General features: G+C 69.6%; 50 protein-coding genes and 1 tRNA gene (1 of these 51 running past the window's edge). 25 read left to right on the top strand and 26 right to left on the bottom strand.

Features of this window, described 5'->3' with window-relative positions:
- The 3 genes from VET29_RS01820 to VET29_RS01810 all read right to left on the bottom strand — a co-directional run.
- A protein-coding gene (locus tag VET29_RS01820) for a hypothetical protein (RefSeq protein WP_324913658.1) crosses the window boundary here: on the bottom strand, positions 1–1000 show its 5' portion. Its footprint begins 194 nt before the window's first position; only the first 1000 of its 1194 coding nucleotides appear in the window; the start codon lies at positions 998–1000; the stop codon falls past the left edge of the window.
- Positions 997–1527 carry a sigma-70 family RNA polymerase sigma factor gene (locus tag VET29_RS01815; protein ID WP_324913656.1) on the bottom strand — a complete coding sequence of 177 codons (531 nt, stop codon included), beginning with the start codon at positions 1525–1527 and terminating at the stop codon, positions 997–999. Before VET29_RS01815 ends, VET29_RS01820 begins: the two co-directional genes overlap by 4 nt.
- A gap of 193 nt (positions 1528–1720) precedes the next feature.
- Entirely contained in the window at positions 1721–2188 is a 468-nt protein-coding gene (locus VET29_RS01810) for a hypothetical protein (protein WP_324913653.1), read from the bottom strand.
- A gap of 200 nt (positions 2189–2388) precedes the next feature.
- On the opposite strand from VET29_RS01810, the gene VET29_RS01805 reads away from it, so the two are divergent.
- Positions 2389–3114, top strand: coding sequence for a class I SAM-dependent methyltransferase (locus tag VET29_RS01805; protein WP_324913651.1), 726 nt, complete (start codon positions 2389–2391; stop codon positions 3112–3114).
- Between the two features lie 354 nt (positions 3115–3468).
- On the opposite strand, the gene VET29_RS01800 is transcribed toward VET29_RS01805, so the two are convergent.
- The gene (locus tag VET29_RS01800; RefSeq protein WP_324913648.1) at positions 3469–5169 is read right to left on the bottom strand and encodes a bifunctional metallophosphatase/5'-nucleotidase; all 1701 of its coding nucleotides are present in this window, start codon (positions 5167–5169) and stop codon (positions 3469–3471) included.
- A 70-nt stretch (positions 5170–5239) separates the two neighbouring features.
- Here VET29_RS01800 and VET29_RS01795 point away from each other — a divergent pair, with 70 nt between their 5' ends.
- Entirely contained in the window at positions 5240–5713 is a 474-nt protein-coding gene (locus tag VET29_RS01795; protein ID WP_414636430.1) for a MarR family winged helix-turn-helix transcriptional regulator, read from the top strand.
- 49 nt (positions 5714–5762) lie between these two features.
- Here the strand turns inward: VET29_RS01795 and helR are convergent, their stop codons facing one another.
- Positions 5763–7943, bottom strand: a complete 2181-nt coding sequence (gene helR / locus VET29_RS01790; RefSeq protein WP_324913644.1) for an RNA polymerase recycling motor ATPase HelR — start codon at positions 7941–7943, stop codon at positions 5763–5765.
- 263 nt (positions 7944–8206) lie between these two features.
- Complete coding sequence (locus tag VET29_RS01785; RefSeq protein ID WP_324913640.1) at positions 8207–8536, bottom strand: hypothetical protein; 330 nt, start codon at positions 8534–8536, stop codon at positions 8207–8209.
- Between VET29_RS01785 and VET29_RS01780 the strand changes: the two genes are divergently transcribed.
- Positions 8508–9386, top strand: a complete 879-nt coding sequence (locus VET29_RS01780) for an ice-binding family protein (RefSeq protein ID WP_324913638.1) — start codon at positions 8508–8510, stop codon at positions 9384–9386. The genes VET29_RS01785 and VET29_RS01780 overlap by 29 nt on opposite strands.
- 126 nt (positions 9387–9512) lie before the next feature.
- Here VET29_RS01780 and VET29_RS01775 read toward each other — a convergent pair whose 3' ends face one another.
- The 4 genes from VET29_RS01775 to VET29_RS01760 all read right to left on the bottom strand — a co-directional run bounded on the left by VET29_RS01775 (position 9513) and on the right by VET29_RS01760 (position 14668).
- A complete protein-coding gene (locus VET29_RS01775) occupies positions 9513–10823 on the bottom strand; it encodes a DUF4407 domain-containing protein (protein WP_324913636.1) in 1311 nt (436 codons plus the stop codon).
- Positions 10824–10878: 55 nt separating this feature from the next.
- Positions 10879–11772 (bottom strand): hypothetical protein, encoded by an 894-nt coding sequence (locus VET29_RS01770; RefSeq protein WP_324913635.1) that lies wholly within the window; start codon positions 11770–11772, stop codon positions 10879–10881.
- Between the two features lie 68 nt (positions 11773–11840).
- On the bottom strand, positions 11841–14078 hold the full coding sequence (locus VET29_RS01765; protein WP_324913633.1) for a hypothetical protein: 2238 nt from the start codon (positions 14076–14078) through the stop codon (positions 11841–11843).
- Positions 14075–14668 (bottom strand): toll/interleukin-1 receptor domain-containing protein, encoded by a 594-nt coding sequence (locus VET29_RS01760; protein ID WP_324913631.1) that lies wholly within the window; start codon positions 14666–14668, stop codon positions 14075–14077. The genes VET29_RS01765 and VET29_RS01760 overlap by 4 nt, the downstream gene beginning before the upstream one ends.
- A gap of 830 nt (positions 14669–15498) precedes the next feature.
- Here VET29_RS01760 and VET29_RS01755 point away from each other — a divergent pair.
- The 6 genes from VET29_RS01755 to VET29_RS01735 all read left to right on the top strand — a co-directional run bounded on the left by VET29_RS01755 (position 15499) and on the right by VET29_RS01735 (position 22016).
- Complete coding sequence (locus VET29_RS01755) at positions 15499–16563, top strand: hypothetical protein (RefSeq protein ID WP_324913629.1); 1065 nt, start codon at positions 15499–15501, stop codon at positions 16561–16563.
- 261 nt (positions 16564–16824) lie between these two features.
- Positions 16825–17295 (top strand): hypothetical protein, encoded by a 471-nt coding sequence (locus VET29_RS01750; RefSeq protein WP_324913627.1) that lies wholly within the window; start codon positions 16825–16827, stop codon positions 17293–17295.
- A 181-nt stretch (positions 17296–17476) separates the two neighbouring features.
- Positions 17477–19030, top strand: a complete 1554-nt coding sequence (locus tag VET29_RS01745; protein ID WP_324913625.1) for a DUF3631 domain-containing protein — start codon at positions 17477–17479, stop codon at positions 19028–19030.
- On the top strand, positions 19027–19419 hold the full coding sequence (locus tag VET29_RS44020) for a helix-turn-helix domain-containing protein (RefSeq protein ID WP_349256440.1): 393 nt from the start codon (positions 19027–19029) through the stop codon (positions 19417–19419). The genes VET29_RS01745 and VET29_RS44020 overlap by 4 nt, the downstream gene beginning before the upstream one ends.
- Positions 19335–20660, top strand: coding sequence for a tyrosine-type recombinase/integrase (locus VET29_RS01740; RefSeq protein WP_324913623.1), 1326 nt, complete (start codon positions 19335–19337; stop codon positions 20658–20660). Before VET29_RS44020 ends, VET29_RS01740 begins: the two co-directional genes overlap by 85 nt.
- 201 nt (positions 20661–20861) lie before the next feature.
- Complete coding sequence (locus VET29_RS01735) at positions 20862–22016, top strand: hypothetical protein (protein WP_324913621.1); 1155 nt, start codon at positions 20862–20864, stop codon at positions 22014–22016.
- A 482-nt stretch (positions 22017–22498) separates the two neighbouring features.
- Here VET29_RS01735 and VET29_RS01730 read toward each other — a convergent pair.
- Together VET29_RS01730 and VET29_RS01725 are read right to left on the bottom strand one after the other, a co-directional pair.
- Positions 22499–22583 (bottom strand) — tRNA-Ser (locus VET29_RS01730).
- A 527-nt stretch (positions 22584–23110) separates the two neighbouring features.
- The gene (locus VET29_RS01725; protein ID WP_324913620.1) at positions 23111–24661 is read right to left on the bottom strand and encodes a M28 family metallopeptidase; all 1551 of its coding nucleotides are present in this window, start codon (positions 24659–24661) and stop codon (positions 23111–23113) included.
- 150 nt (positions 24662–24811) lie between these two features.
- On the opposite strand from VET29_RS01725, the gene VET29_RS01720 reads away from it, so the two are divergent.
- Positions 24812–25777: an NAD(P)H-quinone oxidoreductase gene (locus VET29_RS01720; RefSeq protein ID WP_324913618.1), complete on the top strand. Its 966-nt coding sequence runs from the start codon at positions 24812–24814 to the stop codon at positions 25775–25777.
- Between the two features lie 306 nt (positions 25778–26083).
- On the opposite strand, the gene VET29_RS01715 is transcribed toward VET29_RS01720, so the two are convergent.
- Complete coding sequence (locus VET29_RS01715; protein WP_324913616.1) at positions 26084–27292, bottom strand: cysteine desulfurase-like protein; 1209 nt, start codon at positions 27290–27292, stop codon at positions 26084–26086.
- 76 nt (positions 27293–27368) lie between these two features.
- Here VET29_RS01715 and VET29_RS01710 point away from each other — a divergent pair, with 76 nt between their 5' ends.
- A complete protein-coding gene (locus tag VET29_RS01710) occupies positions 27369–27908 on the top strand; it encodes a bacterial proteasome activator family protein (protein ID WP_324913667.1) in 540 nt (179 codons plus the stop codon).
- 13 nt (positions 27909–27921) lie between these two features.
- Here the strand turns inward: VET29_RS01710 and VET29_RS01705 are convergent, their stop codons facing one another.
- Positions 27922–28407, bottom strand: coding sequence for a methylated-DNA--[protein]-cysteine S-methyltransferase (locus tag VET29_RS01705; protein WP_324913614.1), 486 nt, complete (start codon positions 28405–28407; stop codon positions 27922–27924).
- Positions 28408–28518: 111 nt separating this feature from the next.
- Here VET29_RS01705 and VET29_RS01700 point away from each other — a divergent pair, with 111 nt between their 5' ends.
- The 3 genes from VET29_RS01700 (at position 28519) to VET29_RS01690 (ending at position 30691) form a co-directional block, all read left to right on the top strand.
- Complete coding sequence (locus VET29_RS01700) at positions 28519–29259, top strand: isocitrate lyase/phosphoenolpyruvate mutase family protein (RefSeq protein WP_324913612.1); 741 nt, start codon at positions 28519–28521, stop codon at positions 29257–29259.
- 193 nt (positions 29260–29452) lie between these two features.
- Positions 29453–29944 (top strand): hypothetical protein, encoded by a 492-nt coding sequence (locus VET29_RS01695; RefSeq protein ID WP_324913610.1) that lies wholly within the window; start codon positions 29453–29455, stop codon positions 29942–29944.
- 105 nt (positions 29945–30049) lie between these two features.
- Positions 30050–30691, top strand: a complete 642-nt coding sequence (locus tag VET29_RS01690; protein ID WP_324913608.1) for a hypothetical protein — start codon at positions 30050–30052, stop codon at positions 30689–30691.
- A 359-nt stretch (positions 30692–31050) separates the two neighbouring features.
- On the opposite strand, the gene VET29_RS01685 is transcribed toward VET29_RS01690, so the two are convergent.
- Together VET29_RS01685 and VET29_RS01680 are read right to left on the bottom strand one after the other, a co-directional pair.
- A complete protein-coding gene (locus VET29_RS01685; RefSeq protein WP_324913606.1) occupies positions 31051–31524 on the bottom strand; it encodes a DUF6328 family protein in 474 nt (157 codons plus the stop codon).
- 43 nt (positions 31525–31567) lie between these two features.
- Positions 31568–32065: a hypothetical protein gene (locus tag VET29_RS01680; protein ID WP_324913604.1), complete on the bottom strand. Its 498-nt coding sequence runs from the start codon at positions 32063–32065 to the stop codon at positions 31568–31570.
- Positions 32066–32251: 186 nt separating this feature from the next.
- On the opposite strand from VET29_RS01680, the gene VET29_RS01675 reads away from it, so the two are divergent.
- Entirely contained in the window at positions 32252–33133 is an 882-nt protein-coding gene (locus VET29_RS01675; protein ID WP_324913603.1) for a serine/threonine-protein kinase, read from the top strand.
- A 55-nt stretch (positions 33134–33188) separates the two neighbouring features.
- Here VET29_RS01675 and VET29_RS01670 read toward each other — a convergent pair whose 3' ends face one another.
- From VET29_RS01670 to VET29_RS01660, 3 genes are all read right to left on the bottom strand, one after another.
- The gene (locus VET29_RS01670; RefSeq protein ID WP_324913601.1) at positions 33189–33971 is read right to left on the bottom strand and encodes a hypothetical protein; all 783 of its coding nucleotides are present in this window, start codon (positions 33969–33971) and stop codon (positions 33189–33191) included.
- Complete coding sequence (locus VET29_RS01665; RefSeq protein WP_324913599.1) at positions 33968–34459, bottom strand: SigE family RNA polymerase sigma factor; 492 nt, start codon at positions 34457–34459, stop codon at positions 33968–33970. Before VET29_RS01665 ends, VET29_RS01670 begins: the two co-directional genes overlap by 4 nt.
- Before the next feature lie 112 nt (positions 34460–34571).
- Positions 34572–35084, bottom strand: a complete 513-nt coding sequence (locus tag VET29_RS01660) for a metalloregulator ArsR/SmtB family transcription factor (protein ID WP_324913597.1) — start codon at positions 35082–35084, stop codon at positions 34572–34574.
- A 42-nt stretch (positions 35085–35126) separates the two neighbouring features.
- On the opposite strand from VET29_RS01660, the gene VET29_RS01655 reads away from it, so the two are divergent.
- The 3 genes from VET29_RS01655 to dusB are packed head-to-tail and all read left to right on the top strand — an operon-like array spanning position 35127 to position 40648.
- The gene (locus tag VET29_RS01655) at positions 35127–36335 is read left to right on the top strand and encodes an MFS transporter (protein ID WP_324913595.1); all 1209 of its coding nucleotides are present in this window, start codon (positions 35127–35129) and stop codon (positions 36333–36335) included.
- Between the two features lie 10 nt (positions 36336–36345).
- Positions 36346–39498, top strand: a complete 3153-nt coding sequence (locus VET29_RS01650) for an SNF2-related protein (protein ID WP_324913593.1) — start codon at positions 36346–36348, stop codon at positions 39496–39498.
- Positions 39499–39511: 13 nt separating this feature from the next.
- Positions 39512–40648, top strand: coding sequence for a tRNA dihydrouridine synthase DusB (gene dusB, locus VET29_RS01645; protein WP_324913591.1), 1137 nt, complete (start codon positions 39512–39514; stop codon positions 40646–40648).
- A gap of 10 nt (positions 40649–40658) precedes the next feature.
- Here the strand turns inward: dusB and VET29_RS01640 are convergent, their stop codons facing one another.
- The 3 genes from VET29_RS01640 to VET29_RS01630 are packed head-to-tail and all read right to left on the bottom strand — an operon-like array spanning position 40659 to position 43701.
- Entirely contained in the window at positions 40659–42650 is a 1992-nt protein-coding gene (locus VET29_RS01640) for a serine/threonine protein kinase (protein ID WP_324913589.1), read from the bottom strand.
- The gene (locus VET29_RS01635) at positions 42647–43189 is read right to left on the bottom strand and encodes a hypothetical protein (RefSeq protein ID WP_324913587.1); all 543 of its coding nucleotides are present in this window, start codon (positions 43187–43189) and stop codon (positions 42647–42649) included. The genes VET29_RS01640 and VET29_RS01635 overlap by 4 nt, the downstream gene beginning before the upstream one ends.
- A complete protein-coding gene (locus VET29_RS01630; RefSeq protein WP_324913584.1) occupies positions 43186–43701 on the bottom strand; it encodes a hypothetical protein in 516 nt (171 codons plus the stop codon). Before VET29_RS01630 ends, VET29_RS01635 begins: the two co-directional genes overlap by 4 nt.
- Positions 43702–43821: 120 nt before the next feature.
- Between VET29_RS01630 and eccD the strand changes: the two genes are divergently transcribed.
- Positions 43822–45204: a type VII secretion integral membrane protein EccD gene (eccD, locus tag VET29_RS01625; RefSeq protein WP_324913582.1), complete on the top strand. Its 1383-nt coding sequence runs from the start codon at positions 43822–43824 to the stop codon at positions 45202–45204.
- 1 nt (position 45205) lies between these two features.
- A complete protein-coding gene (gene eccB / locus VET29_RS01620) occupies positions 45206–46615 on the top strand; it encodes a type VII secretion protein EccB (RefSeq protein ID WP_324913581.1) in 1410 nt (469 codons plus the stop codon).
- Positions 46616–46663: 48 nt separating this feature from the next.
- Here the strand turns inward: eccB and VET29_RS01615 are convergent, their stop codons facing one another.
- The 3 genes from VET29_RS01615 to eccCa are packed head-to-tail and all read right to left on the bottom strand — an operon-like array spanning position 46664 to position 52608.
- Positions 46664–48274: a hypothetical protein gene (locus VET29_RS01615; RefSeq protein WP_324913579.1), complete on the bottom strand. Its 1611-nt coding sequence runs from the start codon at positions 48272–48274 to the stop codon at positions 46664–46666.
- Positions 48275–48622, bottom strand: a complete 348-nt coding sequence (locus VET29_RS01610; RefSeq protein WP_324913577.1) for a hypothetical protein — start codon at positions 48620–48622, stop codon at positions 48275–48277.
- A gap of 23 nt (positions 48623–48645) precedes the next feature.
- Entirely contained in the window at positions 48646–52608 is a 3963-nt protein-coding gene (eccCa, locus tag VET29_RS01605) for a type VII secretion protein EccCa (RefSeq protein ID WP_324913575.1), read from the bottom strand.
- Between the two features lie 170 nt (positions 52609–52778).
- Here eccCa and VET29_RS01600 point away from each other — a divergent pair, with 170 nt between their 5' ends.
- Positions 52779–53087 carry a WXG100 family type VII secretion target gene (locus VET29_RS01600; RefSeq protein ID WP_324913573.1) on the top strand — a complete coding sequence of 103 codons (309 nt, stop codon included), beginning with the start codon at positions 52779–52781 and terminating at the stop codon, positions 53085–53087.
- 13 nt (positions 53088–53100) lie between these two features.
- Positions 53101–53403 carry a hypothetical protein gene (locus VET29_RS01595; RefSeq protein WP_324913571.1) on the top strand — a complete coding sequence of 101 codons (303 nt, stop codon included), beginning with the start codon at positions 53101–53103 and terminating at the stop codon, positions 53401–53403.
- Positions 53404–53442: 39 nt separating this feature from the next.
- On the opposite strand, the gene mycP is transcribed toward VET29_RS01595, so the two are convergent.
- Positions 53443–54714, bottom strand: a complete 1272-nt coding sequence (gene mycP, locus VET29_RS01590) for a type VII secretion-associated serine protease mycosin (RefSeq protein ID WP_324913569.1) — start codon at positions 54712–54714, stop codon at positions 53443–53445.
- Between the two features lie 123 nt (positions 54715–54837).
- Between mycP and VET29_RS01585 the strand changes: the two genes are divergently transcribed.
- From VET29_RS01585 to VET29_RS01575, 3 genes are read left to right on the top strand one after another with little or no spacing between them, the layout of a single operon-like run.
- Positions 54838–55221, top strand: coding sequence for a YbaB/EbfC family nucleoid-associated protein (locus VET29_RS01585; RefSeq protein ID WP_324913567.1), 384 nt, complete (start codon positions 54838–54840; stop codon positions 55219–55221).
- Positions 55218–55568 (top strand): hypothetical protein, encoded by a 351-nt coding sequence (locus VET29_RS01580; RefSeq protein ID WP_324913565.1) that lies wholly within the window; start codon positions 55218–55220, stop codon positions 55566–55568. The genes VET29_RS01585 and VET29_RS01580 overlap by 4 nt, the downstream gene beginning before the upstream one ends.
- Positions 55569–55572: 4 nt before the next feature.
- The gene (locus tag VET29_RS01575) at positions 55573–57648 is read left to right on the top strand and encodes a hypothetical protein (RefSeq protein WP_324913563.1); all 2076 of its coding nucleotides are present in this window, start codon (positions 55573–55575) and stop codon (positions 57646–57648) included.
- Positions 57649–57671 lie beyond the last annotated feature (23 nt).

The raw sequence follows: 57671 nt of genomic DNA, 5'->3' as shown, positions 1-57671 counted from the left end.
TGGGGGCGTCGAGGTCGTTCATGGTCACGCGGCCAATCGTGTTGTGCCGCAACAGAACCGAGGAGGAACCGGGCGTGACGAGCACGTCGGCGTTGTCGAGGTAGCAGTTGTACAGCTGCGCTCCGCCGGTGATCGTCACGCCGGACTGCAGCCGGCTGCGGCGGATCGTGAGGCCGTTCGCGGCCTGCGTGAGCGAGGTGCCGCCGGACAGCTCCGAGTCCACGACCGTCAGGCCGCCCGCGTTCTGGCGCACGGCCGTCGCCCCGTAGGGCGCGACGACGAGCACCCGCTTGAGCGTGACGTTCGGCGCGTCGACGATCACCGTGCCGGTCACGCGGAGGTCCGACACGACCTGGCCGGCGGTGGCGATCCGCAGGTCGCCGTAGTGGTCGCCGAGGGTCGCGCCGAGCGGCACACCGGTGTTGGTCGAGTTCGGGTCGCCGACCATCGACGGCCAGCCGGGTTCGGGCCCGCCGCCCCCGGAGTTGTCGACCATGGTGCCGGTGCCGCCCGGCTGGTTGCGTTGGGTGGTACCGGGGTTCGGCCGTTCCGCCCCCGAGCTGGGCTGCTGGGTGGACGGCGGCTTGGAGACGTTGGTGGGCTCGTTGCGGGACGGCGACGAGCTGACCGTCTTGTCCGGGCCGTCGATGATCATCGTGGGGTCGGCGGGCGGCGCGTCGGTGAGCAGCGTGGTCGTGACCACGACACCGCCGAGCCCGACGACCGCCGCGGCCGCGGCGGCGACCGCCATCGACCGCCCGCGCTGGCGTCTCGGCCGCAGCTCATCGACGATGGGCAGCGCGACGATGTCCGCGCCGGCCTCCTCCGCGAGGTGCTCGCTGTCGTCGTCCTCCGCGGGTTCCGGCTCGTCGTCGTGCTCCCGGACGTAGGCCTCGGCGTGCACGTCCGCGATGCGGTCGCGCCAGCGGTCGAGGCGGGGCGGCGCCTCGATCTCCTCGAAGAGGGCACGTAGCTCGTTCTCGTCGATGCGGCCCATCACGGCGCCCCCATGTGCCGCTGCAGCCTGGCCAGTGCCCGCTTGCACGCCATCGTCGCCGCGTGCTCGGACACTCCCAGGACGGCGGCGACCTCCGCGTACGGCAGGCCGGCCGCGATCCGCAGGCCGATGACCGTGCGGTCCTTCTCCGCGAGGTGCGTCATCGCGGCGAGCGCGCGGCGCACCTCGTCCCGCAACACGACCTCACCTTCCACGTTCGCCTTCGGATCCGCCTCGGTCTCACCGCCGAAGAACCTCGCCAGCAGCGCCGACCGGCGCGAGTGCTTGCGCCGGTGGTCGATCACCGCGTTGCGCGCGATCCGCAGCAGCCAGGCCAGCTCTGTCCCCGGCATCAGCTCGACCGTGCCGAACGCGTGGAACGCGGCGGCGAACACGTCCGCCGCGAGGTCCTCCGCGTCGCCGCGGTTGCTCACCTGCGACAGGCAGTACCGGAAGACGCGGGCGGCGTGGTCGCGGTACACCTGCTCGAACGGCGGCGCGGGAGCCTCCGTGAGGTCAGTCGCCGTCATGTCGGTGTCCTGCCCGCGCTCCGAGTCCGGTTCCGCCGTGTCATCAGGTAGAACGCGTGAGCTCACGAAATCTCACACCCGATTTTTGTGCGTTCTGGGCGCCGGGTCGCCGTGGTGCACGAGAATCCTGTCCCCCTACGCGAGCGCGTGAAGCTGTGCGAGGTTACCAGGCCGCTCGGTGGGAAATCGACGATCAAACCGTTACGAAAAACGGTATCTCGTCCACATCGTCCGTCCAATGCACGATGATCCGGTCGTCGATGCGGACACGATGATCGTCAAGCTGGGTGACTGTCGCGGCTTCCCGCGGGTGACCTGCCAGAACCGCGAACGCGTCGGCGGCCGGGTTGCGCCGGGTCAGCTCGCGGCCCTCGTAGGCGAGCAGGTTGAGCTTGCCGAACATCACACCCATGAGCTGGTGGGGATCGATCTCGCCGGGCACCTCCGGGGCGAGGTGCCAGTAGACGGTCCGTTCGACGGCGCCGGCCAGGGCGAGCAGTGTGCGGACGGCGAGCTGGCGGCAGGCGATCCGGTGGCGTCTCTCCTCCCGCTCCCGCAGGCAGCCGACGAGGAACATGCGTAGGTCGTCGGGCAGGTCGTCGCTGGCGTAGAGCGCGCGGACCGCGTCCGGGCCGATGCCGGCCGCGAAGAGGGCGGCCATCGCCGCCGGGTACTCGATCGGGACTGGACCGCCGACCTCAACGGCGATGATCCGCTGCTGACGTCGTGGCTGTCGGCGCCGGCGGGACCGTCGCTGGACGAGCAGTTCGAGCTGGCCCGCGCTTCCTGCTGGACAGCATCGGTTACGTCCTGGGCCGAAACACTTAGCGCGCGCCGCTCTCCTTTGACAGTTTGGTGCGCATGGAGAACTTCGATCCGCGCCTGTACGGGGCGCGCTGGGCGAACATGTACGACGAGTTCCACAAGGGCCTGATGGACGACGAGGGTGCGGTGGCCGCACTGGCGACGCTGGCCGGCGACGGTCCGGTGCTGGAGTTCGGGGTGGGCACGGGCAGGCTGGCGGTCCCGCTGGCGCGCCGCGGCGTGGAGGTCGTCGGCGTGGACGTGAGCCCCGAGATGCTGGCGAAGCTGAGGGAGAAGTCGTCCGCGGTCACGGTGGTCGAGGCGGACATGACGACGGTGTCGCTGGAGCGGGAGTTCTCGCTGGCGTACATCGCGTTCAACTCGATCTTCGCGCTGGACACCCAACAGGCGCAGGTGGAGCTGTTCCGCAACGCGGCCGCACACCTGAGGCCCGGCGGCCGGTTCGTGCTGGAGACGGTGGTCGTCCGGCCACCGTCGCCGGACCGAGGCAAGCTCGCGGTGGCGGACATCGAACTGGACCGGATGACCCTGGTGGGCGGCAAACACGACCCGGTGACCGGCCAGCACAAGGGGATGTGGCTGGTGCTGGAACCGGACGGCCCGAAGTTCTTCCCGATCTCCGGCCGCGACGTCTCCCACTTCGAGATGGACCTGATGGCCCAACTGGCCGGCCTCGACCTGGAGTCCCGATGGGCCGACTGGAAGCAGTCCCCGTTCACCGCGAAGTCCGAGCTCCACATCTCGACCTACCGCAAGCCGTGAGACCCCGGTGACCCCACACGACCTGCGGGGCCACCAGAAATGTCACCCCTCCCCGGTAGCGTTGAAACCGGGGGACCCCCTGGACGTACGAAAGTCCCATTCGTGCACGGTTCGCTCGATCGGGGGCTGTGGACAACCCGCCGCGCGACCCAGAGCTGCCGGCACTCGCTGATAGCGGGGCGTCAGCGCACCTCGCCTGCCCCCACGAGAGTCCCATTCGCACGGAGTTCGCTCAATCAGGGCTGTGGACAACCCACCACACAGCCCAGAACTGTCGGCATCCGCTGGTAGCGTTGAAATCCGGGGGTCCCCCTGGCCCGCACGAATGGGACTTTCGTGCGGGCGGGTTGGCGGTCAGGGCGTGACCGTGATGCGGTCCGCCGGTGGGGGCGCCAGGTTCGGATGCGCGGCCAGGTAGGCCGTGAAGGCGTCCAGGTCGACCGGCCCGCCCGCGAGGTCCGTGCCGTTCGCGAACTCGGCGAACCCGTCCCCGCCTGCGGCGAGGAAGTTGTTCACCGAGACCCGGTAGGTCGCGGCGTCCGTGACCGGCTGGCCGGCGACCGTGATGCCGGTGATCCGCGACCCGATCGGCGCCGCCGACGACCACGTGTAGTGCAGCGACGCCGAGATCTGCAGCATCTTGACGCTGACCGACCCGTCCGGCTGCGGCTGCCACTGCTGCTCCAGCACGGTCTTCAGCTGCGCGCCGGTCAGCGTCACCGTCTGCATGATGTTGCTGAACGGCTGCACCGCGAACGCCTCGCCGTAGGTCACCACACCGTCGCCCTCGCCCGCCGGCGAGCCGGCGAAGTTCAGGTCGGTGCGGATGCCGCCCGGGTTGGTGATCGCGACCTGCGCGTTGTTGACCGCGGTCGCGGCGAGCTGCGCGTCGGCGATCACGTCACCCAGCGACGACTCGCCCGAGGCGGCCTGGGCCCGGACCACGTCGGCGGCGATCGTGCCGACCGGCCGGTTGGCGATGGGCGCCGACTTCGTCTTCGCCTCGTCGGCCAGTGCCTTGGCCGCCGGGTCGGGGGTCACGTCGCGGGTCACGATCTCGTTGTGCGCCTTGGTCGCGGACCGCACGACGTCACGCGTGCGCCTGTCGATCTTCAGGTCCACGACCGACAGCAGCCGGCCGAACGACGCGCCCTGGATGACCGTGCGCGGGTTGCCGGCCGGGTCGTCGATCACGCAGTTGTACTGCTGGTGGCTGTGCCCCGTGAAGATCACGTCGACCGACGGCGACGCGGCCTTCGCGATCGCGGTCGCCGGTCCGGGGTCCGTGCGGCAGTCGTTCGGACCGCCGCCCTCGGTGTCGTCACCCTGGTGCATGAGCACGACCTGCGTGCGGATACCGAGCACGTCGAGCAGCCGGGACGTGCGGTTGATCGCCCGCACCTCGTCGCCGAACCTCAGCCCCTCGATGGCCTCCGGCGTGACCACGAGCGGCAGGTCCTCGAGCGTGACACCGATGACGCCGACCGGCACGCCACCGGAGAGCTTGACGGTGAACGGCAGCGCGGCCGGGAGTCCGTTGTCGAAGAAGACGTTCGCGCCGAGGATCGGGAACCTCGCACCACGGTAGGTGGGGCGGAACTGGCAGCCGTCGGTCGGATGGCAGCCGCCGAACTGCATGCGCTGAAGCTCGCGGTAGCCCTCGTCCAGCTCGTGGTTGCCGATGACCGACGCGGAGACGCCGAGGTCGTTCAGCAGATCCATCGTCGGCTCGTCATGGAAGAGCGCGGAGTCCAGCGGCGAAGCGCCGACGTTGTCCCCGGCCGAGAACAGCAGCGAGTTGGGTGCTTGCGCCCGCAACTGCTTGACATGCGCGGCCAGGTAGGCGGCCCCACCAGCGTCGACGGTGGTGCCGCCGGGCAACGTCACCCGGCCGGACGACCCGGCGGGCGGCTGCAGGTTCCCGTGCAGGTCGTTGAAGGCGATGAGCCGGACGTCGGTGGTGGCGCCGGGCGCGGCCGATGCCGGAGTGGCCGCGAGCCCCGCGGCGGCGGCGAACGCGACGATGGCGACTGCCCTGGTGATCCTGTGTCCCACGGCCGTGGAGTCTGCATGGCGACGGCGGCGCGCGCCACCCTCGAAAGGCGCACGATCTAGGCTAGCTGGGGTGACGGCGATTACAGACGGGCCCCGCTGGCTGGACGATGGCGAGATGCGGGCGTGGCGCGCGTACGTGATCGCCAGCGAGCTGCTCCGGAAACAGCTGAACCGGGAGCTACAGGAACAGCACGGTCTGGCCCTCGCGGACTACGAGGTGCTCGTGCGCCTGTCCGAATGCGAGGGTGGGCGGATGCGCATGGCCCAGCTGGCGGGCGAGGTGGCGTCGTCGAAGAGCCGCCTGTCCCACCAGATAGCCCGAATGGAGACCGCGGGCCTGGTCCAGCGCGTGGAGTGCGGCGACGACGCGCGGGGCGTTTTCGCGGAGATCAAAGAGGCTGGCCGAGTCCGCCTGAGCGAGACGGCGCCAACACACGTGGCAGGGGTGCGGGCCCACCTGATAGATCTGCTGGACGAGGGCGACCAGCGGTCCCTGGCCGACATCTTCGAACGGGTCCTGGGACACCTGGGGCGCGCGGGCTGAGTTCCCGAGGGGGGATGGCCGGCCCGTCGTGTCAGGCCGGCCATCCCGGTCACACGGACTGCCGTGCGGTCTCGTCGAGCCCGGCCAGCGCCGCCGGCAACGGGCCCCGGTGCAGCACGCCGAGGCGCTGGGTGGCCCGCGTGAGCGCGACGTACAGCTCGGCCGCGCCCCGGGGCCCGTCGGCGAGAATCCGGTCCGGGTCGACGACGAGCACGGCGTCGAACTCCAGCCCCTTGGTCTCCGAGGCCGGCACCGTGCCCGGCACACCGGACGGTCCGATCACGACACTCGTGCCCTCCCGCCCGGCCTCGTGCCGGACGAACTCCTCGATGGCGCCGGGAAGTTCACCCTCGGTCACCTGCCTCGCCCACGGCCGCACCCCGGACGCCCGCACCGAGTCCGGCGGCGCGACGGTGGGCGCGAACTCGGCGAGCACCGCGGCGGCGACCGCCATGATCTCGGCGGGCGTGCGGTAGTTGACCGTCAGCGACCGGTACACCCAGCGCCCCGGGACGTAGGGCGCGAGCATCGTGTCCCACGAGGTGGCACCGGCAGGCGACCGCCGCTGCGCGAGATCCCCGACGACGGTGAACGACCGGCCGGGGCAGCGCCGCATCAGCACCCGCCAGTCCATTTCGGACAGTTCCTGCGCCTCGTCGACCACGACGTGCCGGTACGTCCAGTCCCGGTCCGCGGCGGCCCGCTCGGCGAGGTCACGGGTGTCGACCTCGACGAACCGGTCGGCCAGGTCCTCGGCGTAGAGGAGGTCCGTGGCGTACAGGTGGTCCTCGTCGTCCATGGAGTCCGCACGGCCGATCATGCTGTCCAGCACCCGAGCGGCGTACTCGGCCTGCGCCTGCCGCTCCCGCTCCGCCGTGTCGTCGGCCGGCTTGTCCGGACCGAGCAGGTCCACCAGTTCGTCCAGCAGCGGCACGTCCGACACCGTCCAGGCGGCGCCGTCCGGACGCAGCAGCACGGGATCGCCGCCGGCCGCCGACAGCCGTTCCGCCGACTCGTACAGCTGCGCCAGCAGTGTCTCCGGTGTGAGGACCGGCCAGAGATTGTCGATCGTCGCGGTGAAGCGGTCGTCCTCCGCCAGTTCCTTGACCAGCTCGGCCCGCAACCGCTCCCAGGCCGCCTTGTCGTCCCTGGTCAGCCACCCGCGACCGATCCTGCCGAGCGCCCGCTCGGTGAGCACGTACGTGATGACGTCGGTGAAGGTCGCGCGTGCCTCGTTGTGCGGCAGCCCGCTGGTCCGCGCCTCCTCACGTGCCCACTCGACGGTCGCGAGGTCGATGCGCAACGGCGCCTCCCGCAACCCGAGCTCGACCGGTTGCTCCGGCAGCCGTTGCCGGTCGGCGACCGCCGCCCGGAGGACGTCCAGGATCTTCAACGACCCCTTGAGCCGCGCGACTTCCGGGCCGTCCTCGGCGGTGACGCGCAGCCCCGGGACGAGTTCGCCGGGCGTCATGAACACGACGTCCGACTCACCGAGCGAGGGCAGCACCCGGCTGATGTGGTTGATGAACGCCGGGTTGGGCCCGACCACCAGCACGCCGTGCCGCTCCATCCGCTCACGCTGCGTGTACAGCAGATAGGCGACCCGGTGCAACGCGACAACGGTCTTCCCGGTACCGGGCCCACCCTCGATCACCAGCACACCAGGATGCTCGAACCGGATGATCTCGTCCTGCTCGGCCTGAATCGTCGCGACGATGTCCCGCATCCCCACGCCACGAGGCGCGTTGACGGCCGCCAGCAACGCAGCGTCACCACGCACACCGTCACCAAGCCGCCCGAACACCTCGTCGGTGAACTCGACCACCCGCCGTCCCCGAGTCAGGAACTGCCGCCGCCGGCGCATGTTCTCCGGGTGCGCCCCCGTGGCGGTGTAGAACGGCCGCGCGGCCGGCGCCCGCCAATCGAGCAGAACCGGTTCGTAGTCGTTTCCCTCATCGAAAAGCCCGATCCGCCCGACGTAGGAATACTCGCCAGCAATGGCGTCCAGCCGGCCGAAACACAAGCCGTGATCCGCCACGTCCAGCCGCCGCACCTCCCTGGCCGTGGCACGCACCTTGTCATCCCGATCCATCGGCGTCCCGCCGTCGTACCGTAAAGCGCCCCTGAACTGGCCTTTCGCCCGCACCCGCTCGGCGTCGAGCCGCTCGTAGAGCCCAGCCACGTAGTCCTGCTCGGACCGCAGTTCCGCTTCGTACCCCTGACTTGACACAGGCCCCTCACAGCATTTAATCTGATTACAGGTCCGGCGAGTTCTTCGGCAATTCCGAAGTGCACGCCGACTTTTTATTGTCCGCCCCTTGTCAAGTCAGACATTTCAGCGGACCCATCCCAGCTCCCGCCACAGGTGGACGAGCCCCTCGAGAGCATCACCTTCGACCGGCCGGCCGTCGTCCCGTCGGCAACGCCGCCTTCTTCGAGAGAGCAAGGGTTCGTTCACTCCCGAATGGGTGCTTTCCGTGGCCCTAAGGGTGATTAGAACAGCGAATGTCCCAGTACTGCGGTGTCCTGAGCGGTGTCGGAAGCCGAGTAGTCGATCACCGCTACCCGAGGAAGGGTCGTATTGGACATGTTCGGTACTCGAATATTTCGCATGACCAGGATCAGAGCCAACGCGCGGCATGCCGTCGCGCTACTGGCGGTGTCATCGAGTGTGGCGGCGTTCGCGCTGGCCGTGCCGACAGCATCGGCGGCGTCGCCGGGCAGAGTGTCGGCAGTGCCGAACGCGAGCGCGGCCATCTCGCCGGTGTCGCTGGGCACTGCCGCCAACTTCGCGGTGCTCGCCGCGTCGACGATCACGAACACCGGCCCGACCACCATCAACGGTGACCTCGGCCTGAGCCCCGGCACCTCGGTGACCGGGTTCCCTCCCGGACAGGTGAACGGAACCATCCACACGACCGACGCGATCGCAGCGCAGGCCGAGGACGACCTGACAGCCGCGTACAACGACGCCGCGAGCCGCCCGACAACGGCCACCGTCCCGGTGGAACTCGGCGGTACCACCAAGACCCCCGGCGTCTACGCCTCACCAGCCGGCACATTCGGGATCACTGGAGCGTTGACGCTGGACGGCCAGGGAGACCCTGACGCGGTCTTCATCTTCAAGGCCGCGTCCACGCTCATCACCGCGTCCGCGAGCAGCGTGAACCTCGTCAACGGTGCGCGGGCGGCCAATGTCTTCTGGCTGGTCGGCAGCTCCGCGACGCTGGGAACCTACTCCATCCTGCGTGGAAACGTCCTGGCCCTCGCGTCGATCACCGTCACCACGGGGGTGATCGTGGACGGCCGCATTCTGGCCCGCACCGCGGCGGTCACGCTCGACTCCAACACGATCACCCGCCCAGCCGCGATCCAGCAGCCCGTCAACACCAACACCACTCTGACCACGTCGGTCAATCCCGCGGCGGTCAACCAGCCAGTGACCTTCACCGCTACGGTGCTGGCCGCCGCTGGAACGTCGATCCCGACCGGCTACGTGGTGTTCACCGACAGGTCGAACCTCATCCGCGTCGCAGCCGTCGACAACACCGGTCACGCGGTGTTCACCATCACGCGCCTGGGAGCAGGCCTGCACCTGATCAATGCCGTGTACCTGGGTACGCCCCAGTTCGCGCAAAGTGAGTCCAGGACGATCTACGAACTGGTCCGCTGAGGTCCGTAGCGACTCCAGCTACAGAACGCATTTTCTGTAGGGCCGCCGGGCGCCGTTGTCCGCCCGGCGGCCCTACACCGTCACGCCTTGGCGGAGGGATTTGTGATACCCCAAGCCCAGGCGGTCTCATCCGTTGGTCATCATCCCCGACCGCACGCCGTTGGTGTGTGGCTCGCCGTCCCGGGACTTCCGTAGGCGTCGGGCCAGTTCCGCCACCTGCCCTTCGAGCTCCACCTCCAGCTGCGCCTGGTGCCAGCGCTCATCGTGATGGGTCTTCGCCCGACGCATGTTCTCCTTGGTTCGCGTCTCCTCCTGGCTGGACTGCAGGTCGTCGAGGATCGCCTGTTTGGCGGTCTTCACTCGGTGTTCGAACACCTCCTGCGCGGCCTGCGTGCGGCAGTCCACCAGTTCCTCGTACTTCGTCACGCCGCCGATGAACTTGACCAGGACCGGCAGACAGTCGACGGCGATGAAGAACAGACGGATGAACCAGGTGGCGGCGAGCAGGTACCCGTTGGTCTCCGTCAAGGCGTCCAGGGTGGAGAAGCGTTCCAGCAAGCCGATAGCGCCCTGGTTCGCGCGCCGCTCCGCCACCTTCTTCCGAACCTCCGCGTCGCGGCGGGACTGGTAGTTCCGCTGCGAGTCGTTCAGCTGGGCCTGCAGTGTGGAAATCTGACCGGCCAACTCGCCGAGCCGCTTGGTCTGCGGCTCGATGGGGTTGGTCCTGCGGTAGTCCGCCGCCTCCTGCTCACGGGCTATGCACTCCGGGCCACGTCCGCTCTTACCGGTGGTGCCGGGGCCTGGGGTGCCGGCGCATTCGTTGCTGGCCAAGGTGTCTCGCCTGGCCTGCTCCTGCTGGTCGGTCGCGATGCTTTGACGCAGGATGCTCGCTTCCTGCTGTCGGTTCGTCAGTTCCTGGGCCATCGCCGCGTACGCTGCCTGGAGGTTCAGGCGGTAGTCGGCGCAGTCCGGGCTGTTCGCCGCGGCATGGGCGGTGTCGTCGGCGGTCGGATCCGGGTTGCAGCGCAGTAGCTTGCTCTCCAGCAGCCGGAGGTCGGCCTGCCGCTCGTCCTTGATGTGCTTCTCGATCGCCGCCTCGAACACCTTCAGCACGAGCGGCTCGGCTATCACGCAACCGAACAGGAAGGCCAGCACCAGCCGCGGCAGGAAGACCGACACCCGGCTGCGCCATCGCGTACCCGAAGCGGTCGATACCAGCCAACGGTCCAGATTGCAGACGAACGCGCCCCACAACAGTGCGGGCAGGAGCACGAACGCATGGAACCCGCCGCGCACCTCGCTCAGCGCGGTGGTCAACGACAATGCCGCGATCGACGCGGTGCCGAGCACGACGCCGCCGAGCGCGGTGTACTTGGCACGTTCGGTCGGCACCCATGCCAGAAGGCCCTCGTCGACCGCCGCCAGCCAGCGCAGCATTCGACCAAGCCGTGCGGGTCTGGTGGATGGCTCCGGTTGTTCCCTCAGCTGAGGTTCAGTCGCCATCGTCGTCCTTCTCACCGTCCTCGACCATCCGCGGTGTGGACTTCCCCCCGCCGGCCAGTTGCTGCTGCGCGGGCGATCCCAGAATCTGGTCGAAGACGGAGTCGACGATCCGCTGGGCGTCGACCGCGACGGTGTCCTGATACGCCTCAGGCAACGACTTCCACAGCTCGATGAGCTCCTGACGCTTGCCCTGCATCGCGTCGTACTCCCGTTGCGTCGCCTGGTTGAGGTCCAGCTCGCCACGGGCCGCGGCCAGGCCGGCGACGGCCGTCGGGCCGCCCTCGAAGTAGCTCCGCATGCGTGCGGCGTGCCGGTCCTCACCGTCGTGTACGAGACCTTCGTGATCCTGTCGCCAGCGTTCGTCCCGCATGCGCCGGTCGTGGTTGGCCAGCTCACGGGGTGTCACCACACGCATGTTGAGCAGTTCGATCGACATGCCAGCGACCCGCGGCGCCCGCAGCCGGTAGAACGCCTCGATGCGTGACGTGATCTCGGCACGGACCTTGTTGATCTGCTCGATCGACCGGGAGGTCGTCAACTGGACGAGTGCCGGGTCCTGTCGCAGGTAATGCCGGAGCGTGTTGGTCAGGTCGCGCAACCCGCCCGCGGCCACCTGTTCGGGATCGACGACCTCGCAGTGAAAGTCGACCAGCACGATGAACTCGTCGGCCGGGTCGAGCGACGGTAGGTTCAGCTGCACGGTGATCGTTTGCGGCCGTACGTCGACAACACTGACCGCGACCGCGTTGACCACCACATCCTCGCGCCCCGCGAGATGGCGCCGTTCGGTGAAGGCCAGATAGCCCGACCCGACCTCGAAGACGAGCACGGTGCCCGGTCGCTGCGCGGGCAGTTCGGTGAGGTCGCGAGTCCTGCTGAACACACGCCGCCCGGCAGGGGCCAGACGTCGCTCTTCCAGGACGGGGTAAGGCGGGTTCTGCGTCATGATTATCAACTCCGGAAAGACGAAGATGTCGTGGTCTTGGGCGTGCCTTCGATGGCGGACAGGAGCGCGGTCACGAGTTCGGCCGCCGGCCGCCGCTCAACCGCCCCCTTGTTCGCCTCACGCATCAGCTCGGCGGTGCGCAGCGCCCGGTGGGCGGGCGACATGCCCGCTCGGACCGCGTCACCCAGCCGCGCGACGGCGTCGGCCGCCCACGGGTTCCGTTCAAGGCCGCGCAGCAGCCGCAGCAGGGCGCTGCGTGCGGCGGGCGCATGTGGAGCGCTGCACAACACGTCAGCCCACAGGCTCCCCAGGAGGTCGATGTTCTCGGGCTGGTCGAGGACGATCTTCGTGGTCACCGGCTCGTGGCGGTCGCCGTGCTCGGCGCCGAGTACGGCGACCACCAACGACCGGGCCGCCATGACCACTCGGTAGCTCCACCCGTGCTCGAGCGGCTCCTGAGCGTCGTCCCGCACCGGTTTCTCGCCGTCTTCGCGGAGCTGTTCCGACACGTACGAGTCGGCCGTCGGCTGGACGTTCTGCGCCGGCGCCGGCGCGGGCCCCGGACCAGGCCAACGCCGCTTGCCGCCCGCGGTCAACGCACGCACCAGCTCAGCCTGGACAGTGCCGAGCACACCCGCTGTGCTTTCCGCTCCGTCGTCGACAGCGGCCTGGAACAGCGTGCCGACCGACAGCTGGGCGACGAGCCCGATCCGCTGAGCACGCATGGCGAGGAAACACAGCCGCTGCAACGCCTCCCCGGGGTAGCGCACGCCGAGCGGTCCGCCAAGCGCGAGCGCCGAGGTCACCGCCCGGTGCAGCCCCCGGCCCTGTCCCCAGGCCATCGCGGTGCGCAGCGCGGTTGGCGCCAGTTCGTCGTCGGCGCTCATGAACCACAGCACCATCGCGGCCGTCGTGCGTTCCGCGACGAGGCCGGCCGCCCACTTGTCGAGGAACTCGCGGTAGACGAAGGAGAAGTCGGCACGCGCCACCATCGCGAGCCCCTCGGCGATGTTGACCTGGAGGTCCATCATGGGGCCGGTCGCACACAACTCGTGGAGCCACGTCCGCACCGGCTCCCACAGCTCGTAGCCGTAGAACTGGTGCAGTGAGCTGAGCACGGCCGCCCGCATCTCCACGGTGCGGAACTGCACGCGCCGCCCTGTGAGCCAGTTCTGCCCCGACTCGTCGTCGTAGGCACTCACCATCAACGGGTGATCCCGGCGGCGCTTCCTGATCTGGTCCTTCTCCGGGGAGACGTAGGGTGCGGCCTCTCGTTCGCCCGGCCGAGGTTCGGCGTGGCGCACCAGTTCCTCGGTCATGAAGTCGTGCACCGGCTCGGTCTGGCTACCCACGACAGCGAGCACTGTGACGGCGAGCAGCTCCCGTTTCGGGATGTCGCCGCTGAACCACTCCTCGACCTGTGTGGCTGACTGGTCGCGCATCGCCTCCACTGCCGCGTCCGGATCCTCGCGGAGCCGACGGGCGAGGTTGACGACCTCGCGGGGAAACGGCTGCTTCGCGACATGCTGCTCAGCCGACTCGCGGATGTCGGGTGCGATGTCGCTGCCCTCAAGGCACCCGCCGAGCAGCGCCACGGGGTCCGGCGGTGTCACCGTCACCGACCGGTTCCGCATCCGGCGCGCGACAGCGAGGCTGGTCGTGGTGATCACCAGGTAGGTGTCGTGTTCGGTGAGCTTGTCGGTCAGCCGTTCCGCGTCGTAGGCGTGCACGGCGGTGTGCGACCCGTCGCCGACGTGGTCAGCCACGAGGTAGCCGTGCCGCCCGGCGAAACGCACCGAGGTGGCCAGCTGGACCATTGACGCGGCCGGAGAGACGCTGACCAGCGTGGCGTCCTCCGGACAGACAGCACGGAGCAGCCGCAGGGCGCACGCCCTCTTGCCGATGCTTTCCGGCCCGGCCAACACGACGAAGTGGTGTTCGAGCAACGTCCTGAAGGTCTCGTGATACTCCGGGGGTTCGACGAACCACCGCAGCGCTTCGTCGACGGCGGGCCGGGAGATCGGTCCAGTGGCACGCCGCGAGGCACCCGCGCCGCCCGAGACACCGAAGACCGCCGAGCCGCCAACCGTGACCGGGCCGTGAATGTGGGTGATGGCCGCGCTCATGTTGTGCACGTCGTTGCCGAAGTCGTCGTCGACCGGCGCGGCGGGCACGTCCTCCGACGCGGCGACGCTCTCCGGCTCGGCGACCGCGTCCTGGGGATCGTCCTGGTCGTCGCTCACCGCATGTCACCGTTGTTGATCCCGATGACCCCGTTTCCGGCAATGTGCACGTCACGCATCGTCGTGGTGGCGGCGGAGGCCGCATTCGGTGGAGTCGGGACGTCGAGAACGTCCGCGAGTGTCGGCACCAGTTCCACAATGCGCGCGACCAGCTCATCGAGAGCGGCACCGAACCGGCGCTGACTGAACTCAAAAGCCTGACGCGATGCTATTTCGGATATGTCAGCGGGTAGGTCGCCCTTGGTGATCCGCCCCGCGCTCGCGGGAGTTTCCTTGAGCAGAACGGGCAACACCTGAATACCTTGCTGGAACGCGGTCGCAATCTCGTACCTGACCCAGTCAAACGGTCGATCGATGAGACGCTGCCCACCCTCGGCCATGGTGAGCCATTCCGGGCCGATGATGGCCAGAAGAATGTCGGCGCTTCTGAGCGCCGACCGCAGTTCGTCCGGGTACCTGTCACCCGGACCCATCGAAACGCAGTCCCGGAACACACGGCCATGCCCGAATCGGCGTGCCAGGTGGTCGTGTATCGCCGCGGCTCCGAGCGGCTGGTCCTTGGACCGATAGTTGATGAAAACCCCTGCCATGAAACACTTTCCCCATTCGTTTCGTGCGGCGACCAACCTGACCCACGGCCGATCAGCAGCACCTTCGACTTGATTCCCCCGGAACGACTGAACCCCGGACGATCAGTCCAGGCTCACGACAACAAAGTCGGCAATCACCCGATCGTGTTACAAGATCAACTGCGTACCGGTTGCGCCAGCCTGCAACACGCACGTGGACCGGACGTGGATTTATCGTGTATGTCCTGGCCAGCGACGAAGACAAACCCGAACCAACATTCTGTTCATCACAGCACCCAGCCACGATGGCTGATGTGGTGACGCAGCCGCAGTCGACGAGGGCTCACACGAAGGTTGACGAAGCGCTGGATTCTTGGGACGTCCGGGACGGTCTCAAATGGCCGATGCGGCGCGGTTCGGACTGGGCACCAGAGTAACCTCACGCGAACGCCGCGAGGTCAACCACCGTCAGCCCGGTCAGGCACAGCGGAGGCGGAGGGATTTGAACTCCCGGACCCGTGAAGGTCTCCTGTTTTCAAGATCTACGCAACCGCGTTCGAGGGTGTTCACGTGAGTCCATCTGCGCTGGCCCCGGGCGTGATGGCGTCTTGACGAACGCTGCCGACCGCCCCTGGATGAGACCGCGACTGGGACTGTGCCAACCAGCACTATCGGCAGTGCCTGGAACCGGACATGGGGAGCCAGGCCCGCACGATCGAGGAGGCCTGTCCAACCTGCTGAGGCGCCCGACGGGCAGGGGCACCGTCATTACGCGAACGGCGCCGGTTGCCGGATACAGGCACCTCCCGCTACTCGTTCGGTGTTCGGTATTGACCGAACACCGAACAATCATGGACGATCTCCCTATGGCTCCTCGTCGAGACGGACAGGACGCCGTCGAAGCGCTCATCAACGCGGTGCAGGCTGTAGGACTGGCTGCCCGGACGACGGTCGACGGCACCGATCAACGCCCTGATGTCCTGGTTGTGCTGCCCGACGGCAGGACCTTGGCAGTTCAAGTCAAGACAGCGTCGCTCGTGACTGCCGACAGCGCGCCAGGTCAGCTCCGACGGTGGTCAAGCAGCGCTGAAATCAATGTGGTGCCCTTGGTCGTCGCAGACCGCATCACCGCGGACGGGCGAGACCGCCTCAACGGAGCCGGATGGAGTTGGCTGGACTTGCGCGGCCACCTGAGGGTGGTCGGTCCCGGGCTGTTCGTCGACACAGATGTTCCAGCCCTGTCGAAACCCGGCCCTGCTCGACGGGGGTTTGGTGGGCGCGTCAGCATCGAACTCGCGGCGCTGCTGTTGCTCAACCCGACGACGCGGATCGGGGTCCGTACTGCGGCCATGGCGTTAGCGCGCGCGCCCAGCTCGATCTCCGAGGCCCTTGCCGCCCTGCGCGAGGCGAACCTCGTCGACGCGAATCACATGCCCGCTGTACCGCAGCTGTTCTGGGAGCTCGCGGAGCACTGGAGGCCGCTAAGTGAGGATGTTGCGAGCATCCCGGCACCGGGCAGGGCCCGCGAGAATTCAGTGCTCCACCTTGGGCTCGACGATGTCGAGTCGACAGTTGGTTGGGCCCTGACGGACACCGTGGCAGCAGCATTTTATGGAGCACCTGTCTCGATGCGCGCCGACCATCCACCCGACTTCTACGTTCCTGATCAAACCGTACTGCGCCGCGCGGTCCGACTATTGGGGCCTGCCACAACACCGGCCACCCGGGCTGGCCGAATCCGTGCGGCTCCCGTGCCGATGGTGTGCGCCCAACGAGTCGATGGAACAGCATGGGCCAACGAGTGGCCGCTAGCGAACCCCCTGTTCGTCGCACTCGATCTCGCTCAGGATCCTGGGCGGGGCAGGGAGATCCTGAACATGTGGAACCCGGGAAGGCCATGGCATCATGTCTGGTGAGACCCCGGACATCGTACTCGCCGGTATTTCGATGACTCGGCTCGTGAGCGCGATACCTGTAATCACTGAGAAGACGGGGCGTGAGGTGTAGGCGGCCTTGCGGTCCTGTGTCGACTGTCCACCCCGTATCGAGCGACGACCGATCTCGACACTGTCGACCGTCGAGCATTGGCAGAGCGCTCGCAGCTCGAGCTGCTCCTATCGACCGGAGCGACACCAAGCGGACCTTCCGGCGCATTGGTTCACACTCCATACGGTGACGTGCAAGTCGACATTCTGGAAGTCACTGATGCCGAGGTCAACGATCCTCCCGATGATCCGACCGATCGCCTTCACGTCCAGTCTCATGCGTGGGCGGCTTCTACCGCGTCCAACATGGTGCTAGGTGTTGCGGAGCTTGACCCCCTAACGGTGAAAGTCTCTGAGCCTGGCCCCATCATTGCGATGAAACTGCAGTCGATCATGAATCGCGGGGCCGCGAAGGAGGGCACAGATCTCCTCGACATCGTCCGAATCACCCTCGACCACAAGTGTGGCCCCGTCTCACGAGACCAGCTCGAGGCGGCTGATCCAAAATTGCGGGCCGACGCGCTACTCCACGCCCGGCGATGGTTCGATCAAACCGCCGATCGCTCATTGGCGAAGATCCGGAGAGTTCCAGAAGGCAACGATGTCGAGATCGACGATGTAGGGCTGGTCGGCGACCTGCTCATCGCAACGCTTACAGACTGATGACAGACGCAGCATGATCCGCGATATCAACATCCTGCTAGCGCAGTCGTCAACCGCAGGCAACAAGCGACTCGTCGAGACGACCCCAGCCCACGAGCCGTGTTGACGACCTCTGGGACCGCTACCAAGCCGCGCGCAACCAGATCGGTGACTCGACGACTCGGCTGGAGGTGGCGGCCTGATGCCCGACATCACTGACGCCCTGTCTGCGATCGATGCGGCCATTGCCGACGAGCACCCGGCCGACTGCCGGGAGTGTGGAGGTCCGCGCGACGGCTCACCCTCTGTCGACTTCTGCTCGGACCCCTGCCAGACCGCATGGACCGCACGACAGGCAGCCAAGCAGGCCGACGACCGCGGGGCGACGCCGAACCGCGACCTGCCCGAGGCCGCCCCGGTTCGGCCGCTCACCTGGCTTGGTCCGACCCCTGCCGGCGCGTTTCTCAAGCCTGGCCATGAGGTGCTCGACGCTGTTGTGACGTTCGTGTCGCGGTTCTCCGCGTTCCCCAACGAGCACTGCGCCCCGACGCTGGCGCTCTGGTACGCCCACACCCACATCGCTGACCGGCTCTACGTCACGCCCCGGCTCATCCTGGACTCTGCCGAACCGGGCAGCGGCAAGACGCGCGTGCTGGAGGTCGGTCAGTACCTGGTCGCCAAGCCAGAGATGACGATCAGCGTCACGCCGGCGGCCGTGTTCCGGATGCTGGTCGAAGGTCCGATCACGCTGCTGTTCGACGAGATCGATGCCGTGTTCAATCCCAAGACCGGCGGCAACAACGAAGACCTCCGCGCACTGCTCAACGCCGGCTACAAGCGGACAGCCACCGTCGCCCGATGCGTCGGGGACGCCAAGAGCATGAACGTCACCCGATTCCCCGTCTACGCACCAGTCGCCCTGGCCGGAATCGCCGGGGGAATGCCAGCCACCATCACGACCCGCGCGGTCACGATCCACATGCGCAAACGGCGATATGACGAAGTGGTCGAAGAGTTCATCGAGGAAGACGTGGAACGGGAAGCCGCACCCGTCCACGCCGACCTCGAAGCGTGGGCGCACCGCGTGGCCGACGAGGTCGCACGCGCACGGCCCGAACGGCCGGACGGTGTGCGCGACCGGGCGGCCGAGATCTGGCGTCCGCTACTGGCCCTTGCTGATGCCGCTGGCGGGCACTGGCCGGAGACAGTGCGCAAGGCATGCCGTCACTTCGTGGTCGAGGCTGGACCGCAGAACGTCTCGACCGGCGTACGGCTGCTCTCGGACATCCGCGACATCTTCACCGCCCAGAACACCGACCGCATCGGCACGGCCGACCTAATTCGCGAGCTGCACGCGATCGAGGACGGGCCGTGGACCGATCTTCAGGGCAAGCCGCTCGACAGTCGCCGGCTGGCCAAGGAACTGGACCGCTACTCAGTCCGGCCCAAGGACGTGAAGGTCAACGGCAAAGCGCTCAAGGGCTACCGCGTTGACAGTGACGGCGGCCTGGCCGACGCGTGGAGCCGCTACCTGCCGCCGCTCGCCACCCGCGCGACCTCCGCGACGGCCGCGACGGAGCAGGTCAACGAGAACGACGACGCCGAACCGGTCGCGCAACCAGACGCGACCTCCGCGACCACAGCCGCAGAACAAGTCGCGGACGGTCGCGGCAACCACGAGCGATCCGCACCCGCTGTGACCGGCACGGTCGCGGAGGTCGCGGAGGTCGCGACCGACATCGAGGGGGAAGCATGACCGCCGCCAGTCCCAACGTCGCCGCGTTACTCGCTCAGGTTGTGCAACTGCTCGCCACCAGCCCAACCGCCACCGTCCCGGAACCCAGGACAGCAACGCCACAGGACCGGGTGCTCCTGACCGTGGAGGACGCCGCCAAACGGCTCCACATTGGCCGCACCACGGCTTGGGGACTGGTCAAGAGCGGCGATTGCCCTCCGTCCAGATCGGCCGGTTACGGCGCGTTCCAGCATCGGCAGTCAACGCGTATGCCGCCCGACTGCTTGCCGGACACAACAGCGACGACAACTGTGGGGAGGCTGACATGCCGCGCAAGAAGTCGACTCGCAACCCGAACGGCCGGTCGAGCATCTATCTCGGGAAAGACGGTTGCTGGCACGGTCGAGTAACGATGGGTCTCAAGGATGACGGGACACCGGACCGGCGGCACGTCAAGCGCAGGGGTGACGGCGCGTATGACGATGTTGTCGCGGCCGTTCAGCAGTTGGAGCGTGAGCGAGAAGACGGGATAGTGCGCGCTCCCCGTAGCAAGTCGCAAACCGTGGCCGATTGGCTCACGTACTGGCTGAATGACATCGTCGGACCGAACATCCGCTACAAGACATTCGAGGGGTACGAGGGCGACATCCGCAACCACTTGATACCGCGTATCGGTGCACATAAGCTGGCGAAACTTCAGCACGAGCCCGAGCGATTCGAAAAGGTGTACATCGATCTCGCAGCAAAGGGTTACAGTCAAAACACGGTGCACCACGTGCACATCACGGTGCGGGCAGCGTTCCGAGAGGCCAAGAAGCGCAAGGTCATCACCGAGAACCCGTTCGAGATCGTGAAGTCTCCCAGAGTCGACGAAGAGGAAGTAGAGCCGTTCGAGGTCGAGGAGATTCAAGCGCTCCTCACGGCAGCGTTGAAACGGCGGAACGGCGTACGTTTCGTTCTCGCGTTGGCACTCGGCACCCGGAAAGGCGAGTCAATCGGGTTCCGGTGGAGCTGGCTGAATAAGAAGACCAAGGTTCTCCGGGTCCGCAAGCAGCGACAGCGGCAGACCTACCGACACGGCTGCTGTGATCCTGTCGCTTGCGCGGCCGGGAGACACAAGACGAAGCCATGCCGGAAACCATGCAAGGCGCACACGAATCAGTGCCCACCGCCCTGCCCTCCGGGCTGCGCGAAACACGCCATTTACTGTCCGCAGCGAACCGGCGGCGTCATGGATGTTGACGTGAAGTCGCGGGCCGGCCGGCGCGGCATCCGGCTGCCTGATCAGGTGTTCGAGCTACTGATGGAGCACGAGAAGGTGCAGGCTCAGGAACGGGAGTTGGCGGGCGACCTGTGGCATGAGAGCGACTTCATGTTCACCCAGCCCAACGGCAATCCGATCGATCCTCGCTCGGACCACAACGAGTGGAAAGCGCTGCTCGCTGAGGCAGAGGTCCGAGACGCTCGACTGCACGACGCCCGGCACACGGCCGCGACGGTCCTACTGCTGCTCGGGGTCCAGTTGCCCGCCATCATGGACATCATGGGCTGGTCCAACACGAAGGTCGCCAAGCGGTACTCACACGTCACGGCCGCCATCCAGACCAACATCGCGGCCCAGGTCAACACGCTGCTGTGGGGATCCAAGTGAGACCCTGAATATGCCCCACCGGTTCTCCCCTTGAGGATGTTTGCCCTGCAAACGACAAGCACCGCGCCACTGTTCCTGGTGCGGTGCTTGTCTCGTTGTAGGCTCGTCAGCCCACCGGCGGGTACGGTCGTCCCTGTTGGCCGTCCGAATGAAAGATTCGTCTGGCGGGTGTCGTGGCCCCAGATCTGAACGAAGGTAAAGATGAGCACACTTCTACAGCCCTTCAACGAAGCGCAGCTTAAGCTGCTGGAGCTTGTTGCAGTCGTCCAACAGGATCACGGCACAGCTCCTGTATGGTCATACATCGAGCACGAATTTGACCGTATTGACATGGACGCCACTGAAGTGCTCAGTTCGCTTCCATTCGTTGGCAGTCCACGCCCGGGGAACCGTCACTATGGATTTGTGTGGACTGATTCGAACATCCCCATGCCTGGCACGAAGGTCTATCTGACTGTAGCTGGACGCCACCGTGTACAGGGGATTGAGCAGAGGAATACGGAGGCATTCGTCGCTCTTCTGCAGCGACTGGTGACCGCCAGGCTGAATATGCCCATGTCACCGACAGAAGTACAGCAGACATATTCCACCTGTCAAGAGTTGCGCGACCAAGCGGTTGGTTATAGCAACCCTATACTTGAATCGAGCTCACTTGAGCAGATTAAAATGCTTGTGGACTACGAGCCCGCGCTCGCGAGCACGGTGACTCCGGCACCCGACAAGAGAGGAGGTTGGCGAGTTGAACTTCGACGTGAGCTCGCGCTATACAAGGGTGTTAAGAGTGTCGAGCAATACATAAGCCGGGTTTCAGAGTTGCTAACGCCGCCCCAAGTCGAATCAACGGAGCCGATCCCGTCACCCTTCGGCATTGTCGCAGCCTTTGATTACCTCGACGTTGTGTGGCGACTGCGTTTTGCTAAGCCACTCGTGCAGTCAATTAGCGCGGAACGCACAGCAAAGTTGGCTTTTCCGGTCAATACTAGAGATGAACTTAACTCGCAACTTAGCAGCATGGCGGAACTGCTGAAGGGCTTAAGGATACCGCGCAATTCAGGTGGCCATCCCGTCCGATCGATCGCCACGTTTCTTGAACAAGGCGATGTTCTGGACGAGGCTGCGCTAGGTCGAGTGCGTGACGCAGCCGCTGACTTAGGAGCGGTGGTAAACATCAGAAACGCCCAGCAGCATGGTGGTGGCCAAGAACGAGGCGTTGAGGCTACTCGGGTCCTCGGTCTCTCTTACCCAATCGTCGACCCAAGCATGGCGTGGCAGGTCATTCAAAGGCGGGTTGTTTCGGCGCTAACAACCTTGCGCGAGGAAGTTCATTCGTCTTACTTCGCTAGCTTGGACGCCTGAGGTTGTATATTCTCGATGTCGAGCAGCTTTTACTGTAAGTCACAGCGACCCGGCTCCAGAGCGCATCGGGGGTTGTCTTCTGGCTGGCCGCCGCGCTGGCGTCCCTTGACGACGTTCACCAGTTGCCGCACGTCGACCATGAGTATCGGCTCATGCGGGTTCTTGCTGTCCAGCACCGCGCTAAGAGCGGGTATGCGCCAACTTGATAGAGCTGCCGTTGGTTCCACCGCTGTGGCTTGATATACGCCAACATGCAGCCTTGCCGCGCGGGGTCATGACTGAACCCCTCGCCGCTTGCTCCCGCATCCGCTCACCAGGTCGCGCGGGACGGTTTGTGGGCGACTCTGACCACAACCAGGAGTGAGCGCCGACCAGCCGGAAGTGTCCACCCGGCAGGTCGAATGAGACCCTGAATGAGACCCCGGGAGCACGGTGACTGGATCGCACATCGCGTCCAGCCGCCGTTTTGCCTGGTCAGAGAGCGGAGGCGGAGGGATTTGAACCCCCGGACCCGTGAAGGTCTCCTGTTTTCAAGACAGGTGCATTCGGCCGCTCTGCCACGCCTCCCTTGCCCGTGCAAGGGTAGCGGGTTGCGCTCTCCGCCAGGTCAGCGCCGTCCGGCTGGGTGGGTGGGGCAGGCAGTGGATCGTCTGCTTCGGACAGTGATCGGGTGTTTCACCAGTTCAGGACCTTGCGGGGGGTTGTGACCTGGCCCACGCGGGTGCATGCTGGGGGTACGGCGGGCCGATGCGAGAGGCCGCCGGGAGCTAGGAAGGTAGGTGGTGCCGTGGCAATGCGAGTACAGGACGTGGTGGACCGCCGTTCGCTGCGACCCCGCGGGTGAGTTGACAACATCGGCTCGGTCGTGATTGCGGAGCAGTGCCAGGATTCGGGTGTGCACGTGCGCACAACGCACGTCCGCGCGCCACGACGATGTTGATCCCTCCATTCAGGGCACCTCTCGGGAGATGGCCGGAAAGGATCCACGCCAGTCTGGAGACGACAACCACCACTGACAGAACAAGCCTGGGTGCGGCCGCCGGAAAGGGCCCGCACCCAGGTTTTCTGGGGTGCGGGCCCTTTTTCCGTCAAATTTAGCTCAGTGCGGTGTGTGGGTCGTTGGCCTCCGGTGCCGTGGCCACGGACTTCTGCGCGACACGGGCCTGGGCGGCCCGGGTCTTCGCACGTGCCGTGCGCGGCGGGACGCCGTTGATGTCCTCGGTGCTGATCGCGTACGAGCCCAGCACGAACGCGATCGCGTCCGAGTTTCGGTCTAGTGCCACGCGGTCGATGTTGCCGAGGTTGTCACATGCCTGGTGATAGCACGAGTCGAACGCCTGACCGGCGATGCCGCCCCACTTGTTGGCCTGGTCGTCGGTCTTCAACACCTCGGCGCCGGTGAACAGGCCGCCGGCCGGGATGCCGTTGAGGATGAACTCGCCGTAGTCGGAGCGGCCGTCGAAGTCGCGGCCCTCCAGCGGGATGCCGGTGTAGTCGAAGTAGGCGGTGAACGCCTGCTCGATCTGCGCCGAGCCGTACGGGCCGGGGCCCGCGCCGACGCCGTCCGAGTCGTCGCCGTCGAAGGTGAAGTAGCCGGCGTTTGGTGAGCCGATCATGTCGAAGTTCAGGTACAGCGCGATGTCGAGCTGCTGCTCGAAGTCGAGGTTCTGCACGTAGTACTTCGAACCGAGCAGCCCCAGTTCCTCAGAACTCCACCACGCGAACCGCACCGCGTTGTTGACCTTCGGTGAGCTGCCTAGCTGCAGCGCGGTCTCCAGCAGCGCGGCCGAGCCGGTGCCGTTGTCGTTGATGCCCGGGCCCGCGGGGACGCTGTCCAGGTGCGAGCCCGCCATCACCACGTTGTTGTGCCGGCCCGTCTGGGTCTCGGCGATCACGTTGTAGGTCGTGCGCTCCTCGGTGACACCCTGGAGGTTGAAGGTGACCGGCGCGCCGTTCTTCGCGATCAGCGCCTGCCCGTTGGCCTGTGTGATGGCGCCCGCCGGCGCGCTGCCCGGAACGGCGCCGCCGAGCGTGCCGCCCGGTGCGCCCGGGACGTTGTTGTACACGACCACACCGACCGCGCCGGCCTCTGCTGCGTTGGCCGCCTTGACGGCGAACGTGCACGTGCCGCGGCTGACCAGTGCGACCTTGCCCGCCACCCCGGCAGCTGTGAAGTCGGAGACCTCACAGCCCGGCGTCGCGTCCGCCGGGACGACCGCGAGCGTGCTCGTCACGCCGCCGGCGGGGGTGTTCTCGCTGTAGGTCATGCGGACGACCGGCACCGAGGTGCCGTCGACGGTCAGCGACGCGTTGGTGGTCTGGTCGAACAGGAACGGGAACTCCTGGCGGTCCACGATGAAGCCCGCGGCCTCGAGCTTCGTGGCGACGTACTCGGCGGAGTCGGTGTGCCCCTTCGTGCCGGCGGCGCGGGTGTGGTTGTTGCGGTCGGCGAGCCGTTGCAGCGCGATCAGGTGGCGGTTGGTGTTCGCCACGTCGACCTTCTTGACCAGCTGGCGGGCCAGTGCCGGCCCGTCGGGGATCGGCGACGCGGACTGCGCGGACGCTGGCACGGCCACGATGCCGAGACCGGTTGCGGCCGCGAGCAACGCGACCCCGGCTCGGAATGTCGTCTTGGCGGACGGCATGAAGCTTCCTCTCCTCACAGGCTAAAAAGCCGGCGGCCTGATCTCCCCGAAGCCCTGATCAGCGCGCCCGGCTTGCGCAGCCTTGTCCGAACTTTCATGCTGGTCAAGACCCATATACGGACTGTTATGTCGGTCGATTACCGTCTTCCCATGCACGCGATAACGATCACTGAGCCGGGTGGTCCGGAAGTCCTGCGCTGGACGGAGCAACCCGATCCACAGCCCGGCGTAGGCGAGGTTGTGCTGGATGTCGTCGCCACGGCCGTGAACAGGGCGGACCTGCTGCAGCGCCAAGGCAACTATGCGCCGCCACCAGGCGTGACGGATGTCCCTGGACTGGAGTGCTCCGGACGGGTGGCCGCGCTCGGCGAGGGCGTCCAGAGTGTGGCAGTTGGTGACGAAGTGTGTGCGCTGCTCGCGGGCGGCGGCTACGCGACGAAGGTCGTCGTGCCGGCGGGGCAGGTCATGCGCGTGCCGTCCAATGTGGATCTGGTGACCGCGGCCGGGGTGCCGGAGGTCGCGGCGACGGTGTGGTCGAACGTGGTGATGGTCGCGGGGTTGACGGCCGGCGAGACCCTGCTCGTGCACGGCGGGGCGAGCGGCATCGGCACGCACGCGATCCAGGTGGCGAAGGCGCTGGGCGCGCGGGTGGCGGTGACGGCCGGCTCCGGGGAACGGTTGTCGCGGTGTGCCTCGCTCGGGGCGGACGTGCTCGTGAACTACCGCGAGCAGGACTTCGTCGAGGTGCTCGGGGCCACTGTGGACGTCGTGCTGGACAACATGGGCGCGAAGTACCTGCCACGCAACGTCGACGTGCTGGCGCGGCTCGGCCGGCTGGTCGTGATCGGCATGCAGGGTGGTGTGAAGGGCGAGCTGAACCTCGGCAAGCTGTTGGCCAAGAACGGCACGGTGACGGCGACTTCCCTGCGGTACCGGCCGGTTGCGGAGAAGGCGGCGATCTGCCGCGAGCTGGAGACGCGGCTGTGGCCGCTGTTCGAGGCCGGCAAGGTGGCGCCGATCGTGCACGACGTGCTGCCGATCGAGCAGGCCGGCGACGCGCACCGCAAGCTCGAAGAAGGCGACGTGTTCGGCAAGCTCGTGCTGCGGGTGAGTTGACTGCACGTGTCCGCCCTCGGTAAGCGCGGCGGTCGGGCGTGTTTGACGGGGGCGTGGGCCGGGCCGCGGGGCATGGGTTTGACCGCGATCGACTCATCGCACCGCTACCGACTATGCCTCTGACCTGCGAAAACATTTTTCTTTGAATCAGCACCAGAATGGAGAGTAGGCAGCCCCCACCCAAATCCCGGGGGCCACCCCGCCGACCATTCTACCGGTATGGGGTGACGCAGCCTTGCGAAAGCCCTGGTCAGCGGGGGGTGTGGATAACTTTCACCCGGTTGGGTCGGGCGAAGGTGACATTCGCTAGCTGATCGAGGTCAGGGCGGCTACGGCTTCTACCAGTGCGTCTATTTCCACCGACGTTGTGTAGTGGGCCAGTCCTACGCGGACCGCGCCGCCGACCTCGGCTACTCCCAGTGCGGCGAAGACGCCGCTTGGCACGTCGTCGGCGAAGGCACAGATGCCTCGGTCGGCCAGGTGGACTATGACGGTGGAGGCCTTGATGTCGGCGACGGTGAACGCCAGTGCGGGGATGCGTCGCATGGCGTCGCCGATCACCGTGACGTGTAGTAGGCCGCGTAGTTCGGAGATCAGTTTGCCCAGCATGCCTGCCTGGTAGGACTTCGCCGAGCCGATCGACGTCTGGATGCGCTCTCGGCGGCTGCCCGTCGCCGCGTCGTCGAGGCTGGCCAGGTAGTCGACCGACGCGACCAGGCCCGCCAGCAGTGGGTAGGCGTGTTGGCCCAGTTCCAGGCGACCGGGGCCCGTTTGGTTCGGTGACAGTGAGCAGGCTGGCAGGCGTTCGATCAACGCGGGATCCGCGAACGCCAGTGCGCCGACCGTCGGGCCGCCCCACGCCGTCGCGTTGACGGCGATCACGTCCGCGCCGATGGCCTTGATGTCCAGTGGCACGAACGGGGCCGCCGACGACGCGTCCACCACCACCAGTGCCCCGACTTCCCTTGCGAGGTTTGCGATCTTGGTCAGGTCCGGGCGGGTGCCGACCACGCCCGACGCGGCGGTGACGGCGACGGCCTTCGTGCGGTGGTTGATCAGACCCTCGAACTGCCACGCAGGCAGCTCGCAGGTCTCGATGTCGATCTCCGCCCACTTCGTCGTCGCGCCGGCGCGTTGGGCCACCCGGAGCCACGGGGCGATGTTCTGCGCGTGGTCCAGCCGGGAGACGACCACCTCGTCGCCGATCACCCAGCCCGCGCCGACGGACTCGGCCAGGCGCTGGAGCAGGACCGCCGGGTTGGGGCCCAGCACCACGCCGGCCGGGTCGCATCCCACGACGTCAGCGATGGCTCGGCGGGCCGCGTCGACGATGGCTCCGGCACGTTGGGACGCTGGGAAGACGCCACCCGGGCCGGACACGGGTGCGCGCAGCGCGGTCGAGACCGTCGTCGCGACCTGCTCGGGTACCTGCATGCCGGCGGGGGCGTCCAGGTGAATCCAGCCATCACCCAACGCGGGGAACCAACCCCGAATCGCAGCGACGTCGAACGCCATGGCACCACACCGTACGGACGGGTCCGGGGGCGTCGTTTGCGGGGTGTGGATGACGGCTACCCTCGAACCCGTGCAGATGGAACCTGACCAGGACAGCGAACAGCCACAACACATGGTGGTGATGGGCCCCGACGGGACGCCCGTCGGCGCGGCCTCCCTCCCGGACGGCGCTGCCGAGCAGGTCGGCGACATGGTGGAGCAGCCGGCCAAGGTCATGCGCATCGGCACGATGATCAAGCAGCTGCTCGAGGAGGTGCGGGCCGCGCCGCTGGACGAGGCGTCCCGCAATCGCCTGCGTGAGATCCACAAACGGTCGATCGCGGAGCTCGAGGACGGGTTGGCGCCGGAACTGCGTGAGGAACTGGAGCGGCTGTCGCTGCCGTTCACCGAGGGGAACACGCCTTCCGACGCTGAGCTGCGGATCGCGCAGGCCCAGCTGGTGGGGTGGCTCGAGGGGCTGTTCCACGGGATCCAGACGGCACTGTTCGCGCAGCAGATGGCTGCTCGGGTGCAGTTGGAGCAGATGCGTCGCGGGTTGCCGCCTGGTGCTGGTGGGGCTGGCGGTGCTGAAGGAGTTGAGGGGCACGGGCTTCGGGGGACCGGGCAGTACCTCTGAGCGCTTGCGGCTTCTACAACAGGGTTGGCTCGCCTTTTTCGAAGGCCAGTAGGTAGCGCTTGCGTGGGAGGCCACCGCCGTAGCCGGTGAGGCTGCCGCTGGCGCCGACTACCCGGTGGCACGGGATGATGATGCAGATCGGGTTCTTGCCGTTGGCCAGGCCTACTGCCCGGGACGCCGTCGGCCGGCCCAGGCGTTCCGCCAGTTCACCGTAGGTGGTGGTCTCCCCGTACGGGATTCGCTGGAGCTCCGTCCACACGCGACGCTGGAACTCCGTGCCCGCCATGGCCAGCGGGATGTCGAACTCCTTCAGGTCGCCGGCGAAGTAGGCGGTCAACTGCTCGATCGCGTCGGCCGACCGGGTGTCGTCGCGTCGGCCGAACGTCTCCTCGAGCGGGCGGTGGCGTTGTTCGTCCATGTACAGGCCACTGAGCACGCCGTCCGTCGCCACGAGGGTCAGAGGGCCCACCGGGGTGTCCATCACCGTGTGTGTCCGCATGGGTTTAGCGTGCCCTCTCTCGTGAGGTGCGGCTGGCCGTTTTCGGACATGACCGTGTGCGTGTCCGAAAACGGCCGGAACGCGTCCGGGACGGCTGGTGGAGTCTCGGCCATGAACTTTCGCGCACGTCATCAGTCTGGCGAACCACTTGTCCTGCCCAACGCATGGGACGCCATCAGCGCCCGGCTCATCGAGAAGGCCGGGGCCGAGTTCATCGCCACCACCAGTGCCGGGGTTGCCTGGAGTCTCGGGGTGCCCGACGGCGACCGCCTGGATCCGGACGACGCCGTCGCGGCGGTCGCGCGGATCGTGCGCGTGGTCGATGTGCCCGTCACCGCGGACGTCGAGGGTGGGTACGGGGACGTCAGCCGCACGGTCCGGAAGGTTCGGGACGTCGGGGTCGTCGGCGTCAACATCGAGGACGGCGCTTCGGCGCGGCCCGATCGGATCGCGCAGGCTCGGGCGGTCGACGACGAGCTCTTCGTCAACGCACGTATCGACACGTTCCTGCTCGGTGTGGGTGGCATCGGCGAGACTGTCAAGCGGGCTCGGCAGTACCTCGACGCCGGAGCGGACGGGATCTTCGTGCCCGGGGTGACCGACACCGACGTCATCGCGGAGTTGGCCGAGAGGGTTCCCGCGCCGCTCAACATCATGGCTGGGCCCGGCGCGCCGTCCGTTGCCGAGCTGGCCAAGGTCGGGGTGCGGCGGGTCAGCGTCGGTGCCTCGATCCCGATGGCCGCCTACTCGCTCGTGGTGGACGCGGCCGCCGAGATCCTCGGGTTCGGCACCTACGACCAGACCCGCGGCGGGCTGACGCACGGTGACCTGAACTCCGCCTTCGCCTACTGACCTCCCGACCGGCAGGAAACCAGCCGGTCGGTATCGACATACCGGCCGGTTGGTTCTTCCTCTGTGAGGCACACCACAGCCGCGGGTGAACCAGCGGTAGACGTCAATTCCAGCGGTGGTCGTCCGCACCGTGGAAATCTGATCTGTGCCGGGGCCCGGCTCCGACACAGCCCAATTTCACATGGGGATGACCATGACAATCTCGATCACCAACCGGCCCGCGCCGGCGTGGCTCCGAGAACTCGCCCACGGCCGCGCATCCTACGAGGAGTTACTTGGCTGGCCGGTCTCTGTGCAGGTGGGTAAGCGGGTACTCATCGTCGCGATCGGCCAGGTGCTCGACGCCGTGACCATGCCGGCGAGTCTCGGCGCGCGGGTACACGCTGAACTGGGCATCGCGATGCTGTCCGCTCCTGTCGTCACAGAGCCGGAAGGCAAGCGCTGGACCTTCCTCACCAAGCCGCTCGACCGGCTGCGACCGAACATCGCGGCCGATCTCTCTCACCTTCGGGTCGACGTCGCGCCACACGGTGCGCACATCGTCATCCCGACCGAACCGCAGACGACTTCCGGGCAGGAGTGGCGCTGGATCGATCCGCCGAGCCCGACCCGTACGCTGCCGCCTGCCTACGCGGTGATCGGCGTGACGCGCCGGCTCACTCAGGGACAGGAGTTGGCCGCGTAGATCAGTCTCCCCCGTGGGCCGAACCTGCCAGACTTCGGGCGGAACCAGAACGCCTGCCGGCGCATCTACGTTCCGAAGACAGGACCCGGCCCCGGGGGGATTGACATGCCTGACATCCAGTACTCGTTCGGCACCGGCGAAGGCGATCCGAACGTCCACCACTCGGAGGCGGACGTCGACGTGGACGGCGACGGCGTCGTCGACGGCGTCGCGCTGGACTTCGACGGCGACGGCCGGGTCGACGACGTCATGTGGGACTCCGACGGCGACGGTGTCGCGGACACGGCGTTGCTCGACGAGAACGACGACGGCGTCGCGGAGGACGCCTACAGCGATCCGACCGGTGCGGGCACGTGGAACGCGCACGGCCAGGGCGGCGGACACGCCCAGAACGCGCCGGAGCCGTCGCCAGGTCCGACCGATCCGAAGCCCGAGGGCGGCGACGACACGGACAACGGCTATGAGCCGTACGGCACGGGCGCCGGTGACGACCACGGTGGCGGCGAGGTGCCGGCCGATCTGCCCGATGACGGCGCCGACCACGACGACAACAGCACGCCGGAGTTGCCGGACACGGGGGGCGACGACTCGGACTCCGACGACGCCGGCTCGGACGACGCCGGCTCGGACTACGAGCCTCGGGACGACGAGGACGGCGACACCACGCCGTTGTTCGACGGGCTGGAAGACGCTCCGGACGTCGACCGCGAGGCGGTCAGCGGGTGGTACGACGACATGATGAACTAGGTGTTCTGAAGCCCTGTTCTCCGGCCGCCAGGCCGGGGAACAGGGCTTTTGCTTGTTTGGGAGGCCCTGACGCGCGCTTCCCCGAAGCGAGCGAGGCATGTGTCGCGGCATAGGCGCCGCTTGTGACTGTCTTCCACGGCCTGACCTGCGAAAACAATTTTCGCCGAATCAGCACCAGAATGGAGAGTAGGCAGCCCCCACCCAAATCCCGGGGGCCACCCCGCCGACCATTCTACCGGTAGAGGGTGACGCAGCCTTGCGAAAGCCCTGGTCAGCGGGGGGTGTGGATAACTTTCACCCGGTTGGGTCGGGCGAAAGTGACATTCGTGGCTCGCGGTGTGGAGGGACTGGGTTTTGGGTCACTCTGCGGGTGGGTGGTCGTCGTGTAGGCGGATGCGTAGGGGGAGAACGAACCACAGGGCGGCGAACAGGGCCGCGAACAGTGTCGTGATCACGATCGCTACGGCTGGGCCGGCTACCACCTCGAAGAGCAGGAACACCGTCGCCGTCATCGAGACCGCCAGGAACGCCAGGCCTGCCACCGTCAGACTGTTCGCCGCTCGGAGGATCTGGGGGCGTTGACCGTGGCGGAACAGCAGGCGGTGCCAGGCTGCCGGTGCGGTCAGGCACGCCACCGCCGCCGTTGCGAACACCACCGCCACCAGGTGCACGACCTGTTCCAGGCCCGACGCTCGGGCGTAGTGCTCGGTGAACGCCACCGCCAGCAGGAAGCCGAACAGGAACTGCACGCCGCCCTGTGCCACGCGTAGTTCCTGCAGCAGCTCGCTCACGTTGCGGGTCAGCTGCTCGTCTCGGGTCTCGGTGGCCGCCATGGCTGAGTTCTACCTTGGGCCGGGGCGAAAACGCCAGGTCGCGTCAGCTCACCCGGTCGCCGGGGATCGGGTAGAGGTAGTCCCTGCCGTCCACCACGCAGTACGCCACCAGCGGGCGGTCGGGGCCCTTCGGCCTGGTGACCGCGGTGAAGACGTGGATGCCGGGGAACGGGTCGGCGATCGCGTCGATCGTGTGGGTGTTCGGGTCCCAGGTGTGGGGGTGCCAGCCGTGTGGCTCCAGTGACGAGTACATCCACGACTCGTATCGGAGCGTGCCCAGTGGGAAGCGGTCCGCCTGTGCCGCGAGGGTTTCGCGGGTCGACGGGTCGATCGGGCCGCTGTCGGAGAACGCCATCACGGCATAGCCGGTGCCATCGTGGGTCGCGAAGCGGAGCTCGACGGTCTCGTAGACACCCTTGCGCTGTGCGGAGATCCAGATCGCGTGGGCCTGCTTCGCCTTGCCCTCGCTGAACATCCCCCTCATCACCGCCGCGAATCCCGACTCCGTGTCGAGACTCGCCGCGAGTGCGGCAGTGTCCACCTGTCCTCCATGGCGGTCGGCCCGAGCTGCTCCCTTCCAGCGCGTTTGCACTGTACAGACCATCTGGTGTTCAGCGCAGGACGAAACGTGAAATCTGTTCGCGGTGGCAGGCCAGTAGCGAGGACAACGTGACGGCGCCTGGCATCATGAGCACGGCGACATCCGGTTTCGTCGGGGAGGTCCTGGTTGCCCGACGTCACCGACGACCACTTTCCCCGCCAGCCCGAGCTGAGTGGCAAGCTCGCGCGGTTCCGGCTCGTCCGGAAGCTGGCGGAGACGAACACGAGCGTCGTCTACCTCGCCGAGGAGACCGACCTCGGCAACCGTTCGGTGGCGATCAAGGTGATCGTGCCGGCGCTGGCACGTGACGAGATCCTGCGTGCCGCCAGCCTCGACCACCACAACATCGTCCCCGTCCACTTCGCACAGACCGACGGCGAGCTGCTCTACCTCGTCATGCCCTACGTGGACGGTCCGAACCTGCGTGAACTGCTGACGAACGGCCCGCTCGACCTGTCCTGGACCGTCCACATGATCCGCGAGGTGGCCGCCGCACTGGACTTCGCGCACGCGGCCGGGGTCGTGCACCGGGACGTCAAGCCCAGCAACATCCTCGTCGACCGCCAGTCCGGCCGGGTGCTGCTGTGCGACTTCGGCATCGCGGCGCATGCGTTCACCGGGGCCGGTCGCGCCGGTGTCGGCACGCCCGGGTTCGTCGCGCCGGAGCTGATCCCCGGCGGGGGACGGGCGGGGGCGCCGATCGACCCGCGGGCGGACGTCTACTCGCTCGGCGCCGTGCTGTACCAGTGCCTCACCGGCCGTCCGCCGTACGCGCACTCCGACGTCAACGCGTTGCTGTGGGCGCAGGGCCACGAGAAACCGCGGCCGGTCACCGCGCTGCGGCCGGAGCTGCCTACGGCACTTGACGACGTCCTCGCCACCGCGCTCGCGAAGCGGCCGCGGGACCGGCACACGACCTGCCTGGAGCTGGCCGACGAGCTGAGGCTGGCGGTGTCCGGCCGCCCGGTACGCGACGTGCGGCGCACGCCCCGCCCAAAGGGGCGTTGAAAGCCGGACGCCGCGGCGCCGTGCGAGCGGGGCGGACCGGCCACCAGGAACCTCGTCACCACTTGTCGGAGGTGACGATCGCCTTCAGCTGGTCGAGGGTCAGCGGCGGCTGCGGCGCGAGGATCTCACCGCCCGGCGAGTCGAGCACCGCACCGCTGGGGTCCTCCTGGTTGCTGACCTGGATGAGCACCGTCGTCCCGTCGGGTCGCTTGAGGCACGCCAGGTACGACGCCGCGCCGGGAGCCCGGTGCCCGGTCCCGGTCGCCAGCTGGGAACCGTCGGGCAGGGTGCTGATGTCACAGTCCGCCACGAAGGAAAGGTGGCACCACTCGCTCGGCTCCGGATCGCTGGGATGGATCGCCAGGAAGAAGCTCCCGGTGAAGCCCGCGGAGGTCAGAGTCCCGCCGATGACCGCGGTGGTGGGGTACGCGGGGTTCGTCGACGGGGTGTCGACCAATCCTGACCCCGGTGGCATGTCGACGGTCGAGGGCTGGGGACCCCCTGGCAACGTGTCCTTCATGGTCACCTCGAACGTCGCGGTGTCGCCGAGTACCGCCCTGAACCGGGCGATCAGCTCATCCGGCGTGGTGGGGATGCGTGCCGTGGACGGTGCGGTCGACGAGGTGGCCGGTGGGCCGGCGGCGTCCGTGCCGGAGTCGCGGGGTACCAGCCACACCGCACCCGCGACCAGGCCGGCCACCGCGACGACAGTGGTCGCGACGGGTATCAGCCGCACGGCCCGGCGTGGCCGCGTGACCGGGGCCGTGGCCACGGCCGTGGCGTCGGCGCGCCGCTCCAACTCGGCGAAGGCGTCGTGGAGGTTGCGTAGGTCGCTCATGGGGTCTCCTGGAAGTTGGGGGCCGTGACGGTGAGGTCGATGCGCAGAGCGGCGAGCGCCCGATGGATCTGGCTGCGTACGGTCGTTTCCCGGCACCCCAGCTGTGTGGCGATGTCCATGTCGGACAGGCCCGCGTAGTAGCGCAGGACCACGGCCGCGCGCTGCTTCCTGGGCAGGCCGGCGAGGCGGCGGATCATCGCGTCCCGCTCGGCCCGCTCGTCCGCGCCGTCGGAGATCACCATCGGCTCGACCTCGGCGCGTGGGGACGTGCGGGTCAGCCTTCTGCGCCAGGACAGGTACTCGTTGACGACCATCCGCCGCACATAGGCGTTCGGCTCGGCCATCCCCGATATCCGGTTCCACCGCTCGAACGCCCGGCCGAGCACGTCGCTCACCAGGTCCTCGGCCAGCCACGTCTGGCAGGTCAGGACCGTGGCGAACCGCATCAGCGCGGGACGCTGCCTGGCCACGTACTCGGCGAACTCCATCGGCCACTCCCGATCATCGACTCGACCTCGATTTCGCATCCCTAATGAGGAAGTGACCCGTTTTGTTGCATTCGGTCCCCGGCTGCCGGACCAGGCGCGAGTCCGGTGGCGGTCAGGTTGGGTCGCCGGTCCCCGGGCGCATCTCGAAGGCCATCAGGAACGCGCCGATCGGTTGGGTGCCCGGGGTGTGTGGTGGCGCGGAGTGCTCGTGCAGCTCGTACATCAGGACTGCCAAACGTTTGCGATACTCCGTCCACACCTCCGGGGTGACCCACAGCTCGGCGTCCGTGACGACCGAGGCCGACTCGGGCACGCGGGTGGTCAGCCGCTGGCGCAGGTTCTTGACGAAGGCCTCGGTGAGCAGCGGCGACGCGTCGGCCCGGTCGGAGAGCGGGCTGCCCTTGACGGTCCGGTAGAGGCGTTCCCGGCCGCCGCGGTTGGCGCGCACCTCGGCGAGCTCGACCAGGCCGGCGCGGTCGAGGGTGCGGAGATGCTGGCTGGCCAGGCCGTGCGAGATGCCCAGCTCCGTGGACAGGTTCGCCGCGGACAGCGGTCCGGCCCACATCAACGACAGCATCCGCAGCCGGGTCGGATGGCTGAGTGCACGCAGGACGGGATCCGTCATGCGCCCAGTATCCAACCCCCTAGTAAATGCTAGGGTGTCCTCGTGGATTTTCGCCGGTTGTGGTTGGCGGATGCCGTCAGCCAACTGGGGAACCGGATGACGTTCCTCGTCGCGCCGCTGGTCGCCGTCCTCTACCTGCACGCGTCGACGTTCCAGGTGGCGCTGGTCCGGACGTGTGACTCGCTGGGGTGGCTGCTGTTCGGGTTGCTGGCCGGTGCGTGGGTGGACCGCCTACGGTGCCGGCCGGTCATGCTGGTCACCGACTTCGGGCGGGCCGCGCTGATGCTGTCGGTGCCCGCGGCCGCGCTGTTCGGCGGGCTGACGCTCGCGCAGCTGTACGTGGTGATGCTCCTGGTCGGCGTGCTGTCGGTGTTCTTCGAGGTGGCGCACCACTCGTACCTGCCGCGGCTGCTGCCACCCGGGGAGCTGGTCGACGCGAACGCGAAGCTGGCGGCCAACGCGTCCGTGGCGGCACTCGCGGGTGCCAGTGCCGGCGGTTACCTGGTCCAGCTCCTGACGGCGCCGTTCGTGTTCGTGGTCGACGCGCTGTCGTTCGTGTGGTCGGGGCTGTGGGTGCGGGCCATCCGGCACCGCGAGCCGCCGGTCGAACGGGCGCCCGACCGGCATCTGGGCCGCGAGATCGGCGCCGGCGTGCGGTACGTGTGGCGGCAGCCGCTGCTGCGCCCGATCGCGCTGAGGACGGCGACGACCGTGCTGGGCCAGTCCATGGGGATCTCCGTGAGCACGGTGTTCCTGGTGCGTGAGGTCGGCCTCTCGGCTGGAATGATCGGGCTGCTCGGCACGATCGGGCTGCTCGGGGCGCTGCTGGCGTCGGGGGTGACGCGGCGGGTGGTCGCGCTTCTCGGGCAGGCGCGGGCGCTGATGGTCGGCGTGCTCCTGCTGGGGCCTGCGTTCGTGGTGCAGGCGTTCACCACGGCCGGGTGGGGGCTGGCGTGGTGGGTGGTCGGCACGTTCGTGGCGAGTTTCTGCATCATCCTGACGAACGTGGTGCAGGTGACGATCCGGCAGACCGTGTGCCCGGCGCCGCTGCAGGGTCGCGTCAGCGCGATCATGGACCTGACCGTGGGCGGCGTGATGCCGGTGGGCAGCCTGGTGGGCGGCGTGCTGGGGACGCTCATGGGTACGCGGACGACGCTGCTGGTGTCCGGGGCGGTCGCGTGCCTGTCCGTGATCTGGCTGCTGGCCTCGCCGTTGGCGCGTCGGAGCGAGATTGTCGGTGCGCGCGGCTAGCTTGGCCACCATGCAGAACGCCATGCTCGCCGGCGCGGACCTCATCGGGCTCGAGGAAGCGGCGGGCCCCACGTCGTACGCGCGGGGCCTGGCCTACGCACGCAAGGGCGCCGTGCTCTCGATGCGGTGGGACGAGTCGGCGTGCGCGGTACGTGGCCGCGTGAAGGGCTCCTACGACGAGGTCTACACGACCACGGCGTACTTCGCTTCGGGGTTCGGGCAGGCGCTCGGGTTCGCGGAGGGCGAGTGCGACTGCCCGGTGGCGATGGACTGCAAGCACGTCGTGGCGCTCGTGCTGACCGCGGCGGGGCTCGCCGGCCCCAAACCGCGGCGGCCCAAGCCGACGCCCGTGACCTGGCAGCAGTCGCTGGACGCGTTGCTCGCGCCGCCGCGGGTGAGCGGGGCGACGCCGCTGGCGATCGAGGTGTCGCTGGTGGACGGGCCGCGGGCCTACGCGAAGGTCGTGCGGCCGGGGCGTGCCGGGTGGATCGGCGGCGGGGTGAGCTGGACGCGGCTGGAGGGTGACTACGTCCCGGACCACGTGCGGTTGCTGACGGAGCTGCACGCGCTGTCCGGCTCTCCCGACGGGCTGGTCGTGGACCTGTCGTCGTTCGCGAGCGCGCGGCTGTGGCCGATGCTGGACGAGGCCGACGCGATGGGGCTGCGGGTGGTCCACGCCCGCAAGCGGCTCGGCGACCTGTCGCGGCACGACTCCGCTCGGCTGCTCCTCGACGCCACCAGCGACGGGGCGAACCTGGTGCTCGGGCCGGCGCTGCGGATCGACGGCGTGGCGGACCCGGTGGTGGTGTCGTTCGTCGGCGACCACGGTGTGGTGCACGTCGACCGCGCGGAGCTGACCGCCGACCCCCAGGCATGGCGGCTGGGGCTGGCCCGGCTGGCCGAGGCCGTGCCCGCGCAGCTGCGGCAGCTCACGCTGCGGGGCCACCGACTCGAGATTCCCCTTACGGAACAACGGAAGTTCGCGACCGAGTACTACCCGCGGCTGCGGCGGCTCGCGCCCGTGGTCTCCTCCGACGACTCGTTCACGCCGGTGGCGATCTCCCCACCCGTCCTGGTGCTGCATGCCGACTACGGCGACGGGCACCGGTTGGCGCTGCGGTGGGAGTGGCGGTACGAGGTCGACGGCAGACCCGCCTACGCGTCGTTGTCCGGTCAGGTCGCCGCGTACCGCGACCCGGCCGCCGAGCGGGCGCTGCTCGACGGGCTCGACGACGTGCCGCTCGAGCGCTTCGGGCTCCGGTCGGGCGAGACGCTGTGGCCCGGTGAGGTGCGCGGCATCGACACGATGCTGTTCACCACCGAGGTGTTGCCGCTGCTGCTGGACCGCCCCGGCGTGGACGTGTCGGTCGACGGCGAGACGGCCGACTACCGCGAGGTCGGCGACTCGCTGACGATCGGCGTGTCGACCTCGGCGGTGCCGGGCGACAACGACTGGTTCGACCTGGGGATCACGATCCGCGCCGAGGGGCGGGAGGTGCCGTTCCTCGACGTGTTCGTGGCGCTGGCCAGGGAGCAGTCGCACCTGCTGCTGCGGGACGGCGCGTACTTCTCTCTGGAGAAGCCGGAGCTGCAGGCGTTGCGGCGGCTGATCGACGAGGCGCGGTCGCTGCACGACTTCTCCGACGGGACGCTGAAGATCAGCCGGTACCAGGCCGGGTTGTGGGACGAGCTGGCCGCGCTCGGGGTGGTGGAGAAGCAGGCGGCGGCGTGGGACCAGCAGGTGAACGGGCTGCTGTCGCTGTCGTCGGTGGCGTCGTACGAGGTGCCCCCGCTCGAGGCCACGTTGCGTCCGTACCAGGTGGACGGTTTCCAGTGGCTGGCGTTCCTGTGGGAGCACCAGCTGGGCGGCATCCTGGCCGACGACATGGGGCTGGGGAAGACGCTGCAGTCGCTCGCGTTGATCCGCCACGCCGCGGCGGACCGGCCGTTCCTGATCGTGGCGCCGACGAGCGTGGTGTCCAACTGGGTCGCGGAGGCCGGGCGGTTCACGCCAGGTCTGCGGGTGGCGTCGATGGCCCGCCGCGGCGCGGAGCTGCCCGGCGACGTGGACGTCGTGGTGACGTCGTACACGTTGCTGCGCCTGGACGTCGAGGCGTACGCGGCGGCCTCGTGGGCCGGGCTGATCATGGACGAGGCGCAGTACACGAAGAACCACCAGTCGAAGGTGTACCAGTGCCTGCGGCGGGTGCCGGCGCCGGTGAAGCTGGCGATCACGGGCACGCCGATGGAGAACAACGTGATGGAGCTGTGGTCGCTGCTGTCGATCACCGCGCCCGGGTTGTTCCCGAGCCCGACCCGGTTCCGCGACTACTACGCACGCCCGATCGAGCGGGACGGCGACACCCAGCTGCTCGCGCAGTTGCGGCGGCGGGTGCGGCCGCTGATGAAGCGGCGCACGAAGGAGCAGGTGGCGGCGGACCTGCCGGCGAAGCTGGAGCAGGTGCTGGAGGTGGAGCTGCACCCGAAGCACCGGAAGCTGTACCAGACGGTGCTGCAGCGGGAGCGGCAGAAGGTGCTGGGGCTGCTGGAGGACATGGACCGGAACCGGTTCACGATCCTGCGGTCGCTGACGTCGCTGCGGCAGCTGAGCCTGCACGCCGGCCTGGTGGATCCCGAGCACGCCGAGATGCCGTCCGCCAAGATCGACGCCCTCGCCGAGCAGCTGGCCGACGTCGTCGCGGGAGGTCACCGGGCGCTGGTGTTCAGCCAGTTCACGAGCTTCCTCACGATGGTCCGGTCCCGGCTGGCGGCCGAGGGCATCGAGTACTGCTACCTGGACGGCCGGACCCGCGACCGGGCCGAGGTGATCGACCGCTTCAAGGGCGGCGGGGCGCCGGTGTTCCTGATCAGCCTGAAGGCGGGCGGCTTCGGCCTGAACCTGACGGAGGCGGACTACTGCTTCCTGCTGGACCCGTGGTGGAACCCGGCGACCGAGGCCCAGGCGGTGGACCGAACCCACCGAATCGGACAAACCCGCAACGTGATGGTCTACCGCCTCATCGCGAAGGACACGATCGAGGAGAAGGTGACGGCCCTCCAGCGGCGGAAGGCGGAACTGTTCACCAACGTCATGGACGACGGCGACACGTTCAGCCCCAGCCTGACCGCCGAGGACGTCAGGGGGCTGTTCGAGCCCGGCTGACGCCCGGGTCACAATGGAGGGCATGGCGGCAGTCGCGAAGGCACTGCGGATCGGGCCCTACCAGGTCGATCCGCCGGTCGTGCTCGCCCCGATGGCCGGGATCACGAACGTCGCGTTCCGGCGGCTGTGCCGGGAGTACGGCGCCGGGCTGTACGTGTGCGAGATGATCACCGCGCGGGCGCTCGTCATCCGGGATGCCAAGACCAGGCACATGATGACCTTCGACCCGAGCGAGCACCCCAGGTCGGTGCAGCTCTACGGCGTCGACCCGGCCACCATGCGGGAGGCCGTGAAGATCATCGTCGGCGAGGGCCTCGCGGACCACATCGACACGAACTGGGGCTGCCCGGTCGTCAAGGTCACCAGGAAGGGCGGCGGGGCCGCGCTGCCGTACAAGCGCAGGCTGTTCGCCAACATCATCCGCGCGACGGTCGAGGCCGCCGGCGACCTCCCGGTGACCGCGAAGTTCCGCATCGGCATCGACGACGAGCACCACACGTACCTGGACGCCGGGCGGATCGCGGAGGCCGAGGGTGCCGTCGGGGTGGCGCTGCACGCACGGACCGCGGCGCAGCGGTACTCCGGGCAGGCCGACTGGACCCACATCGCGCGGCTGAAGGAGGCCGTCACGACCATCCCCGTGCTGGGCAACGGCGACATCTTCACGGCGGCCGACGCGCTGGCGATGGTGGAGAAGACCGGCTGCGACGGCGTGGTCGTGGGCCGCGGCTGCCTGGGTCGCCCGTGGCTGTTCGGCGAGCTGCAGGCCGCGTTCCGCGGCGAGCCGGTCCCCGCCGGGCCGTCGCTGGGTGAGGTGGCACGGGTGCTCCGCAGGCACGCGGAGCTCCTCGTCGAGCACGACGGCGAGGAAAAGGGAATCCGTGACCTGCGCAAACACATGGCGTGGTACTTCATGGGCTTCCCGGTCGGCGCGGAGCTGCGGCGCAGGTTCTCGATGGTGTCGTCGCTGGCGGAGCTGGACTCGTACCTGCCCGAGCTCGACCACGAGGCCCCGTTCCCGCCGGCCGGCGAGGGCCCGCGGGGCAGGCAGGGCTCGTCGGGGAAGGTGACGCTGCCGTACGGGTGGCTGGACGACCCGGACGACCCGGCGGTGCCGGCGGGGGCCGACATGATGCACTCGGGCGGCTGATCACTTCCGGTCACTTCCGGCAGGTCGCGCCTCTCAACGGCTGGGGTTCGCTCTCGTAGACCTCGTCGCCGTCGGTGGCCTGGACGAGGAAGCAGTACTTGCGGCCCGGCTCGACGTCGACGGTCATGGCGTGGTTGCGCTGGGCGAGGACGACGTGGGTCGACTCCCCTTCAGCGGCGACGACGACGGCGAAGTCGAGCTCGCGGGTGGCCTTCCAGGTGAGCTCGACCCGGTCGATGAGATCGGTGGGCTCGCCGAGCTCGACGGTGACCTGGTCGGCCGTGCCGCCGGCCTGCGGCACCCTCGGGGTGCTGGAGATCTCGTCCGGGTCGCCGCGGAGGAGGAGCAGGGGGACGAGGGCGAGCAGGGCGAGGACGAGGGCCGCACCGGCGAGCAGGTCGTAGCGGATGAGGCGGCGTTGGGGCTGTTCGGGTGGGGTGAGCGGGCCGGCGAGGACCGTCGCCCGCCGGGCGTTGCCGAAGTCGTCCCCGAAGTCGTCCCCGAAGTCGTCGCCTAGGTCATCGTCGAGGCCGTCGCCGGGGTGGGAGAACTCGGTGGTGACGGGTGGGTCGGGCCTTCCCGGCACGGGGGTGGGCGGCGGGGCCAGGGGGAGGAGGGGCGCGGCGGGGTGCGGCGCTTCGGGAGCCTGCGTCGGTGCGGGGGCCGCATCGGCCGCAGGCGGGGGCGGCGGCGGCGCGACAGGTGGGACGGCAGGGCGTGCAGCCGGAACCGGCGAGTCCCACAACGGCGATACCGACGCCGGAGTAGTGGCGCCTTCCGCGTGCGATGACGCCGACGACGGTCCAGATGGCGGACCCGCAGGGCGTGCAGCCGGAACCGGCGAGTCCCACAACGGCGATACCGACGCCGCAGTAGTGGCGCCTTCCGCGTGCGGTGGCGCCGGTCCCGGTGGGCCGGCCGGCTCGCCGGGCGAGGCCGGTGGCGGCGCTGTCGGTCGCGGTGGGTGGGGTCGCGTCGCGGGTGCCTCGATCGGCGCTGGGGTGGAGGCCGGTGGCGGGGTGGCTGGTGGAGGTGCCGCCGGCGCGCCGGCGGCCGCGGGTGGTTGCGCTGGGTGGCCGCCGGTCGAGGGTGGCGGTGAGGCCCATGCCGAGCTGCCCGATGGGAGTGGGGCGAAGTCGTCGAAGTCCGGTCGGGGGTCGGGGTGGGATGGGTGGACGGGTGGGGACGGGTGGTCGAAGTCGTCCCAGGCTTCTGGCTGGGGTGGGGTCGGTGGGTTGGGGAGTAGGGCGGTCAGGTGGTCCGCGACCTGGCCGGCGTCCTGGGGGCGGTGGTCGGGAGTCGTGGCCAGCAGCCTCGCGACCAGAGTGGACAGTCCCACCGGGACGTCCTGGCGGTTGATCGCCGGGACTGGTTCGCCCAGGATTCTCAGGACGCGTTCGCCTGGTTGTTCGCCAAGGCGGCCCGGGTGGGGGGAGCGGCCGGTCAGTGCGAAATGCAGGACCGCGCCGAGACCGTAGAGGTCCGTTCTCTCGTTCAGCGTGCCGGTCCGCAGGGTTTCCGGGGGAAGGTACTCGACCGCGTGCAACGGGTCCCGTGTGAACGCCTGCCGCAGCGTCACGCCGAAGTCGGCCACCACCGGCTCGTTGTTCGCCCGGAACAGGACGTTGTGCGGGGACACGCCGCCGTGCACGACCCCCACACCGTGTGCCGCCGCCAGTGCCACCGCCACTGCCCGGCCCAGGATCGCCGCGTCCGGGGCCGACAGCGGGCCCACCCGCTCCACCAACGCCGCCAGCGACTGTGTGCACAGCTCCATCCGCAGCGCCGACTCGCCCGACGGCATCTCCTCCACGCCGTCCACCATCAGGATCGACGAGACCCGCCGGACGGTCGACAGTCTGGCCTGTTCCTTCGTGAACGCCGACACCGTTCGCTTGTCGAAGCGTCTCGGGAACACCTTCACGGCCACGGGCACGCCTGCTCGACGGCCCGAGTACACCGTCGCCACCGGGCCGTCATCCATCCTGGTCAGGTCGTTCATCGTGCCGTGTCCAGGTAACCGCAGCTGTTCGCCAGCAGCGGCCTCAGGTCCGCCAGCAATGCCGGGGCCAGGTCGGCCGGGGCCTCGCCGGCCACCTTCGCGCGGATTTCGCAGGTGTGCCACAGCGTCGGCGCCAGCGCCGACCACTGCCACAGCTCGTAGGCACTCGCCCCGAGCCTCGCCGGTTCCGTGTCCGGTAGGCCCACCAGGTACGTGTCCGGGTTCTCCGTCGTGTTGCCTATCCCCACCGACAGCGGCTCCAGGCGGTATGACCTCGTGAAGGCGACCGGGTCGTCGGCCGTGGTCAGCAGGCCCACCGACAGGAGGCGTGCCGCGGCCGACTCCGCGTCAGGCAGTGACGCCTTCGCCGCCAGGGCGAGCACATCCTCCAGTGACCACTGTGGACTGTCCTGGTGGGACAGCACCCACACGCCGAACTCGTCCGCCGTCATCGTCTGGTGTGCCAGGCCCAACCGCACGTAGTGCAGGCCCTCCGGGTGCCGTTCGCCCATGTAGTGGCCGACGGGGAACACGGTCATCGCAGGCCCGCCATCCGCACGTCGAAACACGCGACCTTCGCCGCCAGCAGCTGCGGCACCGTCTCCAGCGCCCCGGCCAGCACCTGCGCGGGGTCCGTCTGCTCCGGGCTCGTCACCTCCGCCTGTGCCGCCACCGCCGCGGCCTCTCGGCACGCCGACCACAGGTCCGGGGACAGGTGCGCCCACTGCCACAGGTCGTACAGCGGCCCGGTCATCGCCACCATCGGTTGGTACAGCACGCCCGCCGAGAACAGCCACGGCTCCTCCGCCGTGTTCCCCAGGCCCAGTGCCAGCGGGATCAGCCGGTGGTTGGACGCGAACTCCACGGGGTCGGCCAACGGCGCCAGCAGGCGGCGGGACGCCAGCCACGCATCCGGTGCCGCGGCCAGCCACGCCTCGTACTGGGCCTCGGTCAACTCCTCGAGCTCGGCGCCCACCCGGACCTGGCGGACGGAACCGCCCACGCCGTCGTGGAAGACGCCGAGGTCGTGGCCGATCGGGACCAGGTCCACGCGCCGCACCTCCTGGCATGTCCGCTAGCTGCCGAGCCCGTTCCCCGGATCTGCCTGTCCGGTCATCGTAGGTGGGACCGCGAAAAGACATGGGACCGTCGGCAGGAAGCTGCAAACGACATGAACACCACTGGTCTCGTCCGGGTGACCGTCGCCGCGCCCGCGCGCCGGATCGACCTGGCGTTGCCCGAGCGTGCGCCCCTCGCCGAGCTTCTCCCCGGACTGCTCAAGCATGCCGGTGAGGACCTCGCGGACGCGGGCGCCCACAGCGGCGGCTGGGTGCTCCGCCGCGCGGACGGCGCCGCCCTCGACTCCGCGCGCACCCTCGCCGCCCAGCGGGTCCGGGACGGCGAGGTACTGCACCTCACCCACGCGCACACCGACTGGCCCGAGCTCGAGTACGACGACCTCGTCGACGCCATCGCCACCGGGTCCGCCCGCACCGGCGGCACCTGGGGCCCCCGACACACCCGTGCCACCGGCCTCACCATCGGCGCGCTGGCGGTCGTGTTCGCGCTCGCCGCCGTCGCCCGCTCGGGGCCGGGTTGGACGGGGCCCGCCTGGTGGTCGATCGGCGTCGCCACCGCGCTCCTCGCGGCCGCGCTCCTGCTCGCTCGGGCCGCCGGGGACAGCGGTGCGGCGGTCATGGCGGCGGCCGTCGCGCTGCCGTTCGCGTTCGCGGGTGGTGGGCTCGTGTTCGCGGGGAACCGGGACCTGTCCGAGCTCGGCGCGCCCCACCTTCTCGGCGCGGGGGCCGCGTTGCTGCTCGCCGCCATGGTGGCCCTGCTCGGCGTGGTGGACCGGGCCGCCGTTTTCGTCCTCGCCGCCACGGTCGGGGTGTTCGCGCTGGTCGGCGGCTGGCTCACCACGTTCGACTCGCTCGAGGGGTACGAGGCCGCCGCGCTGGTCGCCGGGGTCGGGCTCGCCTTCGCCCCCGTGCTCGCGCCGCTGTCGATCCGCCTGTCGCGGGTGCCGATGCCGGTGCTGCCGAAGTCCTCCGCCGACCTCCTCCGCGACGACCCGCAGCCGCCGCGCCGCGCCGTCTACGCCTCGGTGCTCCGCGCGGACAGCCTGCTCACCGGCATGGTCGGCGGGCTCGGCGTGGTCGTCGTGCCCTGCCAGGTCCTGCTGATCACCAGCGGCAGCGAGGCCGGGCTGATCCTCGTCATGATCCTGACCGTCGGGTTCCTGCTGCGGGCCCGGCTCCACCCGATCGTGCGGCAACGCGTGCCGCTCCTCGTGGCCGGGCTGTCCGGGGCCGCGTGCCTCGCGCTCGGCCCCCTCATGTCCGACCGGAACGACCTGCTCGCCATGGCCGGACCGGTGCTGCTGCTCGCCGGCGTCGCAGCCGCCCTGCTCGGCGTCCTGCACAGCACCCGCGAGGCAAGTCCCTACCTCGGCCGGTACGCGGAGATCCTCGAGGTGCTGCTGGTGCTCGCGATCGTGCCGGTGACCTGCTCGGTCCTCGGGCTGTACGGCTACGTGCGCGGGCTGGGCGGCTGACATGGCCGCCAAGAGAGACCAGCTCCACGCCTACCAGTTCCTGGTCCAGCGGGTCGTCTCCGCGCTGGTCACCAGGGAGACCGACCCCGAGCAGCCGCCGTTCCGCAGGCCGGTCCACGCCGCGTTCGGCGGCATCGCGGTCGCGGTCGTCGCGCTGGCCGCGGTCGGGGTGTACGGGATGCTCAACCCGGGCGGCAACCAGACCTGGGCGGACGGCAGGAAGGTGGTCGTCGAGAAGGAGACCGGCACCCGGTTCGTCTACCTGGACGGCCGCCTGCACCCGGTCGAGAACTACACGTCCGCCCTGCTGGCCCTGGACGACCATGCCGACACGGTGAGCGTGTCGAGGGACTCGCTGGCCGGGGTCCCCCGCGGCCCCCGCATCGGCATCCCCGACGCGCCGGACGCGCTGCCGGCCGCCGACGGTCTGCTCGCGGACCCCTGGACGCTCTGCTCGCAGCCGGCGCCCGACCTGACCGGGACGGTCGTACCCACGTCCGTGCTGATGGTCGGGCAGCTCGCGCGCGGCGGGCGCACGCTCGGCAACGAGGCCGTGCTCGTGGACGTGCCGGAGACCGGTGAGCGGTACCTGGTCCTGCGTGGCTACCGGCACCTGATCAGCAGGCCGGACCAGCTGGCCGTCGGGCTCGCGCTGCATGCGACCCCCGCGGTGCGGGTCAGCCCCGCGGTCGTCGAGTCGATCCCGGCGGGACGGCCGATCGCGCCGATTCCCGTGGCACAGATGGGACAGCCCGCGCAGGTGGTCGCGCCGGACGTCCGCGCCGGGCAGCTGTTCGCGGTGACGACGACGCGCGGTGTGCAGTTCTACCTGGCCGAGGTGGGGCAGCTGCGGCCGATCACCGAGCTGCAGTACGACATCCAGCGCGCGTACCGGGAGACGGCGAAGGCGTACCCGAACCAGGAGCCGAAGGCGCTGCCGATGGGGTTGATCGAGGCCAGCGGGGCACCGCAGCCGTCGGTCGCGCCGCCGAAACCGGGTGACCCGCCCTCGTTCCGGCCGGCGTTCGTGGAGGTCGACGACGGGGCACCGCTGTGCCTGACGTTCGCGCCGGGCGACGACGTGCCGCTCGTGACGCTGGCGCCCGCGTCGGCGCCGGTCGACCCGATGTCCGCGACGCCGAAGCGGACCGACAGGGGCGTCGTGCTCGCCGACCAGGTGCTCGTGCCGGCGGGGCGGGCGGCGGTCATCGAGGCGGTGCCGTCGGCCGACGCGCCGCGCGGGACGTTCCTCGTGGTGACCGACCAGGGCATCGCGTACCCGCTCGCATCGGCGGACGTCCTGAAGGTGCTGGGCTACGACGGCGTCAGGCCGGTGCGGATGCCGGCGGGGCTGGTGGCCCGGATCCCGCTGGGCTCGGGCCTGAGCCACGAGGCCGCCCTGCGGCGCTGAACGCCGTGCGGGTGCCCTCCGTCTCGAAGGGCACCCGCACGGCTCGTGTCAGTGCAGGCGGCGGACCGGGGGCGCGACGAGCTGCTCGTCGGCGGCCGGCTTCTGCTCCACCTGCCACAGGTCCTCGTCGATGAGCTGAACCGTGGTCGGCACGTCGGACTCCTGCGCCTGCCGGCGGCCCCGGCCGACGAACGCGTTCATGTCGGCCATGCCCGCCTTGCCGCTGAGCATGACCGGCAGTCCCGGCGTGACGACCTCCTTGCGCCGGTTGTGGTTGTTGCGGCCCGGGCGGGACACCGCACCGGAGCCGGGGGCGCCGCCGCCGGCACCCGTGCCGCCCATGCCCATCGGCGACATCGGCATGCCACCCATGCCGCCACCGGACCCGGAGCCGCCCGCGGTGGTCGCCGCACCGGCCGTCGTCGGCGCGGTGGGGGCCACGCCGCCCGGGCCGGTCGACGCCGGGGCCTGGTACGGGGTCGCGGCCGCCGGGATCTGGCCCGTGCCGCCACCGGCCGCGCCGATACCGCCACCTCCGGTGCCCGCCGAGCCGAGCCCGGGAATGCCGCCGCCACCACCGAGGCTCAGGCCCGGCACCCTGGCCCCGGCGAAGGGGCCACCACCGCCCCCGCGGCCGGGGATGCTCGTGATGGGGGTGGGCAGGGCACCCACGCCGGTACCGCCGCCACCTCCACCGATGCCGCCGCCCGGGCGTGCGCCGATGCCGCCCAGACCGCCGTTGAGGGACGGGATCGGCGACGCACCGCCGCCGGTGCCCAGGCCACCCGCACCGGTACCGGCGCCACCGCCGGCGCCGACCGGGCTCGTGACGCTCGGCGTCGGGGCAGTGCCGAGACCACCGCTCAGCGTGGGGTCCGGACCGCCGCCGGCCGCCGCGTCCGCGCCGGCCGGGAGATCCGCGCCACCGCCGTCGACGCCGAGCGGGCTGGTGAGGGACGGGTCGGGTCGGGTGAGGGCGTCCTGGCCGTCGGTACCCGTCGTCGGGGAGGCGAGGGGATCCGTCACCTCCCCGGGCGGGGGACCGCCGCCGGGCGACGCACTGACCGCCCCCGCCGGGGCACCGCCGCCCCCGCCGCCGCGGACCGACGGGCTCGGGCCACCGGACTCCGGGTCGCCGTCGATGCCCCGGTACTTCGGGCCAGAGCCTGCCTTCGTCACCGCGCCCCCGGCCTGCTCGTACAGGGCGGCGATCTGGTCCATCAGCCGGCCGCTCGGCTCCCGGTACGGGGCCTCCAGCTGGTCGGCCGAGTAGCCGAGGTTGATCGCCACGCCACCCTGGGTCGCCATGTACTGCTGGAACCGCGTCTGGTTCGTCTGCGCCAGGGAGAGCGCCTGCGGGACGAGCGCGTTGATCTGGTCGAGCATCGTGGCGGGGTTGGCGGACGAGATGTTCTGCGTCCACGTCCGGATCACGCTCTGGGTGTCACGGGCCTTCGCCACGAAGGTGTCGCCGCCGGGGTCCGTCCACGCAGTCTCGAGCTTGTCGGTCTCCCGACCGAGCTCCGCTTCGGCGTCGTCGAGATCGACGACCGCGTGTTTCCACATCTGGCTCTTGGCCTCGCGGAGGTTCTGGTTCTTGTCCTCCTGCTCCAGCATCGAGATCTGCTGGGCGAGCGGCATCGCGGTGTAGTTGGGCATCTAGTCCCCCGCGACGAACTGTTGGGTGAGCGTGCCGAAGTGCCGAATGCCGTCGGCGGCCAGCTCGTCCGTCTGCAGGTAGTCGCGCCCGTGAGTTTCCGCGCTGCTGGAGTACGAGTTGAACCCGATGGCCGTGGACTGCACGAAGGTCGCCAGCCGCCTGGACGCGGACTCGTCCTTCACGGCGTAGGCCTGGCCTTCCGGCATACCCGACGTGAGCTTCGCCGTGCCGTCGAACTTGTACAGTTCGACGCCGGGTCCGCGCAGGATGAACGTGCCCATCGCACCTGGTTCACCGGCGATCTCGTCCGGCACGCCGGACAGCTCGGGGTCCGTCTCGTCTGCCATCGGTTCCTCCTTGGTGGTCGACTTCATTCGGTCGGTGGCAGCCACGCGAGCTGCACCAGTTGCGGCTCGCCGCGACGGGTGACGAGCTTCGCCCGCCCGGGCGGCAGCTCCTCGGCCTTCTGCCCGCCGAGCAGCTGGCCCTCCGCCTTGTCGCCGGACATCAGCAGGCCGATCGCGCCGACGTCCCGCATGCGGGTGAGGAACTGTTCGAACAGGGCCCTTCCCGCGCCGCCCGACCGGCGCGTGACGACCACGTGCAGGCCGATGTCCCGGCCCTGCGCCAGGAACTCCGTGAGCGGCGCGAGCGGGTTAGACCCGGGCGTCGCGACCAGGTCGTAGTCGTCGACCAGGACGAACAGCTCCGGGCCGGTCCACCAGTCGCGATTGCGCAACTGCTCCGGTGTCACGTCCGGACCGGGCAGCCGGCCACGCACGCCCTGCGCGACGGCGTCGACCAGCCTGCTCGTCGCCGCGGGGTCGGTGCCGTAGCCGAGGAGGTAGTCCCGCGGGATCTCGCCGAGCAGGCTCCTGCGGTGGTCGACCAGCAGGATCCTGGCCTGGTCCGGGGTGTAGGTGTCGACGATCCTGCTGGCCAGCGCGCGGACGAAGGTCGTCTTGCCGGACTCGGCGTCGCCAAGTGCCAGCACGTGCGCGTCCGCGCCCAGGTTGAGCCGCACAGGACGCAGGTCCGTCTCGGCGATGCCGACGGACAGCTGGTGCGTCGCGGGGTCGTCGGGCGGCAGCGCGACGTAGGGCAGGAAGGGGGGCAGCATCCGGACCGCGGGCGCCGGTTCGCCCTGCCACGCGCCGCGGATCGCCGCGACGAGGCCGGCGACGCCGACGGCGAGGTCGTCGACGCGGCCGTCGATGCGTGGCAGCGCGGTCAGGATCTGGTGCTTGGTGGGGCCAAGGCCGCGGCCGGGTGCGTTCTCCGGCACCCGCAGCGCGCCCGTCCGGTCGATCATCGTGTCGATCGGGTCGCCCAGGCGCAGCTCGACCCGGCTGCCGAGCAGGTCCCGCACCTGCGGGCGCAGGTCGAACCAGCGGGCGACGGCCACGAGCAGGTGCACGCCGTACGCGAGGCCGCGCTGGGCGATGCTCGTGATGATCTCCTCCTGGTCCTCGAACTCCTTGCGCAGCGTCAGCCAGCCGTCGACGACCAGGAACACGTCGCCGTGCGGGTCGTCGACCCGGCCCGCGGCCCGCAGCGCCCGGTAGGTGGGCATGCCGTCGACGTCCAGCTCGGCGAAGCGGCGCTCCCGGTCGGCGAGGATCGTGGCCACCTCGGCGACCGTCCGCCGCACCGCGCCGGTGTTCTGCCGGCCGGCCACGCCGCCGACGTGCGGCAGGTCGCGCAGCGCGGCGAGTGAGCCACCGCCGAAGTCGAGGCAGTAGAACTGGATCTCGCGTGGCGTGTTGGTGAGCGCGAGGCTGGTGATCATCGACCGCAGCGCGGTGCTCTTGCCGGACTGCGGGCCGCCGCACACGACGCCGTGCCCGGCCGGGCCGGACAGGTCGAGCACGAGCGGGTCGCGGCGCTGGTCGAGCGGGCGGTCGACGACACCGAACACCGCGTGCAGGGCGCCGTTGTGCTCGGCCGGGCGCAGTCCCCGTGCGCTGTCCACGGTCAGCTCGCCGAGGACCTGGTCCAGGCTCGGCGGCACGTCCAGCGGCGGCAGCCACACCTGGTGCGCGGGTACGCCACGGCCCGCGATCCGGTCGACGAGGATGTCCAGCAGGCTCTCGCCGACCGCGTCGTCGTCCACGGTGTCCTTCGTGGACTCCGCAGTCTCCCCCTCGACCGCCGGCGCGACGTAGGTGGTCGAGTAGACGTTGAGCCCCAACGGTTCCGGTCCTGTGGGCGGGGCGCCGTGCGGCTGGTCCGCGCGGTGCACGCCGGACACGTACGCGGACCGGAACCGCGCCATCGGCTCGTCGCCGTAGCGCAGGAAGCCGTGGCCGGGGGCGCGGGGCAGGGAGAACGCGTCGGACACGCCCAGGACCGTGCGGGAGTCCATGTCGGAGAACGTGCGCAGGCCGACCCGGTACGAGAGGTGCGTGTCCAGGCCACGCAGCCTGCCTTCCTCGAGTCGTTGCGACGCGAGGAGAAGGTGCACGCCGAGCGACCGGCCGACGCGTCCTATCTGGACGAAGTTGTCGATGAAGTCCGGGCGGGCGGAGAGCAGCTCGGAGAACTCGTCGACGACCACGAACAGGGTCGGCACCTCGGGCAGCGGGGCGCCGGCCGCGCGTGCCTTCTCGTAGTCACGCAGGGAGGCGAAGTTGCCGGCCGCCCTCAGCAGCTCCTGGCGGCGGATCAGCTCGCCGTTGATGGCGTCGGCCATGCGGTCGACCAGCGGCAGCTCGTCGACCAGGTTGGTGATCACGGCGCTGGTGTGCGGGAGCCGGTCCAGGCGGGTGAACGTGGCGCCGCCCTTGAAGTCGATGAGCGCGAAGTTCAGCGAGCTCGGTGGGTGGGTGATGGCGAGCGCGAGGACGAGCGTGCGCAGCAGCTCCGACTTGCCGGAGCCGGTGGCCCCGATGAGCAGGCCGTGCGGGCCCATGCCGTCCTGCGCGGACTCCTTGAGGTCCAGCTCGATCGGGCTGCCGTCCGGGCGGATGCCGAACCGCACCCGCAGGCGGTCGCGGTTCGGGCGCGGCACCCACGTCTCCTGCGGGTCGAACGCGTACGGGTCGCCGAGGTCGAGCAGCTCCTCCAGGCCCAGTTCGGAGCTGAGCGGCTGCTCGCCGCGCGCGCCCTCGGTGAGGCGGAGCGGGGCGAGCTGGCGGGCCAGTGCCTCCGCGTTGGTCACGGACAGCGAGTCGGCGCGGCCGAGGTCGATCTCGCCGTCCGCGGTGGCGCTGGTGAGGGTGCCGTCGCTCGCCACGCGCAGCACGACCGCGGACCGGTCGGGGGCCCGTGGCGGCGGGGAGGTGAGGTCGACGACCGTGGCGCCCTCGACGCCGTTGCCGGCCGTGAGGTGGTCGGAGCCGGCGGTCTCGCCGCCGTCGAGCACGACCACGAGGTGCGGGCCGGCGACCCTGGTCGTGCCGTCCTCCGGGTCGAACCGCGGGCGCGCGCCGAGCAGGTCCTCCAGGACCGCCTCCAGCATGGTGATCGTGGGGGCCACCAGGCGGACCGGGCCGAGTGCGTCGGCGCGTTCGGGGTGCAGTGCGTGCGGGAGCCACTTGAGCCATTCCCACCCGCCGCGCCGTTCCGGGCTCACGCACACGGCGATGCGCAGGTCGTCCGGGGACTGGAGGGTCGCGAGCTGGCAGATCATGGCGCGCACCAGACCGTCCACGCGGTCGCCGCCGCGGAGGTAGACGCGGCTGAAACCGTTGACCGCCATGGCGAGCGGGAGGTCCGGCACGGACGAGTACGCGGTGATGAACCGGCGCAGGGCCAGTGCCGACAGGGGTTCCAGCTGCTCCATCGGTTTGGTGTCGGGCGCGATCAGCTCCGTGGCGAGGGTCTGCGCGCCGAGTCCGATGCGGGCGACGCCGAAGTCCGCGTCGCCGCGGCGGCGTTCCCACAGGCGGAAGCTGGCGGCGACCGACCACAGCGACGCCGGGTCGGGATGCAGGTACCAGAGGGCCTCGCGCTGCCGGCGTGCCGTGCGGCCGACCCGCACCCGGTGCTGGGCAAGGGAACGCAGGTACATCCTGCGCGCGTAGCCCATCTCCTTCTTGCTGGGCCCGCCGCCCTGGAGGAACGCTGCGCCGACCATCACGAGCATCGCGAGGCCGAACATGCCGAACACGACGAAGCGGATCGCTGTGAACGTGCCGCTCCCGCCGAAACCCGCGCTGAACAACAGGATCATCGCGCCCATCATGAGCACCATCGGCAGGACCATGAGCACCTGCTGCCACTGCCGGCCCGACGGCGGCGGGATCTCCGGCGGCGCGTCGAGCACCAGCTCACCCGCCGGCATCGGCGGCGCCGGCCGGCGCAACGGGCGGCGCACGATCACGGTCCCCAAGGCCGACCTCCGTTCCTCGGCCCCGATCCTGACCCGCCGTCCGGCCGTGTGTGGCCGCCGTGGCAGGAACGTGCCGGTCCCCCTCGCGCGGGTGGCGGGCGACCTAGCGTCGGGGCATGTCGCCGCGGACGCGGCGCTCGCACAGGTGCGTCTTGTGAGGGAGTGAAGCCATGGCCCTGGACAACATCCACGTCGAACAGTCAGCGATGACCACGGCGGTCAGCCGGTCGTCCGACGTCCACACCGCGATCATGGACTACGAGAAGCAGATGTCCGGGATCGCCGACATGGTCAAGTCGGTGTGGGGCGGCCGCGCGAAGGTCGCGTTCGACCAGAAGCACCAGGAGATCCGCGGGTACCTCGGGACCAACGCCCAGGACGCGGACAGCATCTCCCAGGGCACCAGCCAGGCGCTGAACATCAGCGTCGGCGCCGACGACGACGCCTACTCGATCATCAACGCCATCAACGGCCACTGAGGAGCGTGAGGACGTGAACCTTGACGACGCCGTTTCAGTCAAGTTCGAACACCTGCAGGACCTGAAGGAAGCCATCCAGAACGCCCAGAACAGCCTGTCGCAGAACCGCGGCGACTGGATGTCCTTCACCACCGGGACGATGAACCTCGGCTGGGCGGACGACGCCGGCGAGGCCAACCAGTTCCGCAACGCCGACTTCGACACCTACGGCCAGAAGAACGAGGAGTTCCTCGCCAACCTCATGCGCGCGGTGGACCAGGCGGAGCAGGAGCTGCGCGGCGCGGTGCAACGCGCCCGCTCCGCCATCGCCGGCTGACCGCCATGCCCTGAGGGGCACCCCGGCCCGGGGTGCCCCTCAGGGCTTTCTGCCGGCCGGGAGCAGGAAGACCTGGTCCGGGGTCTCGGTCCGGTCCGGGGTGTCGGGGAGCGGGTCGCGGCGGGTGGCGGCCCAGCGGCGGCGCCGGGCCCTCGGCAGTGCCGCGGCGAGGATCGCGGTGACCACGATGGCCACGACGACCAGTCCGGCGCACACCTTCGCGCCGGCGCCCATGTCCGACCACCACGTGGCCTCGCGGATCTTCTCCTGGTCCGGTGGCCGCGGTGACACGTCGGGCACCAGGAGCGGCCGGCGGCCGGACAGGTCCTCGGTCACCGCGCGGTACGGGTCGACGATGCCGGCGCCGTACTCGCGGCTGCTCCGGCCGCCGGGGGCGGGGTCCGCGGTCGCCATGAGCCGCTCGGCGACCTGCTCGGCGGTGAGCTCCGGGTGGGCGGACCGGACGAGCGCGGCAACCCCGGACACGAACGGCGCGGCGAAGCTCGTGCCGGCCCAGTAGTGGTGTCCCGCGACCCGCGACGCGCCGACCACGTCCTGACCCGGCGCCACCAGGTCCACATAGGACCCGACCTGCGAGTCCCGTGCGCGAACGCCGTCGATGCCGATGGAGCCCACGCCGAGCACCCCGTCGTAGGCGGCCGGGTACGACGGCACCGCACCCTGGTCGGCGCGGTTGCCGACCGCCGCGACCAGCAGCGCGTCCCTGGCCCGGGCGTAGGCGACGGCGTCGCGGATGTCCGGGAAGTCGCCGTACCCGGACAGGGAAAGGTTGATCACCTTGGCGCCACTGTCGGCCGCGTAGCGGATGCCCTCGGCGACGATGCCCGGGTTGATCGGAGTGGCGGTGCCGCCGTCGGTCAGCTCCCGGTCGGTGACCCGCACGGGCAGGATGGCGGCGTCCGGCGCCACACCGCGAAAGCCGATCCCGGCCGCGGGTGACGCGGCGATGATCGACGCGGCCGCGGTGCCGTGCGACACGCAGTCGAAGTCGCCCGGCAGGTCGCCGACGAGGAAGAAGTCCGCGCCGGGCAACACCTTCCCCCGCAGCTGCGGGTGGTCGGCGTCCACTCCGGAGTCGACGACCGCGACCGTGACGCCCACCCCGGTGCTGTGCGGCCAGGTGCGGTCGAGGTCGAGCAGCCGCTGCGCCCACGGCAGCTGGGTGATGACGTCCCGCCCCGGCTCCGGGTCGCCGCGGCAGGCGCCCGCGGGCGGCGCGGCGGCCGACGCCGTGGCCGGCAGCCCGAGCGCGCACGCGGCCGCCAGCGCCACGGCGAAAGCCCCTCTCATGACCGGTGATCCTCCGGCCGGCGGACGGACGCGACGCGGCCGTGGCCGGAACCGGTCACCGCCGCGGCCGGGCGATGCGCCGCGGTCATCCTGAGGTCCGGTACACGTGGGGAGGTCACGAAAGTGGAGAGATCGGCCACCGAGCTGACCGGGCGGCTCGCCGAGTACGCCCGCCTCGCCGACCAGGTGAAGGCGATCCGGGACGGCGTCGACGAGATCCGCGGCACCGGCTACTCCGGCGACGGCCTGGTCACCGCCGTCGCCGGCGGTCGTGGCGAGCTGCTGGAGCTGGACCTCGACCCGCGCGTCTACCGCGAGCCCAACGCCACCGAGCTGGCCGCGAAGATCGTCGCGGCCGTGCGCGAGGCCGCCGCCGAAGCCGAACGGGAGGCGACGAGGCTCGCCGCGAAGCTCCTTCCGCCGGAGCGGCACGAGGACATCGACCCGAGGTTCGACCCGGCCCTGCACCTGCTGGGCGAGATCTCGGCGATGGAGGGCCGGCAATGACCGACCCGGACGGCGAGCACTGGACCGCCATCGACCTGAACGGCACCGGCGTCAGCATGTACCCGGCGCCGACGTCGAAGAACATGGGCGACGTCGCCAACACCAACACCGACGCGCAGAACGGTTGGGGGACGGCGAAGGGCCAGATCGGGTCGCTGGAGGGCAAGCTCGGCCAGGGCCCGATGGGCGGCCCGTTCAGGGAGCAGTACAACCCGGCGGCGACCCAGCTCACCGGCGCCATCGACGCGATGACGGCGAGCCTCGGCAAGATCGCGCAGGCGGGCAGCGAGGCCGTGCCGATGTACGTCCAGGCGGACCTGGTGGCCGGCCAGCACTTCGAGTTCTGACGCCATGGCCGTACCGGAGCCCTCCGACAACGTCGGTCTCTGGGAGTCCGTCAAGCGGTACACCTTCGACCAGGTCTGGCCCCCCGACGACGAGGCCGACGCGTGGGCGCTGGCCCGGCAGTGGCAGGCCGTCGCCAAGCTGATGGACGACACCGCCACCGAGCTCGAGGCGCAGGCCAAGGTGTCGGAGACAGTGTGGGTGGACGACGCGGGCGCCCAGTTCGCCTACGCGCTGCGGAGCCTGCCGAAGAACTTCCGGCTGATCGCGCGGAGCATGAGCTCGCTGGCGGACGGCATCGACGACTACGGCGACTCACTCCGCGAGGCGCGGATCAACATCGTCATGGAGCTGGTCGCCAACATCGTCATCTTCGCCGCCCTGGCCTGGATGCCCGGCGGCGGATTCCTGGCCCAGGGCCTGGCACGCATCGTGGCCGGCCGCCTGACGTCGATGATCACCAGCCTGGCCGGCAGAGCGTTGTCCGGTGGGCTGCCCAGGGCCCTGGAGCTGGTCGCCCACACCGGCGTCGAGATGGGCAAGGAGGCCATCGACGAGGCCCTGATCAACGCCGCGACCCAGCTGACCAGCATGGCGATGGGGACCCGGGACAGCTTCGACTTCGCTCAGCTGGGCCAGAACACCCTCGCCGGCGCGTTGGGCGGGCCGCTGGGCGAGGTGGTCGGCAAGGCGGCCGCGCCCCTGTCCCGCGCCACCGGCGCCGGGTTGGACCAGATCCTGCCGTCACGCCTGGCCAGGAACCTCAACGCCGGCCTCACCTCGGCCGCGAACAACGCCGTGACGTCACCGACGGCCGGCTACCTCGCGCAGAACATCGACAACCCGTCGGCGTGGGTCGACCCCGATGGGTACGCGGAGTCGTTCAAGCAGAACGCCATCTCGTCGGCCCTGGTCGGAGCGCCGAGGTCGATGGTGGTGGACGGGGTGCAGCAGTGGCACCCGCACGGCCAGCAGACGGTCGACGACCTTGTGAACCGCTTCGCGGGGAACGCCGCGGGGGCCGCGCCGCCGGACACGTCCGGTCTCCGTGGGGGTGATCCGGCTGGGGGTGCTGGGAGTTCCGCGGGTGAAGGGGGAGGTGATGGCGGTCAAGGCGGTCAGGCTGGTGGCAATGCGGGGAGTGCGCAGGCGGGCGGCGGCCAGGCGGGGGGTGCGCAGGCGGGTGGAGAAGCCGGTGGCGCACAGGGAGGTGGTGCCCAGAGCGGAGGGCAGGCCGGAGGTGCGCAGGCAGATGGCGCGCAGACCGGCGGCGCACAAGCGGCGCAAGGTGGCGGCGCACAGGGGAATGGCGCCCAAAGTGGAGGGCAAGCCAGTGGCGCGCAGGCGGGGCAGGCCGGCGGCGGAGAGGCCAGCGGTGCGCAAACAGATGCGCAGACCGGAGAGCAGGCCGGCGGCGGTCAGGCGGGGCAAGCCAGCGGCGCACAAGCGGGGCAAGCCGGCGGCGGTCAGGCGGGTGGCGCGCAGGCCGGAGGGCATGCCACCGGCGCGCAGGGAACTGGTGGCGCGGAAGTAGATGGCACCCAGGCTGGTGGGGAGCAAGCGGCCGGTGCCCAGGCGAGTGGCAGTCACGCAGCCAGTGGAACCGGCGCAGCCCAAACCGGCACGGGCGCCGACGGCCAAACTGGCGGTGCCTCGACAGGCAGCGAAGTCGGCACACACTCCAATGTCGAGCAGACTGGCAGCCAGGGCAGTCAACCGAGCGGGGCAGAGGCAACCGGCCAGCCCGGCCACGCGCCTGTCGGCGAGGCGAGTGGCACCCACTCGGGCGCGTCACAGTCGCAGAACGTCGCGACCACCGGCGATCCGGGACAGTCCACGTCAGGCGTGGGCCAGGCCACGGCTCCGATGGGTTCGGCGCCGACGCACGCGGCAGGCGCCGCCCCCACCCATACGACGTCATCGAGCAACGCCGGCGCCCAGGCGGCCGGCACCACCGCCAATCAATCCGGCACCAACTCGCAACCCAACGCCGGCCAGTCCGGCAACACCGCCGGCAAGCCCGCTCAATCCGGCACCACCCAGCAGCCCAGCTCGCCCCAAACCGGCAACACCGCCAACTAAGGCAACCAACCTTCCGGCCCCGC

Source organism: Actinophytocola sp. (assembly GCF_035634895.1).
In the GTDB taxonomy this organism is placed as follows: Bacteria; Actinomycetota; Actinomycetes; order Mycobacteriales; family Pseudonocardiaceae; genus Actinophytocola.
The sequence above is the reverse complement of the archived record's forward strand: the minus strand, read 5'-3'. Positions and strand labels throughout refer to the sequence as shown.

Bases quoted from the DNA above. Each gene is read 5' to 3' on its own strand.
- eccB (WP_324913581.1), top strand. From the start codon at position 45,206: ATGGCCGCCAAGAGAGACCAGCTCCACGCCTACCAGTTCCTGGTCCAG.
- VET29_RS01715 (WP_324913616.1), bottom strand. From the start codon at position 27,292: ATGGCGTTCGACGTCGCTGCGATTCGGGGTTGGTTCCCCGCGTTGGGT.
- VET29_RS01690 (WP_324913608.1), top strand. From the start codon at position 30,050: ATGCCTGACATCCAGTACTCGTTCGGCACCGGCGAAGGCGATCCGAAC.
- eccD (WP_324913582.1), top strand. From the start codon at position 43,822: ATGAACACCACTGGTCTCGTCCGGGTGACCGTCGCCGCGCCCGCGCGC.
- VET29_RS01640 (WP_324913589.1), bottom strand. From the start codon at position 42,650: ATGAACGACCTGACCAGGATGGATGACGGCCCGGTGGCGACGGTGTAC.
- VET29_RS01760 (WP_324913631.1), bottom strand. From the start codon at position 14,668: ATGGCAGGGGTTTTCATCAACTATCGGTCCAAGGACCAGCCGCTCGGA.
- VET29_RS01740 (WP_324913623.1), top strand. From the start codon at position 19,335: ATGCCGCGCAAGAAGTCGACTCGCAACCCGAACGGCCGGTCGAGCATC.
- VET29_RS01720 (WP_324913618.1), top strand. From the start codon at position 24,812: ATGCACGCGATAACGATCACTGAGCCGGGTGGTCCGGAAGTCCTGCGC.
- VET29_RS01575 (WP_324913563.1), top strand. From the start codon at position 55,573: ATGGCCGTACCGGAGCCCTCCGACAACGTCGGTCTCTGGGAGTCCGTC.
- VET29_RS01600 (WP_324913573.1), top strand. From the start codon at position 52,779: ATGGCCCTGGACAACATCCACGTCGAACAGTCAGCGATGACCACGGCG.
- VET29_RS01775 (WP_324913636.1), bottom strand. From the start codon at position 10,823: ATGCTGCGCTGGCTGGCGGCGGTCGACGAGGGCCTTCTGGCATGGGTG.
- VET29_RS01615 (WP_324913579.1), bottom strand. From the start codon at position 48,274: ATGCCCAACTACACCGCGATGCCGCTCGCCCAGCAGATCTCGATGCTG.
- VET29_RS01735 (WP_324913621.1), top strand. From the start codon at position 20,862: ATGAGCACACTTCTACAGCCCTTCAACGAAGCGCAGCTTAAGCTGCTG.
- VET29_RS01755 (WP_324913629.1), top strand. From the start codon at position 15,499: ATGGACGATCTCCCTATGGCTCCTCGTCGAGACGGACAGGACGCCGTC.
- VET29_RS01695 (WP_324913610.1), top strand. From the start codon at position 29,453: ATGACAATCTCGATCACCAACCGGCCCGCGCCGGCGTGGCTCCGAGAA.
- VET29_RS01635 (WP_324913587.1), bottom strand. From the start codon at position 43,189: ATGACCGTGTTCCCCGTCGGCCACTACATGGGCGAACGGCACCCGGAG.
- VET29_RS01650 (WP_324913593.1), top strand. From the start codon at position 36,346: ATGCAGAACGCCATGCTCGCCGGCGCGGACCTCATCGGGCTCGAGGAA.
- VET29_RS44020 (WP_349256440.1), top strand. From the start codon at position 19,027: ATGACCGCCGCCAGTCCCAACGTCGCCGCGTTACTCGCTCAGGTTGTG.
- VET29_RS01685 (WP_324913606.1), bottom strand. From the start codon at position 31,524: ATGGCGGCCACCGAGACCCGAGACGAGCAGCTGACCCGCAACGTGAGC.
- VET29_RS01670 (WP_324913601.1), bottom strand. From the start codon at position 33,971: ATGAGCGACCTACGCAACCTCCACGACGCCTTCGCCGAGTTGGAGCGG.
- VET29_RS01610 (WP_324913577.1), bottom strand. From the start codon at position 48,622: ATGGCAGACGAGACGGACCCCGAGCTGTCCGGCGTGCCGGACGAGATC.
- VET29_RS01710 (WP_324913667.1), top strand. From the start codon at position 27,369: ATGGAACCTGACCAGGACAGCGAACAGCCACAACACATGGTGGTGATG.
- VET29_RS01660 (WP_324913597.1), bottom strand. From the start codon at position 35,084: ATGACGGATCCCGTCCTGCGTGCACTCAGCCATCCGACCCGGCTGCGG.
- VET29_RS01665 (WP_324913599.1), bottom strand. From the start codon at position 34,459: ATGGAGTTCGCCGAGTACGTGGCCAGGCAGCGTCCCGCGCTGATGCGG.
- dusB (WP_324913591.1), top strand. From the start codon at position 39,512: ATGGAGGGCATGGCGGCAGTCGCGAAGGCACTGCGGATCGGGCCCTAC.
- VET29_RS01745 (WP_324913625.1), top strand. From the start codon at position 17,477: ATGCCCGACATCACTGACGCCCTGTCTGCGATCGATGCGGCCATTGCC.
- VET29_RS01580 (WP_324913565.1), top strand. From the start codon at position 55,218: ATGACCGACCCGGACGGCGAGCACTGGACCGCCATCGACCTGAACGGC.
- VET29_RS01815 (WP_324913656.1), bottom strand. From the start codon at position 1,527: ATGACGGCGACTGACCTCACGGAGGCTCCCGCGCCGCCGTTCGAGCAG.
- VET29_RS01705 (WP_324913614.1), bottom strand. From the start codon at position 28,407: ATGCGGACACACACGGTGATGGACACCCCGGTGGGCCCTCTGACCCTC.
- VET29_RS01700 (WP_324913612.1), top strand. From the start codon at position 28,519: ATGAACTTTCGCGCACGTCATCAGTCTGGCGAACCACTTGTCCTGCCC.
- VET29_RS01805 (WP_324913651.1), top strand. From the start codon at position 2,389: ATGGAGAACTTCGATCCGCGCCTGTACGGGGCGCGCTGGGCGAACATG.
- mycP (WP_324913569.1), bottom strand. From the start codon at position 54,714: ATGAGAGGGGCTTTCGCCGTGGCGCTGGCGGCCGCGTGCGCGCTCGGG.
- VET29_RS01725 (WP_324913620.1), bottom strand. From the start codon at position 24,661: ATGCCGTCCGCCAAGACGACATTCCGAGCCGGGGTCGCGTTGCTCGCG.
- VET29_RS01810 (WP_324913653.1), bottom strand. From the start codon at position 2,188: ATGGCCGCCCTCTTCGCGGCCGGCATCGGCCCGGACGCGGTCCGCGCG.